The sequence below is a fragment of the Nocardia sp. NPDC050710 genome (assembly GCF_040654375.1).
Taxonomy (GTDB): domain Bacteria; phylum Actinomycetota; class Actinomycetes; order Mycobacteriales; family Mycobacteriaceae; genus Nocardia.
Genome location: NZ_JBFAHV010000015.1, coordinates 125454 through 182946 on the forward strand (window position 1 = coordinate 125454; position 57493 = coordinate 182946).

Consider the following 57493-nt stretch of genomic DNA (forward strand, 5'->3'; position numbering starts at 1 on the left):
GGCCCGCGAATCCCACCGTGGGGGCAGTGGGATGAGCGTCGGACCCGAAGGAGGAAGCCCGCGTAACCACGCAGGGCCCGCGAATCCCACCGTGGGGGCAGTGGGATGAGCGTCAGGCCCGAAGGAGGAAGCCCGCGTAACCACGCAGGGCCCGCGAATCCCACCGTGGAGACAGCATGACGGAAGCCGAAATCATCGTCCAAGGCGCACCCGAGGTCGCCGCGGCGGGACGTCGCAAGCTGGTGGTGCGGCGATTCCTGCGCAACAAGCCCGCGGTGTCCGGTGCGATTGTGCTGGTCCTGCTGTTCGTCGCCAGCTTCGCGCTGCCGCCGTTTCTGCCCTACGACTATCAGGAGCTGGATTACACCGCGCTGCTGAAACCACCGAGTCTCGAACACCCCTTCGGTACCACCCAGATCGGCCAGGACGTACTGGCGCAGACACTGCGCGGATTGCAGAAATCACTGGTCATCGGCGTCTGCGTGGCGCTGATCTCGACCACCATCGCGGCCACCACCGGGGCGCTGGCCGGGCTGCTGGGCGGCTGGACCGACCGGGCGATCATGTGGTTCGTCGATCTGCTGCTCGTGGTGCCGAGCTTCATCATCATCGCGATCTTCGCCCCACGCACGAAGGGCAGCGGCTCCATCGGACTGCTGATCGTGCTGCTGGCGGTCTTCGGCTGGATGATCAGCGCCCGCATTGTGCGCGGCCTGACGCTGAGCCTGCGTGATCGTGAATTCGTCAGGGCGGCGCGATACATGGGTGCGCCGACCCGCACGGTGATCCTCAGCCATATCGTCCCGAATATCGCCTCGATCCTGATCATCGACACCACGCTTACGGTCGGCTCGGCGATCATGGCCGAAACCGGTTTGAGCTTCCTCGGTTTCGGTGTGCAGCCGCCGGATGTCTCGCTCGGCTCGCTGATCGCGGCGGGCACCAAATCGGCACTGACGTATCCGTGGCTGTTCATGTTCGCCGGTGGGCTGCTGATCATCACGGTGTTGTGCGCGAACCTCGTGGGCGACGGGCTGCGCGACGCGTTCGATCCGAGCGCCAAGCGGGCCAGGTCGCGCAAGAAGGCCGCGCCGGAAGAGAAGGCAAACCCATGACAGGCGCAAACTCGACCGCGCCCCTGCTCGAAGTCTCCGATCTGCGGGTCTCCTTCCCCAGTGAGGAGGGCCGGATCGAGGCGGTCCGCGGGGTGAACTACACCCTCGCCGATGGCGAGGTGCTGGCCATCGTCGGCGAATCCGGTTCGGGCAAATCGGTTTCTTCGCTGGCCGTGATGGGTCTGCTGCCGGAACAGGCGCGGATCAACGGCTCCATCCGGTTGCGCGGACGCGAACTGCTCGGCATCGGCGATCGCCAGATGTCCAAACTGCGCGGCAGTTCGGTCAGCATGGTGTTCCAGGATCCGCTCTCGGCGCTGACCCCGGTCTACCGGGTGGGCGAGCAGATCGCCGAGGCGCTGCTCGCGCACGGCGCTATGGGGACGAAGGAAGCCGCCGCAAAAGCGGTGGACCTGCTGAAACTGGTCGGTATCGACGATGCCGAGATGCGCGCCAAGGCATTTCCGCACGAATTCTCCGGCGGTATGCGACAGCGCGTGGTGATCGCAATGGCGATCGCCAACGATCCGGCGCTGATCATCTGCGACGAGCCGACCACCGCGCTCGATGTGACGGTGCAGAAACAGATTCTGAATCTGCTGCGCAAGGCGCGCGATATCACCGGCGCGGGCGTCATCATGATCACCCACGACATGGGTATCGCCGCCACGCTCGCCGACCGGGTGGCGGTGATGTACGCGGGCAAGATCGTCGAAACCGCCGCCGCGGACGAACTGTTCAACGCACCACGAATGCCGTACACGGTCGGCCTGCTCGGTTCCATTCCGCGGATGGACGGTCCCGCGCGGCGTCCCTTGATCCCGATCGTCGGCGCACCGCCCGCCATGCACGCGCTGCCGCCCGGCTGCTCGTTCGCGCCGCGCTGCCCGATCGCGATCGATGAGTGCCGCGCCGCCGAACCGCCACTGGAGATGACAAGTCCGGGGCACGCCGCCGCGTGCATCCGCACGGCGGAGGTGGGCACCGCCGAACTGTTCACCGCCTACCGCAAGGAGATCGCCGAACCGGAGACCGAGGCGAATCCCGACGCTCACGTGGTGCTGAGGGTTTCGGAGCTGAAGAAAACCTTCGCGATCACCTCGGGGGTGGTCTTCCGGCGGCACAAGGGCGAGGTGCGCGCGGTCGACGGCATCAGCTTCGAGGTCCGCGCCGGCCGCACGCTGGCACTGGTCGGCGAATCCGGATCCGGGAAGTCGACGACCCTCACCCAGATCCTGGACCTGGCGAAACCGCAGTCGGGCACCATCGAGATCATGGGCCGCGATGTCTCGACGCTGACCAAAACGCAGAAGCGCGACATCCGCCGCAAGATGCAGATCGTCTTCCAGGATCCGACGGCCTCACTGGATCCGCGCCTGCCGATCTTCGACGCGCTGGCCGAACCACTGCGCATCGACGGCAGGCCGCGCGCCGAGATCGCCAAACGGGTTCCGGAACTCCTGAAGCAGGTGGGGCTGCGGCCCGAACACGCCGACCGCTACCCGGCCGACTTCTCCGGCGGCCAGAAGCAGCGCATCAGCGTCGCGCGGGCCCTGGCCCTCGACCCGGAACTGCTGGTGCTGGACGAACCGGTCTCCTCGCTGGATGTCTCGATCCAGGCCGGTGTGCTGAATCTGCTGCGGGATCTCCAGACCGAACGCGGACTGTCGTATCTGTTCGTCTCGCACGATCTTTCGGTGGTCCGCAATCTGGCGCACGACATCGCGGTGATGTATCGCGGCCGGATCGTCGAATCCGGTCCGGCCGAACAGATCTTCGCCGATCCTCGACACGAGTACACCAAGGCTCTGATCGAAGCGGTCCCCGTTCCGGTCGTCAGCGGGTAGTCAGGAGAGCGCCATGCGGATCCGTTCGAACCGAATGCGCTGGGCCGCCACGGTGGTCGCGGTCGGACTGATCGCGGCGGGCTGCGGGTCCGGTGGCGACGACTCCGCCGCCGGGCTGTCCGACGCCCTCGGCACCACCAGCGATATCAATCCCAGGAGCCGGGACGAGGTCCGCGAGGGCGGCAACCTGCGGCTGGCGACGACGACCTTCCCGGCGAACTGGAATACGCTGTCCAACGACGGAAACGACGGCGAAATCGCCGATATCGAACGCCCGATGATGCCGCGGGCCTTCACCGTGGACGCGGCGGGCGAACTGTCGATCAACCGCGACTACTTCACCGATATCGCGCTGACCGGAACCGACCCGCAGCAGGTCGCCTACACCATCAACCCGAAGGCGTTCTGGTCCGACGGCCGCCCGATCACCTGGGAGGACATCGCCTCCCAGGCGCAGGCGCTCAGCGGCCGCGACAAACGTTTCCTGATCGCCATCACCAACGGCTTCGAATTCGTCGACAAGGTGGAGCGCGGCGTCGACGACCGGCAGGCGGTGCTCACCTTCCGCCAGCCCTTCGGCGAATGGCGCGGTCAGTTCGCGGGCAACTCCGCGCTGTTCCCGAAATCCGTGACGGCGAACCCCGATTCGTTCAACAAGAGCCTGGTGGACGGCATGGGGCCGACCGCGGGCCCGTTCCAGGTGCAGTCCACCGACCGCGCCCAGGGCCGGATCGTGCTCGGCCGCAATCCGAATTGGTGGGGCGAGCGGCCGAAGCTGGAGACCATCACCTACAGCGTGCTCGACCACGTCGCCTGGGTGGGTGCGCTGCAGAACAACGAGCTCGACCTGGTGCGGCTGTCGTCCATCGATGATGTGAAGACGGTGCGCAACACCGAGGGCGTTGTGGTGCGGCGGGCGCCGGGTAATCGCTGGCGCCACATCACCTTCAACGGCGCGCCCGGCTCCATTCTGGCCGATCCCGGGGTCCGGGTGGCGATCGCGAAGGCGATCGACCGCCAGGGCATCGCGACCGCGACCATGAACGGCCTGGTGGAGAATCCGAAGCCGTTGAACAACCACGTCTTTCTGCAAGGCCAGGACGGCTACCGGGACAACTCCGCGCCCGTGGCCTTCGACCCGGAGCAGGCGGCGAAGGATCTCGACGCCCTCGGATGGAAGCTCAACGGTGACATCCGCGAGAAGGACGGCCGCAAGCTGATGATCCGCGATGTCATGTACAACGATCCGGTCTGGGTGCAGATCGCCCAGATCATCCAGCAGAATCTGGCGCGAATCGGCGTCGGGCTGACCATCGATACCAAGCCGGGCGCCGGCTACTTCACCGATGTCATCATCCCCGGCGATTTCGATGCCGCGCAGTTCATCTTCCAGGGTGACGCGTTCGCGCTCAGCAGCATTCGGCAGATCTACTACTACGACCCGAATGATCTCCAGGGCAATTACGGCCGGATCGGCTCGCCCGAACTCAACGCCCTCATCGACCGCACACTCGCGGAACTGGATCCGCGGCGGGCGATCGAACTGGCCAACGACGTGGACCGCGCGGTGTTCGCGGAGGGTCATTCACTGCCGCTGACCCAGTCCGACGGCAGCTTCGGCGTTCGCGCCGATCTGGCCAATGTCGGCTCCCCCGGCCTGGCGTCCTATGACTACACCAAGATCGGGTTCGTGCGATGAACGGGTACCGACCGATGATCGAAGGGACAGGTGCCATGCGGATCACCTCGCGCACATTCCGATTCGCGGCGCCGCTGGTGGCGCTGAGCCTGGTGCTCGCGGGCTGCGGCGGCTCCGACGAGACCGCCCCCGAGGGCTCGGCCGCACAACTCGGCACGGTCAGCGATATCAATCCGAGGGATGTCAGCGAACTGCGCGACGGCGGCAATCTGCGGCTGGCGCTCACCGCACTCCCCGAGAACTGGAATGCGCTGCACACCGATGCCACCGGCGAGGTCGGCGCGGTGGTGCGGCCGATGATGCCGCGCGCCTTCCGCACCAGTGCGAGCGGTGCGTTGTCGGTCAACACCGACTATTTCACCGATGTGCAGCTCACCAACACCAACCCACAGCAGGTGACCTACACCATCAATCCGAAGGCGGTGTGGTCCGACGGCAGTCCGATCACCTGGGAGGACATCCGCTCCCAGGCCGCGGCGCTGAGCGGCGCGGACAAGGGCTATCTGATCAAGCTGACCACCGGATTCGACCGGGTGGAGAAGGTCGAACGCGGCGTCGACGACCGGCAGGCGGTCATCACGTTCAAACAGCACTACGCCGAATGGCGCGGTCAGTTCGCGGGTAACGGGTTCCTGTACCCGAAGTCGGTCACCGAATCCCCCGATGCCTTCAACAAGAGCCTGCTCGACGGCATCGCGCTGACCGCGGGGCCATTCCAGGTGCAATCGGTGGACCGGGCCCAGGGCCGGATCGTGCTCGGCCACAATCCGCGCTGGTGGGGCGACAAACCCAAACTGGACACCATCACCTTTTCGGTGCTGTCCAGCGAGGCGCTGATCCCGGCATTGCAGAACAACGAGATCGACGCGGTCGGCATCACCTCCATCGATGATATGAAGACCGCGCGCAACACTCCCGGCGTCGCCATCCGGCGCGCGCCGGGCAATAGCTGGTCACATCTGACCTTCAACGGCGCGCCCGGCTCGATCTTCGCCGATCCGGCACTGCGGGTGGCCATTGCGAAGGCCGTCGACCGCCAGGGCATCGCGACCGCGGTTCAGAACGGACTGGTCGAGAACCCGAAACCGCTGAACAACCATGTCTTCGTCGAAGGCCAGGTCGGGTACGCCGACAACAGCCTGCCCTTCGATCCGGCGGCGGCCGTGCGGGAACTCGATGCGCTGGGCTGGAAGCTCAACGGCAACGTCCGCGAGAAGGACGGGCGCAAACTGGAATTCCGCGATGTCATGTTCAATGCCCAGTCCTGGGTGCAGATCGCGCAGATCATCCAGCAGAATCTCGCCCAGATCGGCGCCAAGCTCATTATCGAGACCAAGCCGGGCACGGGCTATTTCAGCGACGTGATCAAGCCGGGCAATTTCGATGTCGCGCATTGGGTCTGGCAGGGCGACGCCTTCCCGCTGAGCAGTCTACCGCAGGTCTACGCGTACAACCCGAATGAGCTCCAGGGCAATTACGGCCGCATCGGCACACCGGAGATCAACGCGCTGATCGAGCAGTCGCTGGCCGAACTCGATCCGAACAAGGCCAATGAGCTGGCCAACGAGGTGGATCGCAAACTCTTCGAGATCGGTTTCTCACTGCCGCTGGTGCAGTCCACCGGTAATGTCGCCGTCCGCGCCGATCTCGCCAATTACGGTGCGCCCGGTCTGGCGTCCTACGACTACACCAAGATCGGATTCGTGAAATGACTTCAAGGTTGTTGTTCCGTCGGCAGGAAGGTTCTTCCATGAGATTTCACTCCTTCGGCATGCGGGTGGCCGTACCGGCGCTCGCGTGCGCCCTGGTGCTGGCGGGTTGCGGCTCGAGTGACGAGGGTGCGCCGGAGGGAGCCGTCGCGGCCGTTGGCACCACCAACGACATCAACCCGAAGGATGTCTCCGAGCTGCGCGACGGCGGCAATCTGCGCCTGGCGATCTCCGCGTACCCGGCCAACTGGAACACGCTGTCCAATGACGGCAACGACATCGAGATCGCCGGGGTCGAGCGGCCGATGATGCCGCGCGCCTTCCGCACCGATGCCGCCGGTCAACTGTCCGTCAACACCGACTACTTCACCGATATCCAGCTCACCGGTACCGAGCCGCAGCAGGTGACCTACACGATCAACCCGAAGGCGGTCTGGTCCGACGGCACCCCCATCACCTGGGAGGACATCGCGTCGCAGGCCAATGCGCTCAGCGGCAGGGACAAGGCGTTCCTGATCGCCAACAACAGCGGTTTCGACCGGGTCGAGAAGGTCGAGCGCGGGGTCGACGACCGGCAGGCGATCATCACCTTCAATCAGCATTACGCGGAATGGCGCGGTCAGTTCGCGGGCAACTCGTTCCTGGTACCGAAGTCGGTGACGGCAACCCCGGAAAGCTTCAACAACAGCCAGGTGGATGCCATCACGCTGACCGCCGGCCCATTCCTGGTGCAGTCCACCGACCGTGCGCAGGGCCGGATCGTGCTCGGGCACAACCCGTTGTGGTGGGGCGACAAGCCCAAGCTGGACACCATCACGTACTCGGTACTGTCCAGCGAGGCAACGCTTCCGGCGCTGCAGAACAATGAGATCGACGCGGTCGGGCTCGGCACCCGCGACGAACTGAAGACCGCGCAGAACACCCCCGGCGTCGCCATCCGGCGAGCACCGGGCAATAGCTGGAACCACCTGACGTTCAACGGCGCCCCCGGCTCGATCCTCGCCGATCCCGCGCTGCGGGTGGCCATTTCGAAGGCCATCGACCGGCAGGGCATCGCCACCGCGATCCAGAACGGGCTGGTCCAGGACCCCAAGCCGCTGAACAACCACATCTACATCCAGGGCCAGGCCGGCTACCGGGACAACAGCCTGGGCTTCGATCCCGACGCCGCCGCGCGGGAACTCGATGCGCTCGGCTGGAAGCTCAACGGTGATGTCCGCGAGAAGGACGGCCGCAAGCTGGAGATCCGCGATGTCATGTACAACGATCCGGTCTGGGTGCAGATCGCCCAGATCATCCAGCAGAACCTGGCCCGGATCGGCGCCAAGCTCCTCATCGAGACCAAGCCGGGCAAGGGCTACTTCACCGAGGTGATCCAGCCGGGTGACTTCGATATCGGGCAGTGGAGCTGGGTCGGTGACCCGTTCCCGCTCGGCAGCCTCAATCAGATCTACGGCTACAACCCGAACGACCTGCAGGGCAACTACGGCCGGATCGGCTCCCCGGAGCTCAATGCCCTGATCGATAGGACGATGTCGGAGCTCGATCCGAACAAGGCCATGGAAATGGCGAACGAGATCGATCGCGAGGTCTTCGAGGAGGGCCACTCGCTGCCGCTCATGCAGTCGGCGGGCAATGTCGCGGTACGCGCCGACCTCGCCAACTACGGCGCGGCCGGGCTCGCCTCCCTCGACTACACGAAGATCGGCTTCGTGAAGTGATCTCCGCACCGTGAACTCCGATCGGGAAGGAAGCTCTTGAGGATTCGCTCCCTCGGCACTCGTCTGGCGATCCCCGCCGTCGCCGTCGGTCTGCTCGTGTCCGGCTGTTCCGGCGCTAACGATGTGGCGCCCGGTACCAGCGATATCGGCAGCACCAACGACATCAATCCGCGGGATCCGAGCGAACTGCGGGACGGGGGCAATCTGCGGCTCGTGCTGAGCTCCTTCCCGGAGAACTTCAATGTGCTCCACGTCGACGGCAACACCAGCAGCGGTGTTGCCGTCGTCGAGCCGACCATGCCCGCGGCCTACGTCAGTGATGCCGCGGGCCGCGTCTCGGTCAACCACGACTACTTCACCGATATCCAGCTCACCGGCACCGAACCGCAGCAGGTCACCTACACCATCAATCCGAAGGCCGTGTGGTCCGACGGCACCCCCATCACCTGGGAGGACCTGAGCTCGCAGGCCGCGGCGTTGAGCGGACGCGACGACGCCTTCCTCATCGCGGCCACCAGCGGATTCGATCGGGTCCGGACCGTGGAGCGCGGTGTCGACGACCGGCAGGCGATCGTCACCTTCGACCAGCCGTACTCCGAATGGAAGGCACAGTTCAGCCCGCTGTACCCGAAGGCGACCACCCAGACGCCGGACGCCTTCGACAATCGGGATAAGAACGGCCTCACCCAGAGTGCCGGGCCCTTCCTGATCACCGGTATCGACCGCGGCCAGAATCGCATCACGCTCGGTCGCAACCCCCTGTGGTGGGGTAATAAGCCCAAACTCGATTCCATTACGTTCAGCGTGCTCGACAGCAGCGCGTGGCTGCCCGCGATCCAGAACAATGAGCTCGATACCGCCTACATGTCGGGCATCGAGAATGTGACCGGCGCACGCAATGCCGCGGGCGTGGTGCTGCGCCGCACACCCGAGCCCGCCTGGGCTCACATCACCTTCAACGGCGCGCCGGGCTCGCTGCTGGCGGATCCGCAACTGCGCATTGCGATTTCCAAGGCCATTGATCGCCAGGGCATCGTCAACGCCGCCCAGCACGGCGTCGTGGAGAATCCGAAACCGCTGAACAATCACGTCTTCGTGGCGGGTCAGCAGGGCTACCAGGACAATGCGGGCCCGATCTCCTACGATCCGGACGCGGCCGCGCGCATGCTCGACGACCTCGGCTGGAAGCTCAACGGTGATGTCCGCGAAAAGGACGGCCGCAGATTGGAACTGCGCAATGTGATGTACCAGCAGGACGCCTGGGTGCAGACCGCGCAGATCGTGCAGCAGAATCTGGCGAAGGTCGGGGTGCAGATGACGATCCAGACCGTCCCCGGCACCGGACTTTTCACGAATGTGATCGATCCGGGCAACTTCGAGCTGGCCAACTTCAGCTGGAGCGGCAGCGTCTTCCCGCTGGTCGCGCTTCCGCAGATCTATGCGTACGACCCGGACAACCTGATGGGCAATAAGGCCCGCATCGGTTCGCCGGAACTGAACGCGCTGATCGATAAGACGATGTCGGAGCTGGACCCGGATAAGGCCATCGAATTGGCCAACGAATGCGATCGGATGATCTTCGCCGAGGGGTACTCGATTCCGCTGAACCAGGCGTCGGGCACCTACGCGGTGCGCGCCGACCTCGCCAACTACGGCGCGTTCGGCCTGGCATCGCGCGACTACACCACGGTCGGCTTCCTGAAGTGAGATTCGGACCGGGCCATCCGCTGGCCTACCCGGTCGCCGTGACGATCGGCGCCCTCGCGATCACCGCCGCGTGGGCGCCGTTCGCCGATACCGACCAGCGCGCCGCACTCGCGACCGTGGCGCTGGCCATCGTGGGCTACACCGGTTTTCAGCTCGGAATCGCACTGGGACTGCTTCCGAACGGACTCGGCCCGGCCGCGGAGGTCGATATCAAGCGGACCAGGCAGGAGCACCGTCTCGTCAGCCGCTCATGGCTGGAGATCACCCCGGCGACGTGGCTGCCGGTCTATTTCGACCCGGCGCTGCTCACGCTGACCGAGACCACCGCCGAGTACACGGGCCGTGCCCTGCGTACGACCGAGCTGCGCCTGTATCCGTCGGGGCGGGCGCGCGGCACCGAACCCCCGGGACGCCTGATCGATAACCCGTCGCGGCCGGATCCGGAGGCGTCCGCACTGGCCACCGATGCCACACGACCGACCCGGCGACTGCTGCTCGATGCCCAATCCACGGTCGCGGCCCCCTTCGCCGCCCTGCTGTGGGTCTATATCGACGGCGGGGGGCTGGTCACCTTCCTCGGCGCGGCATGCGTCGCCGCCGCGGTCACCGTCTGGCTCGCGGCCGTGCGCGGGTCCGACCCGAGCTGAGCCCAGTGTCGAGTCCGGCCTCGGTGGCTCGGTTCGTCGCCTGGGAGGGCGGCGGAGCAGCCGATCAGGACAGCAGACCCAGCGCCTCGGCATGATCGAGGGTCTTGCGCACATGCCAGACCAGCGGAACGTGGGTCGCCTCGGCATAGGACATCCACTCGAATTCGTAGTGCTCCGAGGTGGTGAGGCTGACATCGCGGTCGAGCGCGTTCTCGAAGCAGCCGAAGGTCACCGTGTGGAAATCGATATCGCGGCCCTCGGTGTCCGGGTTGACGAAATGCGTCAGCTCATCGGCGATCAGGACGTCCAGCCCGGTCTCCTGGCAGACCTCGCGCCAGGCGGCCTGCGCCGGTGTCTCACCGGGCGCCACCGAACCGCCGGGGATATCCCATAGATCGCCCAGATAACCGTCCGGATTGCGATGCAGCAGTAGCACTTTCCCGGTACGGATCGGCAGCGCGTGCGCGATCCACCGCTGCTCGCCGTGGTATTCGATCATCGCCTCTCCCTCCTCCCGCTTCGAGTCTGCCACGGTCGTCGTAGTCATGGCGATTGGTCTTACCACTTGACCAGCTGACCACTGAGGCGCACAGTAGGGGTATGGCGTTACAACCTGTGGTCAAGCGGTCGGTGTCGGCGGATGTCTTCGAGCAGATCGCCGCCGATGTGCTCAGCGGCGAACTCGCACCGGGAGCCACGCTGCCCAGCGAGCGGCAGCTGGCCGAGGCGCTCGGGGTGTCCCGGCCCGCGGTGCGCGAGGCACTGCAACGGCTGGCCGCGGCCGGACTTGTCGCGGTGCGCCAGGGTGACGCGACCACGGTGCTCGACTATCGGCGCGGCGCCGGACTCGAGGTGCTGCCCCGGCTGCTGATCCAGGCCGGGACGCTGGAACCGGCGGTCGCGCGCAGCATTCTGGAGGCCCGGCTGCACAACGGCCCCAAGGTCGCCGAACTCGCCGCCGAACGCCTCGGCCGCGACGATGCCACCGCGGTGCGCGCGGAATTCGATCGTCTACTCGAAGCCCTTGCCGCCGAATCGGATCCGATCGCGCGGCAGCGGTACGCGCTCCAATTCTGGGACCACATCGTGGATACGGCCGACTCCATCGTGTTCCGGCTGATGTTCAACATGCTCAGCGCCGCCTACGAACCGGCGCTCGCCGCCCTGGCCCCGATCATGTCCGCCGAGGTGGGCAATGTCGCGGGTTATCGGGATCTGGCCGCCGCCATCATCGCGGGCAGACCCAAGCAGGCCGCCAAATGCGCTCGGGCCCTGCTCGAGCCGGCGACCACCGCCCTGATCGATGCCCTCGGCGGGCACTGATCACGCATCATCGAGGAAGTGCCATGACCAAACCCGATACTCCCGACCAGTCGAGCGCGCGCGAGCGGGTCCGGCGCGACGAAGCTGAACTCGCCAGGCCGCTACGCCGCGGGCTCGGTCTCCGCGACGCCTTCGGCGAATTCCTGCGGCACCCCTCGCCGTGGCTGATCGGCACCGCGCTGGTGGTCGCGCTGCCCCTGCGGATCATCGTGGGCGACTGGCAGTGGACCGATGCCCTGCTGCCCGCGATCATGCTCGCGGTCTTCCCGGCCTTCGAATGGGTCGTACATGTCATGGTGCTGCACTGGCGCCCGAAACGACTCGGCCCGATTCCGCTGGATAGCGAGCTGGCCCGCAAACACCGCGCGCACCATGTGGATCCGCGCAATATCCCATTGATCTTCATCCCCACTCGTTCGCTTGTCGTGGTGATCATCGCGCTGCTCGCCATTACGGCCTTCGCCTTCTCGCGCACCGGCCTCGGCCTGACCTTCCTGCTGACCATTACCGTCTTCGGCCTCGTCTACGAGTGGACCCACTATCTGATCCACACCGACTACAAGCCGAAACACGCGTTGTATCGGGCGGTCTGGCGCAATCACCGCCACCACCACTACAAGAACGAGCACTTCTGGTTCACGGTGACCAGTTCCGGCACCGCCGACCGTCTCTTCGGGACCTACCCGGATCCGTCGAGCACCCCGACGTCGCCGACAGCGCGGAATTTGCACTCCGCGGCGTGAGCACACCTGGTCTGGGCGGACATTCGCACCCCGAAATCGGCGGAAACCTGGGGAAACTCGGGGAAAATGTCCGCTCAGACCAATTCAGATCAGGCGGGCCGCGATCGCCCGCGCCCGCTCGGCCGCCGCGGGGCTCGCCTCGCGCACCGCGGTGACAATCGCGCCGTCGACCAGCAGGGCGAATTCCGCCGCCAGTTCGGCGGCATCGGTGTGACCCGCGGCCTCCAGTAATTCCGCCAGGTAGGCGATGACCCGCCGCTTATGCCGGTCGGCCACCTGATGAGCGGCGGACCGCGGGTCGGCGACCTCGATCATGGTGTTGATGAAGGCGCACCCGCGGAAGTCATTGCGGGCGAATCGCTCCGACAGGGCATCGAAGACGGCGATCGGCCGGTCCGCGGGATCGGCGGCCTTTTCCTCGACCGACTCGCGCAACCATTCCAACCAGCGGCGGTCCCGGTCCTCCAGCACCGCGACGACCAGATCGTCCTTACTCGCGAAGTGCCGATAGAAGGACGCGCGTCCCACGCCGGACTCCTGAAGTAGCCGGTCGACTCCGACCGCCCGGATCCCCTCGGCGTAGAAGAGTTCCTCGGCGGTGGTCAGTAAGCGCTGCTTGGCTCGGGTTGCCATGGACACAGCCTAGCAGAACGGCACTGATCGGTACCGTTCCATTTGACGAAGACGGAACCGATCAGTACCGTCCATATTCGGAACCGATTGGTACCGAAACTAGTCGAATACGGAGTCGCACATGTCCCGGCTACCCCTGATCACCGCCGAAACCGCCGACACGGAACAGGCCGCACTGCTCACCGAGGTCAAGCGCCAGCTCGGCCGGGTGCCCAATCTCTATGCCGCCCTGGCCAATAGCCCGGCCACCCTGCGCGGCTACCTTTCCCTGCGCGACGCCCTCACCGGAAGCAAGCTGGATGCCCGCACCCGCGAACAGCTCGCCCTGCTCGTCGCCCACGAAAATGGCTGCGACTACTGCATCGCCGCGCACACCATGCGCGCGGGCCGAATGGGTTTCAGCGAGAACGAAATCGCGGACACCCGCGCTGCCCGCGCCGACGACCCGCACGCCGATGCGGTATTGCGCTTCGCCCACACCGTCCTGCACGAGCGCGGCCGCGTCGACGACGACCTCCTCGAATCCGTCCGGCAGCGCGGTGTCACCGACGCCGAACTGAGCGAAACCGTCGGGCACGTCGCGCTCAATATCCTGTCCAACTATTTCAATCACGTGGCCGAGCCGGAGCTCGACTTTCCCACCGGCGTCACCCATCCCACCGAAAGGATCCGCCATGACCCAACGCTGGCGCACCGCGAGCCGAGTCGAACTGGTCGACGGCTATTCGCTGATCGACCGCGAGGGCCGAGCGGTCCGCACGATCGATGACGTGCGGGTGTCGATCGACGGCGGCTTCCTGCACATCGAGCTCGCAGCGGGCGGCGAGGTACAGGTGGTATCGGCGCCGGCCGTCGCTCGAGTCACCTACCAACAGGCCTGATCACCGGAATCCCCACGCGCCGGAGCCCCGCCTTCGGTCCCGATTCCGGACGCCATATCCGTTATCACGCAACCGACCCGGCCACCGGGTCGGTTGTTTCATTTTTCGACCGCGAGCGCCTATACCGCCCAGGCCGTAGCCCGCTCCGCCCATTCGATGTCCACGGAATTCGCCCGGGAGCTCTGCTGGCGCCGATCGCCATCCCGGCGCTCATGCCGAGCGCTCCCCCGCGGTCCGGATCGGTCGATGCGCTCGGCTCGGCCACCGTCACCGCGGGCCTGGCCGCCGCCGTCTACGGCATCGTCCGGGCACCCGAGGTCGGCTGGGGCTCGGGGCAGACCTGGGGTGTACTCGCCATTGCCGCGGCCCTGATCGCCGGCTTCGTCGTCATCCAGTCCCGCAGGCGGGAACCACTGATGCGACTCGGCATTTTCCGCGCACCGAATCCGGCCGCCGCCAACCTCGCCCAACTGATGCTCGGCGCGGCGTGGGTCCCGATGTGGTTCTTCCTGAACCTCTACCTGCAACAGGTGCTCGGCTACCGCGCCTTCCCGTCGGGCGCGGCACTGCTGCCGATGACGACGCTGATCATGCTCGGCATGGTGGTGCTCGCACCGCGGGCGATGCAGCGCTTCGGCGCCAAGCCGATGATCGTCACCGGCCTGGCGGTGCTCGGCCTCGGACTCGGGATCATGTCGCTGGTCCGGCCGACCGGGAACGTCTGGGTCGACGTCCTGCCCGCCTCGCTGGCGGCGGCAGGCGGCATGTCGTCGGCCTTCATACCCTCACTGGGTACCGCCATCGCCGCGGCGCGGCCCGAGGAGGGCGGGCTGGCCTCCGGCATCGTCAATGTCGGCTATCAGGTCGGCTCGGCCGTTGGGCTGGCCGCCATGACCGCCGTCGCGACCGGCTTCGGCGCCGATCGGATAGGTGACCTCACCCAGCTCACCGACGGTTTCTCGGCGGCGTTCCTGGGTGCGGCCGTCATCGCGCTGGCCGGAGCGGTCATCACCGCGGTCGCCATGCGCTCCCCCGCCCCGGAATCGGTTCCGGAAAGAGGTTGACAAGATACCCTAGGGGGGTATGGTAGCTACAGCGGCGACAGCCGACCGAAAGCAAGGAGCGAGAACGTGAGCACCATCGCGGCCACCACCACCGTCACGGTCACCGGGATGACCTGCGGCTGCTGCGTGAAGAAGGTCCGACTCGCCGACCGACACCGAACAACCACCGGAACGGAGCCTCCCGATGAACGCAACCACTAAGTTCGCCGGATTCACCCTCGGCCTGGCGGCGGTCTTCGGGATCGCTCTGGGCGCCGGCGCGGTGATCGGCCCGGACGCCGCCGAACCCGCCGCACACGATTCGAACGCTCACGAGGAAGGTCTCGCCACCGGCGGGACCGGCCCCGACACCACACCTGGAGGACTGATGACCACCGACAACGGATACACGCTGCGACTGGACACCCCGCTGACCACCGCCGCCCCCGAGGCGCCGCTGCGCTTCCGCATCCTGAACCAGGACGGGACACCGGTCACCCGCTACACCCGCAGCCACGACAAGGATCTGCACCTGATCGTGGTCCGCCGGGACCTGGTCGCCTTCCAACATGTGCACCCGGTCCTCGACGGCAACGGAACCTGGAGCGTCCCACTGAATCTCACCCGCGCGGGCGACTACCGGGTATTCGCCGACTTCACACCGGAGGGCGGCGCGAATCTGACACTCGGCGCCGACCTGCGGGTCGCGGGCAACTACGATCCGCAGCCGCTGGCAGCGCAGGCGAGCACAGCCACGGTCGGCGGCTACACCGTCACCCTCGACGGCGCCGTCACCCCCGGTCAGGCCTCGAAGGTCACCCTCTCGGTGGCCCGCGACGGCAAGCCGGTCACCGACCTCCAGCCCTACCTGGGCGCCTACGGGCACCTGGTCGCGCTTCGCGCCGAAGACCTGGCCTACCTGCACGTCCACCCGGACGGGCACCCGGGTGACGGCGTCACCCCGGCCGGACCCGGCATCACCTTCTACGTGACGGCGCCGAGCGCGGGCGACTACCGCCTGTTCCTCGATTTCCAGCACGACGGAGTGGTCCGCACCGCCGAATTCACCGTGCGAACGGCACCGGGCACGGCCGCCCCGGTGGCTGATCCGCACGCCGGACACGGTGCTCCCGCAGCCGACCCCCACGCCGGACACGGTGCTCCCGCAGCCGACCCCCACGCCGGACACGGCGGTACCCTGGCACCCGCCCACGCCCACTGACCGTGCGGCGGCGCACCGAGCACCCCCGCACCACCGGCGAAGGACCGACAATGACCTCCGAACGGCACCGGCCGACACCGACGAACGGCCCGTAACCCAGCAGCCCGACGCCACCCTGAAACCCGCCGGACACGGCACCACCGCGACCAACCCCCATGCCGGACACGGGCGGGATCCCGGCAACAGCCACTGACCGTGCGGCAGCGAACCGAGCGCCGCCACACCGCAGCGGCGAAGGAACCGACAATGACCTCCGAACGGCACCGGCCGACACCGACGAACGGCCGGTAACCCGGAAGTTCGACCCCGCCCCGAAACCTACCGCCACTCCGAAACCCGCCGCCGGGCCGGTGGCCCGGACACCGATTCGCATCCCGGGCCCCGCGCGCGGCTGCCACTGACCACGATCCGACCGCACCCGACCGGCCCCCGGTCCCGATCCGAATCCCGTGCCGCACAGAATGGAGCACACCATGACCACCACGACACAGCCACCCGCGACCGGGCAGGTCGAATTGGTGATCGGCGGCATGACCTGCGCGTCCTGCGCCAATCGCATCGAGAAGAAGCTGAACAAACTCGACGGGGTCACCGCGACGGTGAATTACGCGACGGAGAAGGCGCGGGTCGACTTCACCGGCGATATCTCGCCGGAGCAGTTGATCGCGACGGTCGAACAGGCGGGTTACAGCGCCGCGCTGCCCGCGCCGAAGGTCGTCGAGCCGACCGAAACCGCCGCGACCGAAGAGGATCCGACCGCCGAGCTGCGCACCCGCCTGCTGGTCTCGCTGGTGCTCACCGTCCCGGTGATCGCGATGGCGATGATTCCGGCGCTACAGTTCACCAACTGGCAGTGGTTGTCGTTGGCCCTCGCCGCGCCGGTCGTGGTGTGGGGCGCGCTGCCGTTCCACCGGGCGGCATGGACCAACCTGCGCCACGGCACCGCCACCATGGACACCCTGGTGTCGATGGGAACTCTTGCCGCGCTGGGCTGGTCGCTCTACGCGCTGTTCTGGGGCACTGCGGGCACGCCGGGTATGAAGCACCCGTTCGAATTCACCATCGCCAGGATGGACGGCACCGGCAGCATCTACCTGGAAGCCGCGGCGGGCGTCACGACCTTCATTCTGGCCGGGCGCTTCTTCGAGGCGCGGTCGAAGCGGCGCGCCGGTGCCGCCTTGCGCGCGCTGCTGGAGATGGGCGCCAAAGAGGTTTCGGTCCTGCGTGGTGGGGTCGAACAGCGGATTCCGGTCGAGCAGTTGGCCGTCGGCGCCGAGTTCGTGGTGCGGCCCGGCGAGAAGATCGCGACCGACGGCGTGGTGGTCGAGGGTTCCTCGGCGGTCGACGCGTCCATGCTGACCGGCGAATCGGTGCCGGTCGAGGTCGGGCCGGAGGACTCCGTGGTGGGCGCGACCGTCAATGTCGGAGGCCGGATCGTGGTGCGGGCCACCCGGATCGGCTCGGATACCCAGCTGGCGCAGATGGCGAAGCTGGTCGAGGACGCGCAGACCGGTAAGGCGCAGGCGCAGCGGCTGGCCGACAGGATCTCCGGAATCTTCGTGCCGATCGTGATCGCGCTGGCGGTGGCGACCCTCGGATTCTGGCTCGGCACCGGCGGTTCCGTCGCGGCGGCCTTCACCGCCGCGGTGGCCGTGCTGATCATTGCCTGCCCGTGCGCACTCGGACTCGCCACGCCGACCGCGCTGATGGTCGGCACCGGGCGCGGCGCCCAGCTCGGCATCCTGATCAAGGGCCCCGAGGTGCTGGAATCGACCCGCCGGGTGGACACCGTGGTGCTGGACAAGACCGGCACCGTCACCACCGGCAAGATGACGCTGCTGGAGGTCGTCGCGGCCGACGGCGAGGATACCGGCGAGATCCTGGCATTGGCCGGGGCACTGGAGGGTTCGTCGGAGCACCCGATCGCGCAGGCGATCGCCAAGGGTGCCCGCGACAAGGTCGGCACATTGAGCGCGGTCGAGGACTTCGCCAATATCGAGGGCCTCGGCGTGCAGGGTCTGGTGGATGGTCACGCGGTGCTCGTCGGCCGGGTCCGGCTGCTCGCCGACTGGTCCCAGCACCTGGACGCCGACCTGGAGCGGGCTTTGCGCGCGGCCGAAGCCGAGGGCAAGACCGCGGTCGCGGTCGGCTGGGACGGTCGGGCCCGCGGTGTGCTGGTTGTCGCCGACGCCGTGAAACCGACCTCCGCCGAGGCGATTTCACAGCTGAAGGCGCTCGGTCTGACCCCCATCATGCTGACCGGCGACAATCAGGCGGCGGCCCGCGCCATCGCCGATCAGGTCGGCATCGATGAGGTGATCGCCGAGGTGCTGCCGCAGGACAAGGTGGAGGTGGTCGAGCGGCTGCGGGCCGAGGGCAAGGTTGTCGCCATGGTCGGCGACGGTGTCAACGACGCCGCCGCCCTGGCTCGGGCGGATCTGGGGCTGGCCATGGGTACCGGCACCGATGTCGCAATCGAGGCCAGCGATCTGACCCTGGTGCGTGGTGATCTGCGGGCCGCGTCGGACGCGATCCGCCTGTCCCGCAGCACCCTCGGCACCATCAAGGGCAACCTATTCTGGGCCTTCGCCTACAACGTGGCGGCCATCCCGCTGGCCATGGCGGGGCTGCTGAACCCGATGCTCGCGGGCGCCGCGATGGCGTTCTCCTCGGTCTTCGTGGTCAGCAACAGTCTGCGGCTGCGCGGCTTCCGCTCCACCGCGAACTGACGACCGCTTTCGAACGGGACGGCATCAACCATGCCGTCCCGTTCGGCATTTCGGCCTCTGACCCCTCCGGAAATTCGGTGGCGGAGTCGGGAATTCGGGCCGTACTCTGCTTCACATGTTCCGGTACGCCATCGTTCTGCAGCCCGCGGTCGCGGGTGCGATGGCGGCTGTCCCGGCAGCAGCGGCGGCAGCAGCCGCGCTGTTCGACGGCGCCCGACGCTGACCTTCCCCGGGATGTCCCGGGACCTCCGACGGGGAAGGTGCCCCGTCGGCGGCGTTCGATCGGGATATTCGCGGCCGAGTGGTGACGCGAACATCCACCTCCGAACCCGGCGCTCCCACCGAGAGGTCCCCGAGACGGTCGGGCATTTCCGCCCGGAATCCAAGGAACAGAACAGATGTCGAAGCAAACCTATGTCCGCACCAAGCCGCACCTGAACATCGGCACCATGGGGCACGTCGACCACGGCAAGACCACGCTCACCGCGGCGATCACCAAGGTGCTCGCCGAGCGTGGCGGCGCCGACTTCGTGCCGTTCGACCGGATCGACCGCGCGCCGGAGGAGGCGTTGCGCGGCATCACCATCAATATCGCGCACGTCGAATACGAAACGGCCACCCGGCATTACGCGCATATCGATATGCCGGGACACGCCGACTTCGTGAAGAATATGATCACCGGCGCGTCCCAGCTGGACGGGGCGATTCTGGTGGTCTCCGCGCAGGACGGGGTGATGCCGCAGACCGCCGAGCATGTACTGCTGGCCCGGCAGGTGGGTGTCGAGCACATCGTGGTGGCGCTGAACAAGGCCGACGCGGGCGACCAGGACCTGCTCGAACTGATCGAGCTCGAGGTCCGGGAACTGCTGACGGCCCAGGGCTACCCCGGCGAGACGCTGCCGATCGTCCGGGTGTCCGGGCTGCGGGCGCTGGAGGGCGACGCGCGGTGGACCGCGGCGCTGCTGGAACTGCTGGACGCGGTGGACGCCCACGTGCCGATACCGGTCCGCTACACCGACGCGCCGTTCCTGCTTCCGGTGGAGAACGTCCTCACCATCACCGGTCGCGGGACGGTCGTCACCGGCGCGATCGAACGCGGCCGGGTCCGTCTCGGCGATCGCGTCGAATTGCTCGGGCTCGGCGAGGCGGAGCAGGCGACGGTGGTCACCGGTGTGGAAACCTTCGGCCGGACCATGGAATTCGCGGAGGCGGGCGACAATGTCGCGCTGCTGTTGCGCGGGGTCCAGCGTGGTCAGGTACGTCGCGGGCAGGTGGTGGCCGCGCCCGGCAGCATCGCCGTGTGCACCCGGTTCACCGCACGCGTGTTCCTGCTCGGCACGGCCGAGGGCGGTCGGCGCACCCCGATCACCACCGGTTACCGCCCGCAGTTCTACATGCGCACCGGTGATGTGGTCGGCGATGTCACCTTGCCCGACGGCGTCGGCCTGGCCCGCCCCGGCGAGACGGTCGAGCTGACCGTCGAACTGGGCCGCCCGGTTCCGTTGGAACCGGATCTCGGCTTCGCGATCCGCGAGGGCGGCCGGACGGTGGGTGCGGGCACGGTGCTGACCGTCACCTGACGGGCACGACGGATTCGGCTGTGGGGCCGCGACTTTCGCGGTCCCACAGCCGGATCCCGAACTCTGCTAGCGCACCGCTCTGCGCATTTCGGCGGTGGCCGCGCCCGGCCCCTCCGCCGCGATGATCCGCAGGCAGGCGTCGTGCTCGGACTCGCCGGGGCGGCGTTCGTTCCGCAGCCGTATGACGGCTCGTGGCAGATCGATGCCCAGTACGTTCGATAGCCGCATGGCATCGACTTTGGCCACGGAAACCCTCCTTGGTCTCGAGAGGAACGGCGAATTCGAGACTGGTTCGCTCACGATGTACCCGGACATTCGATTGCTGAACCCTCGAATTCGATTCGGTCACCGGCGAGTATGCCGGGCTCCGGAAGTTTCGGGCCGAATCGTGTGGATTTCGTGACCATGAAGGTCGATATCGGAGAAAGAGCGGATGACGAGATTCGAACTCGCGACCCTCACCTTGGCAAGGTGATGCGCTACCAGCTGCGCTACATCCGCGTGCACGTCGACGTTCGGACCGGAGACCGGACCTGCGTCCTCGTGCGAACGTGAACTGTAGTCGAACAACCCCTCGGATCGGAAATCGGGTGGTCATAGCCAGGATAAAACCGTGGTCAGCGCGTCGGCCCCGGCTCGATGGGTAGGGGGCCGCACACACTCCCCATGCGGCCCGCTCCGTGTCACACCGGGGCGATCGCGCCGAAGAGCGCGGCGTGATCGGACGCCCATTCGGCGTAGCCGCGCGGGGCACTCCCGAGGACTTCCCGGACATCATCGGTGAGCACGGCGTTCAAGCCGTCACGCACATAGGCCTGCCCCGCGAGCGCACCCGCGACGTACTGTTCGGACATCCCCGCGGCCAGCATGTGTTGGCGGGCCAGCGATTCGGGGATATCGGCCACCTCGATCGGATGACCGAGCACGGCGGCGAGGGCGGCCGCCTGGTCCGGGCCGCTGAGCAATTCCGGGCCGGTCAGGGTGTACACGCGGCCGGAGTGCGCGGACGAGAGCAGTGCCTCGATGGCGACGGCCGCGATATCGCGCGGATCGATCACGCCCTGGGTGCCGGTGCCGGTCAGATTGGGCACCGGCTGCCCGGCGCGGATGGCGTCGGCCCAGCTCAGGGTGTTGGTGGCGAATGAGCTCGGGCGCAGGACGGTCCAGTCCAGGCCGCTCTCCCTCGCCGCATTCTCGCCGGGCAGATGCCAGGTGCCGACCTCACCGAGGCCGGGTTCGCCGGTGCCGATCGCGGAGAGTTTCACGATGCGGCCCACCCCGGCGTCGCGGGCCGTGGCGACCAGCGCGCGGTCGATATCCGCGTCGCCGGGACCGAGCACACCCACCAGGAAGGCCGCTTCGGCACCCGCCATGGCGGCTGCCATCGAAGCGCTGTCGCGGTAGTCCCCGCGCACCACCTCGATTCCGGCGGGGACCGTCGCGCGTGCTGGGTCGCGTGTCACGGCGCGGACCGGTACGCCGCGTGCGGCCAGCTGACGGATGATTTCGCTGCCGATGGTGCCCGTGGCACCGGTAACCAGGATCATGGCGATCAGCCTGCCGCCGCGGAACCCGCGGTCTATAGGAAATTTCGGCACGGACACCGCACAGCGAAATGCCTACAGTAGGTCCGGTGACCACCCTGCTGGAGTCGGCGCCCCCGCTGACCGCCGATCTCGTCGAGAGCACGGTGTCCGTGCCCGAGGCGCTGCGACCGTGGCTGACCGAGCTGGCGCATATCCCCACGGTCACCGACGTCTCCACGCCGTTCACCCATGTTCCGCAGACCGCTACCACGATCGTGCTCCGCACCGAGCAATCCGGTCGCCGCGACGCGCTGGTGCTCGGCCCGCAGACCAGGGCCGTCTACTCGGTCACCGATAAGCCCGCGGGCTGCAGCAGGCTGCGGCTGGCGCCGGGCGCCACCCGCCAATTGCTCGGTGTCCCCGCGATAGAGCTCGCGGACAGGGTATTCCGTCTCGCCGACCTCCCCGGGGTGATCGCCGACCTCGCGGACGAACTGACCGCGCTGAACCACGACGAGCTCTTTCCCTACCTGGAAGCGGTACTCCCGCACCGCATCTCCGAGGATTCGACACAGCGCGCGCACCGCCGCCTACTGCGCAGCGCCGTCGCCTCCATATCCGGTGCGGCACCCGCCCCGGTCCACGAACTCGCCACCGCACTCGCGGTGAGCGAACGTCAACTCCGCAATCTGTTCACCGCCGGAATCGGGGTCTCCCCCAAGCATTTCGCGCGGATCGGCCGGGTCCGGACCGTCCTCGCCCACGCGGGCAATACCCCGTGGGCCCAAATCGCCGCGGGCGCCGGATATTACGACCAATCCCATATGAGCTCCGATTTCCGCGCCCTCATGGGTGTCCCGCCCGCCTCGTTCCTGCGCGGTGAGCTCCCCGCGCCGACGCCGTGTCACGCACCCGGCATCTGAAAGTCCTACAGCGGCTTCGCTGCTCCGCGCGGAGGCCGCGGACGGGTCCCCCGCTCCGGCACCGCGACCTCGTCCGGGGCGGTGAAACCTACTGCTGCTTCTTACGGGCGGCCTTGGCGGCGGCCTTCTCCGCGGCCTCGGCGGCGTCCATGGCGTCGGCCTCCTCCAGCGTCGGCGCACCGCCGCCGAGACGAGCCGGGACCCAGTAGGCGCCGGGCTCGTGCACGTAGTCCTTTTGCAGCTCGATCAGCATCTCCTGCATGGTGGAGCGCAACTGGGCGATGAGCGCGCCGACGGGCTCGTACGGCTGGATCGGCGTACCGACCGCAATGGAGATCGGAGTGTTGGTGCGGCCCAAACGCTTCGGGAAACCCTTGGTCCACACCCGCTGAGCGCCCCAGATAACGATCGGGATGATCGGCACCCCGGCCTCGATGGCCATGCGGGCGGCGCCCGACTTGAAATCCTTGATCTCGAAGCTGCGGCTGATGGTCGCCTCGGGGTACACCCCCACCAACTCGCCGCGCCTCAGGTAATCCACCGCCGCCTTGTAGGAATCGGCGCCCGCCGCGCGATCCACCGGAATATGCTTGAGCGCCCGCATGATCGGGCCGGAGATGCTGTTGTCGAACACCTCCTTCTTGGCCATGAACCGGATGTAGCGCTTCGGGGTGCGCACCGGCAGACCGGCGTAGGTGAAGTCCATATAGCCGGTGTGGTTGACCGCGATCACGGCACCACCAGACGCGGGAATATGTTCGTCGCCCTTGACGGTGAACTTCAGACCTTCGGCGAAGAAGACGGTACGGGCCAGCCCGATGATTGTCCGGTAGACGGGTTCCACAATTCCGCTAGCGTAGTCGCAGACTGTCCCGTCCGGCAGAGGTGACGCACCGAGCCGGACCAGGGATTCCCGATCGGCCCGACATGCCTACGAAAGAGGATCGTCGAAGTGGAACGCGCCCGACCGCTATCGCGTGAGCACGACCGGACAGCGCGAAGTGGACCCGGCCTTCCGGATCGCCCGGCGCGCGTTCGGATACGCCCAACCGTGGTGACCGCTGGTTTCGCCCTCGGCGCCGTACTGCTCGCCGGGTGCGACTCGGTCTCCGGCATTCCCGGCGACGAACCGGCGCCCGCGCGGACCGAGGCGCTCACCACCCCGTCCGCCGCGGTGCCGACGCCGCCGCCGACCACCACCCTCGCACCGCCGCCCGCGGACGCCCCGCCCGTCGGCGCGGTGCCCGGACTGCCCGCCGCGGCAACCGCGGTGCAGCGGTGGGTCGTCGATCTGCAGCACGACAGCCTCACCGAGTTGCAGACCAAATGCTGGACCATGGCCCCGGGCAATGTCGCCGATATGTACGCGAACAAGCAGGCCATTCTCACCGCGCTGGCCCAACCGGGCACCGCGACCGACGACACCGTCACCTGGAAGAGCCGCGCGACGACCGTCACCGTCGAACGCGACGCACTCGCGTCCGGCTACGCCTGCCCGCGGGTATTCGCGGCGGGCGCCGCGGTCGGCTACAACGACGCCGATGCCCGCCATACCGTGCGCCGCTATCTCGCGCGCTTCGTCGGGACTCCGCTCGACTCCGCCGATAAAGAGGGCGACTACCCGCTGACCTGCAAGGCGAGCCCGGCGAACTGGGATCCCAAGGGAACCGGGGCGCCGACCGCGGCGCCCCTGGCGGGCAATCCGGGCAAACTCACCGGGGTGACGAAATTCGCCGGTCAGGAGATCAGCTCGGACCGGCTCGACACCGACTACGTCACGGTGGAGGTGCCGGTCACCAACTCCTCCGGGGTGACGCAGACCCGCACCTTCACCCTGACCGAAGGCCCCGAGGGCTTCTGCATCGGTGACGTTTCGCCATAGTCCGGACCTGCGGGGATCCGGGCGAAAACCAGCCACTACCCTGGGTGGCTGGTAACGGTCAGGAGGAACAGCTCGTGCAGATCACCAGCGTCGGACATGCCGGATTCCATATCCGCACCGCGGCCGGGTCGATCCTTTGCGATCCCTGGGTCAATCCCGCGTACTTCGGGTCATGGTTCCCGTTCCCCGATAACACCCAGCTCGACTGGAATGAGCTGGGCAATTGCGACTTCCTCTACGTATCGCATCTGCACCGCGACCACTTCGACGCGAAGACACTGGCCGATCACGTCAACAAGGACGCGACCGTGCTGCTGCCGGACTACCCGGTGCCGGACCTCAAGCGCGAGCTCGAGGCGCTGGGTTTCCACAACTTCTTCGAGACCGAGGATTCGGTCAAGCACACGGTCACCGGGCCGGGCGGCGATATCGACATCATGATCATCGCGCTGCGCGCACCCGCCGACGGCCCGATCGGCGACTCCGGGATCATCGTCTCCGACGGTGAGACCACCTGTTTCAACATGAACGACGCGCGCCCGGTGGATATGGATGTGCTGAACGACGCGTTCGGCCAGATCGATATCCACCTGCTGCAATACTCGGGCGCCATCTGGTACCCGATGGTTTACGACATTCCCGCGCGCACCAAGTCCAACTTCGGCAAGCAGAAGCGTCAGCGCGGCATGGACCGGGCGCGCAGCTTTATCGAGCAGGTCGGCGCGACCTGGGTGGTGCCGTCGGCGGGCCCGCCGGTCTTCCTGGACGACGAACTGCGCTACCTCAACGACGACTGCGGCGACGAGGGCAATATCTTCCCGGACCAGATGGTTTTCCTGGAGCAGATGGAGATCCACGGCAATGCGGGCGGGATTCTGATGATCCCCGGCTCCGTCGCCGATGTGCGCGGTGCCGAACTCGACCTCACCCACCCGTCCGATCCTGGCCTGATCTACGACAACAAGGCCGAGTACATCGAGAAGATGGCACAGCGACTCGCACCCGTGCTCGAGGCCGAGAAGGCGTCGTGGGCGACGGGCGAGGGTTCGTTGCTCGAGCCGCTGAAGAAGCTTTTCGAGCCGATCATGGCGCAGAGCGATCTGATCTGCGACGGCATCGGCTATCCCGTCGGATTGGTCATCGGCGAGGAGACCGTGGTCCTCGACTTCCCGAAGCGGACGGTCCGCGCGCCGATCGATGGTGAGGGCAAGTACCGATACGGTTTCCGGATCGCCCCGGAGCTGGTGCGCACCGTGTTGCGCGATAACGAACCGGACTGGGTGAATACCGTATTTCTGTCCACCCGCTTCCAGGCGTGGCGCATCGGCGGATACAACGAATTCCTGTACACATTTTTCAAATGCCTCACCGACGAGCGCATCGCCTACGCCGACGGCTGGTTCGCCGAGGCGCACGACGATTCCGCCTCGACCGAACTGGCCGGCTGGGAAGTGCAGCGCCGCTGCCCCCACCTCAAAGCCGATCTCTCCAAATTCGGCGTGGTCGAGGGCAATACGCTCACCTGCAATTTGCACGGCTGGCAGTGGGATCTGGAATCCGGGCGCTGCAAGACATCGAAGGGGCACGAGCTCCGCTCGCAGAAACTGGGCTGAATTCTCGCGCACTACGGCCGGTGTGCGTCCACACCGGCCGAGCTCGGGTTGTACGCTCCCGCAGCGGTCAGGCGGTTAAGTTATTTCCCTGGTCAGCCGGGACGACCACGGACACCAGAAGCAGCCGGGCAGGAACGGGCCGCAGGCCTCGTCGATGTGATCCTCGAGGTACATGATGCTCGAGTCACAGACCTCGATCGCCATAGTGAAGAAGCTGATGGTGTCCGGATCGAGGTGGAAGCTCCAGCCGGGGTTGTAGTTCACCGCCTGTTTCCGAATGCGACCCATCACGTGGATGGACATCGTCTCCTCACCGGAGAGAATGCGCCGCGCCTCGGTAATCCGACTCTCGTTGTTCAGCCGGATAATGAATTCCTTGCCGGAGTAATCCGTGAATGCGAAGTCCGCCATGATGCTCCCCTTGGTCGATGATTTCGATTGGTCACGGAGATTGCATCGATGCCTCCCGATCCTATCCACCGACCGCTGATCCGCGAAGTGGTTTAGCCGGCCAAGATATTTCCGCCCGAACATAATTGGAGATCCGGTTTGTTTCAGCGGGTCGAAGTGGCGGACCGGATGCGAGCTAGCGGCGAATCCCGACGCGACCTCCATTGCGTTCGGCCGATTGCGGGCGTCGCACCGCTTTCACCGAGGTGATGAGCTCGCGGACCGCGATGGCGCCGCGCGCGACGGGCGCGGCCACTCGCCCGTCGGCGTCGATCAGCACGCCCGACGGGGTGCCGCGGACCCGGTAGCGCAGCGCGGTCTCATTGCCCCGCTGAACCAGCGACGGAATCTCGCCCAACCCCTGTTCGTCACCCCATGCGGCCTGCTCCGCGGCATCGCCGTTACCCACCGCCACGATCGTCAGCGCATCCCTGCTCCGCGCATGCCAGCGCGGCAATTCGCGCGCCAGCGCCGCACAGAGCTCGCAGCCCGGATGCACGAAGACCAGCAGCACGTGCTTCTGCCGCACCAGTAGCGATTCCAGACTGGTGCGCGCACCGGCGATATCGAACAATTCGAACTCCGGCGCCACCGCACCCACCGGCAAACCCTCCGCACCGAGCGTCGAGAGGGCCTGTTCGTCGAGCCGCCTGCGCAATACGGCGACATCCCCGAACAGCCGGGCCAACAGGGCGGCCAGCACCGCGACCACCGCCAGCCCCGCCGCATCGTCCGCGGGTAGACCGTCAGGAATGCCCGGTTGCGCCAGCGAACCCACCCCCGCCAGCACCACGAGCGCCATCAGCACACCGTTGCGCACCAGCGTCCCCACCCCGATCGGCGTCGCGCTGGACGCCCCGAAACAGGAACAAGCGGGCCGTTTCCCGAGCGCGAGCAGCCGCGCCACCGCCACCGTGAATACCGCGAGGAGCAGCAGCGCGACCAGCGCCGCCGCCACCGCGGTCCGCGGCGGCAGCACCGCAACCGCCACCGACCCCTCGACCGCGGGCAGTCCCAACGCCACCGCGGGCACCCAGCGGATCGGCACCCCGAAATCGGTCACCGCCGCGCGCGTCCCGACCCGATCCGCCATCTTCCCCCACGCCGAGAGCCCGAAGACCACCCCGACCGCCAGCCGCGAAACCCACACCCCGTATTCGATCAGCATGAACGCACCATCGCATACCGGCAGATGCGGAACATGGATTACCGGAACAGTTTCGAGACCTTGTCAGCTACCACGCGGTTTGCGGGCCACCGCGCGTCGGGCGAGTCGTCCATTCGCTCCGCGAGCGGCAGTGCGAGGTCCGATACTCGTAGCGCCGCGGGCGGGGTGACGCGATCAGGTTTCCGGCCGGTCGCGTCGGTAGGTGGCAATCAGGACCGCTATCAGCGTCAGGATGCAGCCGACCACGGTGGTGCGCGAGATGCCCGCGCCGGTGGGGGTGACGACGTCGAGGACGATCGCGGCGGCGAGCTGACCCGCCACCGAGGTGAGGCCGAGGAGTAGGACGCCTATCCAGCGGACCGTGAGCGCGGCCAGGGCTATGAAGGCGACGCCGATGAGGCCACCGAGGTAGAGCCAGGGTTCGGTGGGGAGGGTGGCGTCACCGGCCGCGGCGGTGAGGAGGAGGGATTCGAGGGCCAGCAGGGCGACGAGGCCGACGCCGAAGTTGGCCAGGGTGGCCGAAAGAGGGCCGCCGACCTCGCCCACCCGGCCGTTGACCGCCTGCTGCCAGGCCAGCCCGATACCCGCCAGCGCCGGAAGCACGATCAGGAGGGTCGGCGGGATGGCGCGGAAGGGTTCGGGAAGGGCCAGGGCGGATACGGAGGTATCGGAGCGGTCGAGGCCGGCGAGGAGGACGGCGCAGATGGCCAGGGCCGCGCCGCCGACGCGAGGCGCGGTCACGGGGGTGCGACCGCTGGGGGCCAGGCCGAGGCGGTCCACCACCAGGCTGCTGAGCAGTTGGCCCGCCACGACCGCCACGGTGAAAGCGGTGACGCCGATGGCCGCGACCGTGAGGCCCTGGCAGGCGACGAAGAACGCGCCGCACAGGCCGCCGAGCAACTGCCAGGGACGCAACGCTTCGGCGGCGAGTGCACGCCGGACCCGGGCGACACCCGCGCGGAGACGGCCGCTCGATGCGAAGGCGATCACGAGCACCAGCAGTCCGACGCCGAAACTGATGGTGGCGGCGGCAATTCCGTCGTGCAGCCGGGCGCCGAGCGCGCCATTGATCCGACCCTGCACCGCGACCCCCGCACCGATGCAGAAGCCGAAGACCAGCCCCCATGCCGTCCGCGCACTCACCAACGCACGGTACCGTCGCGCGGCGCGCCCGACCGAGTCCACTGCGACCGGCTTCGGTCGCCCGATCTACCGAGCCGAACCCCTCGCTCGGCCCAACGACGACGGCCGCCGTTCTGGTCGGGACTGCTATCCCGCACGCAGTGCGGTGCGGTCGGCGACGAAGGTGTCGTGGCGCGCGTAGCTGCGGTCGCCACCATTGCGAGCGATGGACCCTCGGACCAGTCGGGTGCGGATGCGGGCCCCGATCCTTTCCTGGAATCGGGTGGCGCCGGGCACGATCTGCCGTGGAACCTCCAGCGCTCCGTTGACGGCGGCGGTAGCCATGACCGCGCCCTTGAAGAAACGGCTGTCGGGCAGGCCGAGGAAGTCGGAGTTGCTCGGGCCGAGGACTATTCGGCTGTAGGCGACCATGTACTGGGTGATCACGCGGCGCAGCGCCCGCTGTGCGGCGGTATCGGTGCCGACGAAGAGCCCGCCCGCGGCCGGGATCAGCGCCTGCGCCAGACGCTGGGAGTCCCGGTCCGGGATGAACTCGGTATCGGCGAGGATCCAGAAGGCGCGCCAGGTATCGGTTTCACAAGTCGGCAGGATCTCCGGGTCGATACCGAGCAGGAAGCCGACGTAGCGCCACAGTTGGAAGACCGCGTCCTTCTCCGCGGCCGAGAAGCGCAGGCCGAGGGCTTGGGCGCCGACGAGATTCGCCATCGAGAACAGCCCGAGGGTTCCGACCGTGAGCACCTGGTTGACCGGCTGATCCCAGGCCTCGTAATCCCAGTCCGGTCGGCGGTTCATGCCGGAGCGGACCAGCGCGTGCATCAGGCGCACCCGCAGCACGCTCTGATATCCGACCCGATAGCGTTCCAGCCCGCCGGGAGTGGTGACGTCGAGCCACCACTGGGTGGTCTCGGCCAGCCTGCGTGGCGCCATCGTGTCCAGATCGCCCGTGCCGACGAGGGTTTTGTCCGCGCGCGAGGCCAGGTAGCCGCCCATCAGCGCGAACATGCCCATGGCTATGCCGCCCCAGACGCTCGTGCGACCGACGACCCGCGCGCCCCGATCGATCTTGGCGCGGTCCAGCCAGTACGGGTCGGCCTCGACCTGGTCGAAGAATGCGCGCAGTTCGGCGGGCGCGTCCGGTACCGAGTCGATGCCGCGTTCGACCGCGATCTCGAACATCCGGCGGCCCTCGCCCACCGGCAGCCGCTTGATCACGGCGACCACGTCGTCCGCCAGCGGGTCGCCGACCTGAGCGAACCTGCGGAAGGAGTCACGCTGCGCGGCGGTGCAGCGCAGATCGCCCGGCGCCAGGACCGGCACCGCGTATTTGAACGGGAACTCCGTGAACAGCCGCGGAGTGGGGAGGAACTGCTGGTTGTCATGCGTCACTGCATCGCACCCATCGGATCGTCGTCCGCGCCCGGCCGCATCGGCCACGAGCGCATTCTGACAAGAATGTCCCACAGAACCGAATATCTGGCAATGAGCTATGCCAGAATTGGAGGCGATGGCTACCGCCGCGCGGTCGCGGAGATCGGCCGGGTGGTAATCGCCTCACCTGGCCCCGGGCGAGCGGGGCAGCTCACCGACGGGGTAGCCAGGCGGGGGTGACGGCGGCAATAGCGAGCATCGCGGCACCCAGTAGGGCCATGGTGATCGCCATCGTCAGCCACGTCGTCACCAGTGCGACGAAACCGAAGACCGCGAGGGCGACAACCTCCGAGAGGAGACCGGAGACCGAGGTCACCGTGGCGCGGGCCGGACCCTCGATGGCATCTTGCAACCGGGCGCCGGCGACCACCTCGGCGTTGAAGACGATGCCGTAGGCGATACCGATCGCCGAAAAGCCCAGGCCGGTCAGCAGATACAGCATGTCGGGCCGATGGCTGGCCGCCCCGGCCGCCAGCGATCCGGCGATGAACAGCACGCCGGAGACCGTCAGCGCCGCCGCCATGATCCAGGCCCGCATCGCCTCGGTGCGCCCCGCCAGCAGCGAGCCGATCAGCGATCCGAACACCGTGACCCCGACCAGCAGCGGCACAACGGTGGTCGACGCGCCCGCTTCCTGCGCGAGCAGACCGAAGTACTCGTCATAGGCGGTGACGCCGTACAGCAGGGCGCCCAGCAGCACACCGTTGCGCACCCGGCGCACCCGAATCGCCTCACCGACACCGGTCACGAGCATGGCGCGGTATCGCGCGAAGGGGCCCTGGCGCGCGACATCCGGCGCGGCCACCGTGACCGTGACATACGGCTGCGCCGAACTATCCGGCCCCGCCGCGGTATCGCCATCCGGTACAGCCGCGCCCGGCACGGGATCACCGCGGCGCAATCCGGCGCGGGCGGCTCGTGCCTGCTCGGTCCGGACGGCTCGGCGTCCATCGGGTGGACACTGCGGGTACCCGTCCACATCGTCCGCGAGCGCATCGTCGTCCAAATCCTCGACAGCCGCGGCCGACACCGCCATCGGCGCACGCGGCAGGGTCAGCGCGATCAGGCAGTGCAATGCGGATACGGCCACACTCGACCACCCGACCAGCGCGTAACCGCCCCAGCCGTACAGCGGTGCGGCGGCGAGGATGGCGAGTACGACGGTCGATTCCTGCGCGGCCCGTGTGTAACCCATGATGCGTGAATAGGCCGCGGACTCGTCGAGGGCCACCAGGTCGTCGTAGACCAGCGCCTCGAAGGTGCCCGATTCCAGGGCCCCGGCCACGCCCCACAGGATGAAGCCGATGGCGAAGCCGAGGTAGGTCGGCGCCAGTGTCCATGTGCAGAAGCCCGCGAGCATCAGCAGACCGCTGAGAATCAGCAGTGCCCGCCGCGAAACCGTATCCGCCCATGCGCCCGAGGGCACCTCGAGTACGAATGCGGTCAATGACCAGAGCGCGAGCAGCGAGGAGATCTGCGCGGTATTGAGCCCGTGATCGGCGAACAGCAACGCGTACAACGCATACAGCGGAATGAGATCGCGCGAACCCTTGAAGAGCACCGCACGCACGGTGAGTCCACGGACACCGTAACTACGGCCGGTCGGTAGGACCGTGGATCGGCTGACAGGTCAATAGGCGTAGATGAGCAAACGCATGTGACTACCTTCATCCATGCGACCGGGGCGCGTCAAGCGATTATCCGAGCGGCAGCCAGCCATTGGCGGCGTGCCTGGCGTCACCGTTGAGCTCGAGATCCGGGTTGCCGGGGCTGACCCGCCCCTGCCCCTCGTTCAGATCGCTGATCAGCTCCGATACCGGATGGGAATCGCTGTAGTGGTAGCCCTGGGCGAGTGCGAAGCCGAGTTCGGTGAGCACCGCGGCCTGGTATTCGGTCTCCACGCCCTCGGCGATCACCTGGAGATCCAGCGCGCTGCTGAGCGCCGCGATGACGCCGAGCAGCGGCGGAGCCGGGGAGTCCGAGCGGATGGCGGCGACGAAGGACTGGTCCACCTTGAGGATGTCGCTGGGCAAAGTCGCCAGGCGGCTCAGCGAGGAATACCCGGTGCCGAAATCGTCGATGGCGATCCGCACGCCGCGCTCGCGCAGGATGTGCAGATTCGCGATGGCCGTCTGCGATTCGGCCGCCAGCTCGCTCTCGGTGACCTCGAGCACGAGCTGGTCGGCGGGCCAGCCGGTGCTGGCCAGGATGCCGGAAACCCGGTCCGCATAACCGGTTTCGGCCAGCTCGAGTCCGCTGACGTTGACATTCAGGGTCAGATCCAGCTGTGCGAAGGTCTCCTGTAGCCGGGCGGCATCGGCGCAGGCACGACGCAACACCAGCTCGTCCAGATCGGAGATGAGGTCGTATTCCTCGGCGATCCGGATCAGTCCCTCGGTGGTGACATCCGGCTGCGCACTCGGCGACCAGCGCAGCAGCGCTTCGACACCGACCGCCTTGCCGCCGCCCTCGGTGAGGCTGACGATCGGCTGGTAGTGCACGTCCAGCGCGCCCCGGTCGATCGCCTCGCGCAGTTCCACCGCGAGCGGCAGCTGCCGCGACGACTCCAGCACGGTGCGGTTGCGGCCCGCCTGCTTGGCCCGGTAGAGCCCGACATCCGCCCGGCTCACCAGCAGCGAGCCCGACTCCCCCGGCTGCCACGAGGTGACACCCGCGGAACAGCCGGTGGTGACCGCGGCGCGCAATTGCTCGGTGAGCAGGATCGCGGCCTGCTCGGTGGTATTCGGCAACAGCAACGCGAATGCGTCGCCGCCGTATCGGGCCAGGCGCTGTTCGGGCGCGAGCACCTTGGACCAGGTGTCGGCGACCCGCTGTAGCACCGCGTCCCCGGCCCGATGTCCGAGATGGTCGTTGATCTTCTGGAAGCGGTCGAGGTCGACGAGCACCAGCGAAAGCCCCTGCCCGGTGCGGGACGCGAGCTCGATCGCCGAGTTCAGCGCCCTGTCGAAACCACGCCGGTTCAGCAAACCGGTGAGCACATCGATATCGGCCTCGGAGGCCATCCGGGTCAGGATGCCGACCACGACGCCGACGCCGAAGGTGACGCCCGCCGGGATCATCCCGGACCACCACGGCAGGTCACGGGTCGGCAGCACCCACAGGCACAGCACCATCGCGAAGGCGATATGCGCCGCCGCCTGTGACCACCGGAAGAACAGCGCGGCATCGCAGGCCACGAAGACATAGAACGAGGCGAGGCTGATCGCGCCGACGGTATTCGGGAACGAATGCACCGCCACCGTCACCAGCACCGTCGCGATGGCCACATACGCGTGATGGATGCCGTGCGGCATCCGCGGACCCCACGCGAGCAGCGTGAGACCCAGCACCAGCGCAATGGCTGCCGCTGTGCCGACCAACGGTCGATTACCCTCATCGCCCGGGGCGATGGCAGTGATCACCAAGCCCAGCACACCACCCATGACGTAGAACGCCCCGGTGGTCCGAGCCATGACCATAGCCGTCGCTAGCGCCGATGCCGCCCGCACCCGGGTTCGGGTATCGCCGCGCGCCCCGATTCCTCGCACGGGGAATAGCCTAAACACAACGGATCTGGTCGGTTGCCACATCCCGGTAATCCGACTGGGCGAACCGATAGCTATTTACCTGTTGGTCACTTCGGCGGGGTCAGCACTTCGGTGCCCACGAATGGCACCAACGCCGCGGGCACCCGCACCGAACCGTCGGCCTGCTGGTGGTTCTCCAGCATCGCGACGATCCATCGCGTGGTCGCCAGTGTGCCGTTCAAAGTGGCTGCGATCTGCGGCTTTCCATTCTCGTCGCGGTAACGCACGCTCAGGCGACGGGCCTGGAAGGTGGTGCAGTTCGAGGTCGAGGTGAGCTCGCGGTAGGTCTGCTGTGTGGGAACCCAACCCTCGCAATCGAACTTGCGCGCGGCCGAACTGCCGAGATCACCGGCTGCGACGTCGATGATCCGATAAGGCACCTCGACGGCGGCGAGCATGTCCCGCTCCCAAGCGAGCAGCCGCCGGTGTTCGGCCTCGGCCTGCTCGGGCGTCGTGTAGACGAACATCTCGACCTTGTCGAACTGGTGCACCCGGATGATGCCGCGGGTGTCCTTGCCGTAGCTGCCCGCCTCGCGCCGGAAGCACGACGACCAGCCCGCGTACCGCTTCGGGCCCGCGCTCAGGTCCAGGATCTCGCCCGAGTGGTAGCCGGCCAGCGGCACCTCCGAGGTGCCGACCAGGTAGAGATCATCGTCGGCGAGGTGGTAGACCTCGGCCGAATGCTGACCGAGGAACCCGGTGCCCGCCATCACCTCGGGGCGCACCAGCACCGGAGGGATCATCATGGTGAAACCGTTGGCCACCGCCCGCTGGGCGGCCAATTGCAGCAGCCCCAGCTGCAACAGGGCGCCGTAGCCGGTGAGGAAGTAGAACCGGGCGCCCGAAACCTTCGCGCCGCGCTCCATATCGATCAGGCCCAGCGATTCGCCGAGCTCGAGATGATCCTTCGGCTCGAAGTCGAATTGCCGTGGCGTGCCGACGGTTTCCAGCACGATGTAGTCGTCCTCGCCGCCCGCGGGCGCACCCTCCTGCACCACATTCGACAGGGCGCGGTGCGCGGCGTCCAGATCGGCGTCGGCCGCGTGCTGGGCGGCCTCGGCCTCCTTGACCTTGACCGACATCTCCTGCGCCTGCGCGAGCAGGGTGGGCCGTTCCTCCTTGGACGCCTTGCCGACCAGTTTGCCCATGGCCTTGTGCTCAGCGCGCAGATTGTCGGCGGTGGCCACCGCCGCGCGACGCGCCGCGTCCGCCTCGAGCAGGGCGTCGACGAGGGCCGGGTCTTCACCACGGGCGCGCTGCGAGGCGCGGACCGCTTCGGGGTCGTCCCGCAGGAATCGGAGGTCGATCATGGGTAACCAGCCTAGTAGGCGCCGCCGGACGCGGTCCGCCCGCAGCCCGCGCCGAGGCCGAGCGCAGCCGAGAGACTGGTCCGGCGGGCGTCCGATCGCGGTTTCAGGCCGATATCCGTGGTAGTGACGCCGCACACGTCGCGTGGCGCGCATAGTTGAGGTGTGGCCACGACTTTCGACGAAACCACCATCGACAACGCATTGGCCGACCTGGCCGCGGGCGAGAAGGCATGGGCCCAGACCCCGCTGCGCAAGCGCCGTGAACTGCTCGACGTGATCCATCTGCGCACCGGCCGCTACGCCGAGGACTGGGTGCGCGCGGCCCGCACCATCAAGCAGCTGGACGCCGGGTCGCCGTTGGTCGGCGAGGAGTGGATGTCCGGTCCACTCGCCATGCTCCAGGCCACCGCCGCGCTCTCGGCCACGCTGAGCGCGCTGGAACAGGGGCGCAGTCCCCTCGACGGCGTCACACTCACGCAGGCGCCGGGCGATCGGGTGGCGGTGCCGATTCTGCCGCTGGACATCTATGATCGTCTGCTGCTCAGCGGCTTCCGGGGTGAGGTGTGGCTGCGGCAGGGGGTGGACGCCGAAACCGCGCGCAGGCGGGCCGGGCTCGCCCAGCTCGATCCGACCGCGACCGGCGGCATCGGCGCGGTCCTCGGCGCGGGCAATATCACCTCCATCCCGCCGCTGGACGCGCTGTACGAGCTGTTCGCGCACAACCGGGTGGTCGCGCTCAAGCTGAATCCGATCACCGATCCGCTGTTCACGGTCTTCGAGATGATCTTCGCGCCGCTGTTGGAACTCGGTGTGCTGCGGATCCTGGCCGGCGGCGCGGAGGCGGGCGGCTACCTGGTGCGTCATCCCGAGGTCGCGCATGTGCACATGACCGGCAGCGCGCACACCCACGACGCGATCGTGTGGGGATCGGGTCCGGAGGGCGCGCAGCGTAAGCAGGACGGCAAGCCGCTGCTGGACAAACCGATCACCAGTGAGCTCGGCGGTGTCTCCCCCACCATCGTGGTGCCCGGCGACTGGTCCGACGCCGACCTGCGCTTCCAGGCCGAACATGTCGCCACCCAGCGGCTGCACAACGGCGGTTACAACTGCGTCGCCGCGCAGGCGGTGGTGCTCAGCGAGGGCTGGCGGCTCAAGGACAAATTCCTGAACGAGCTGCGGGCCGCGCTGGAGCTGGCCCCGCAGCGCGCCGCGTACTACCCGGGCAGCGACGGCCGGGTCGCCGACGCGCTGGCCGCGTACCCGGAGGCGGAGCGGCTCGGCTCGGGCCGCGTACTCATCGATCAGCTGCCGCGCGCCGAGACCCCGCTGCTGAGCACCGAGTACTTCTCCCCGGTGCTCGGCGTGGTCGAACTGCCCTATTCGGGCGGCGACTTTCTGGCGCGTGCGGTCGATTTCGCGAATTCCGAACTCACCGGCACGCTCGGGGCCAATGTGCTCGCCGCTCCGGAGACCATCCGCAGGCTCGGCATCGCCTTCGACCGGGCGATCGAGCGGCTGCGGTACGGCACTGTCGCGGTGAACGCCTGGACCGGGCTCGCGTTCCTGGCGCCGCGCGCCTCCTGGGGCGCCTTCCCGGGACATACCCTGGCGGATGTACAGAGCGGAATCGGCGTGGTGCACAATGCCTTCCTGCTCGACGACGTGGAGCGCACGGTGGTGCGCGGACCGTTCCGGCCCGTGCCACGCTCACTGCTCGGCGGCGAGCTCGCACTCTCGCCGAAACCACCGTGGTTCGTCACCAACTCCACCGCCGCCGAGACCGGGCGCAAACTCACCGAGTTCTACGCCGACGCCAATCCGGCGCGATTGCCCGGATTGTTCCTCTCCGCATTCCGCGGGTGACCGGCCGGATCGCACCAGGTCGTGGCATCGTTGATCGGACGCTGCCATGATGTACCGCAATGTCCACCGATGATGTGCCCCAGGATTCGCCGACGCCCGAGTCGCAGTCGGGTGGTTCGCGCGCCGGTTCGTTCCCGCAGTCGCTGATCATCGACCGCAACGCGGTCTCCGGTGGCAGCGTGCATCTGTCCGCGCCGACATTGCGCTGGGTGCTGCTCGCCGTCGCGGCGGGCGCCGTGATCGCATCCCTGATCGGCCTGTTCATCACCGGCTTCGACAATGAGGCGGGGCTGGAGGCGCACAACCCGGGCGCACCCGCGCAGACCGTGCTCGACAAGGAGTTCGGCACCGCCGCCCGCGGCGACTGCCTGAGCTGGACCAAACAGGATCGTTCCGACCTGGTGAAGGTGGCCTGCTCGAATAAGCACCTGTTCGAGGTCGCGGCCGATGTCGACATGAGCAAGTACCCCGGCGTGGAGTTCGGCACCGGCTCGCGGTTCCCGGATTCGCTGCGGCTGACCGAGCTCAAGGAGGAGCACTGCGTCCCCGCGGTGCAGCAGTACATGAACGGGCGCTTCGACCCGCGCGGACGGTACGTGGTCGGCCTGATGTACCCGAGTCCGGACGGCTGGAAGCACGGGGACCGCACACTGCGCTGCGGCCTGCAGTTCTCGGGCAGCACCGGCAACCCGCTGCAATCCGCCGGTAGCGCGACCGAGCACGACCAGTCCAAGGTCTTCGAGGCGGGCATCTGCTTGGGAATCAACCAGAACCTGCCCACCGACCCGGTGGACTGCGCGCAGGCGCACGCGGTCGAGATCATCGCCACCGTCGACCTCGCCGCCCGCTTCCCCGGCGCGCCGCCCGCCAAGGAGGAGCAGGACCGCTTCGTCGAGGAGGAATGCACCCGGGCGGCGACCGACTACCTCGGCTCCCCGGACGCGGTGCGCAACAAGACGCTGACCCTGTTCTTCGACTACCTCGACGCGCGCAGTTGGCTGGCCGGTAGCCGCAAGCTGGACTGCATGATCGGCAAGGGCGCCGACCGCGAAGGTTTCGCCCCGATCACCGGATCGGCGCGGGGTGACATCCTGATCGATGGCCAGGCGCCGGTGCCGCCGCCGAACTCGGGACGCTCGACACCCGCCCCGCTGCCCGGCGCCGCGCCGTTGCCGCCGCAGCCGCGACCCCGGTAGGCCGGATGCCGGTCTCCATGTCCGCCGATCGGTTCGAGGAATTGGTCGGCGACGCGCTCGACACGATTCCGCCGGAGCTGACCCGAGCCATCGATAATGTGGTCGTGCTCATCGAGTCACGCAATCCGGAAGACCCGCATCTGCTCGGGCTCTACCACGGGATCGCACTCACCGAACGCGACAGCCACTACGGCGGATCGCTACCCGACACGATCACCATCTACCAGGACGCGATCCTGGAGATCTGCGGTGACGAGAACGAGGTCGTGGAAGAGGTCGCGATCACCGTGATCCATGAGATCGCACACTATTTCGGGATTGACGAAGACCGTCTGCATGAGCTGGGATGGGGATAATCTTTACCAAGCTGTAGACGGATCTCGCCGGTCATGTCTCAACTACCGTGTCTCAACTGGGGTGTCCGACACGGGGATACCTCGAACGGCGTGTGAGTCTTGCGAGTTCGGCGACAGCTGGGCAAGATCGCAAAAGAAGTAGGGGATTCGATGGAACCGATTGCATCGCTGTCGCGTCCTATCACTCGAAGGGGGAATTCTCGTGGTTCCGCCCCATAGCCGCCACTAGAAGGAGTCGAGTCATGGTTGGCCTGGTAAACATCGCACCCGAAGCCGTCCTCGCCGCCGCAGCCGAGCTGGATCTGCTCGCCGAACGACTGGCCGCCGCCGCCGCGGTCACCGCGCCCGCGACGCACGTCCTCCCCTCCGGCGCCGACGAGGTGTCGCTGCACGCCGCATCGCATTTCAACAAGGCCGCGGGAACGCACGACCAGGCGGTCGCGCAGGGGATTCTCGAGCTGCACCACGCCGCCGCGGTGCTGCGCATCCAGTTGGCCACGCACCTCGGTGAGGATGCGGTCAAGCACGGCATCATGAACGCGGTCGCCGGAACCATCGGCGCGTAAGCCGCTGACCTCGCGCTGATTACGAAAAAAGGGGAGAAACGAAGATGACCGCAGGAATCACCGGGGTGTTCTGGCTGCCCCGTATGGCAGAGGTGAACTCCACCCTGCTCAATACCGGCTCGCACGCGATCCCGATCTCGGCCGCGGCCACCGCGTGGGGCGGGCTCACCGCCGCCTGGGTGGACGCGACCGCCACCGTGACCCGCGTGATGGCCGAACTCGGCGTCGGCATGCAGGGTGTCAACGGTATCGCCGCGCTGTCGCGGCTTGTCGGATTCACCGGGTGGGCCGAACAGCAGGGCGTGATGGCCGCGACCATGGGCGCCAAGGCGGCATCCAACGCGACCGCGTACACCGTCGCCTCGCTCGCCATGCCGAGCCTGCCGGAGATCGTCGCCACCAACGGCGCCGTCATGGCGTCGATGAACCCGCCCGGCGCCGTCTCCGGCGCGCTGGAGGCCGCCGAAGTCGTCAAGCACGCCATGGACATTCGCGCCGCGATGGTGATGGAGACCTACGAGGCCGCGACTACCGCGGTCGTGGTGACACCGGGCGAATTCGTCAACCCGCCGCCGATCGCCAATGGCGCGGGCACCGCCGACCCGTCCCAGTCGGCCGAGACGGCATTCCAGGGTGATCCGGTACAAGCCGCGATCGGGGCCGCCATCTCGGCGGTGAACAACCCCGCCATCGCGAGCGCCGCGACCCAGGTCGCCAATGTCGCGGGCACCATCGCCACCGGTGGTGTCAGCACGGTCGGAAACCTCGGTGCGAGTGCCATTTCCGCCGTCACCAGCGCGGCCGCGCCCGGTGTGGGCGGTGCGGCCTCGATGCCGATGATGATGGGTATGGGCGCCGCGGGTGCGGGTGCGGGGGCTGCCGGTGCGACAACGCGGTCGGCGGCGACCTCGCCGGGTGTCACGGTCAACCTGAACAACGGCTCGCTCAAGCTCCCCGAAGGCTGGGGCGCGGGCGCCGCGATCGGCTCCACCGCCGCGGCGGCCCCGGTCACCGACACCGTCGTACCGCGCATCGACGCGGCCCCGGTCCGGTCGACCACGCCCTCGGGCAGCCCGCTGCTGGGCAACGCGCGCAGCGGCGAGGACGAGGAGAACGAGCACAAGACCGCGGACTACCTGCGGGCCGACCACTTCAACGACGGCCGCTACGCAGCGGACGGCGTGATCGGCGCCTCCGGGACGGTTAAGTGACCATTCTGGGTGCGGGCCGCGGCCCATCGATGCTCGAGGGCGTCGTGTTGTCACTCGACGAGATGCAATTCCTGATGGAGGAATTGGAGACCGACGAGATGCCCGTCGTGCTTCAGGCGATGGGTCGCTACGACAACCTGAACGACCACGATGCCGCGATGAAAGTGGCCTCCCAGTCGCTCGTCGATCGGGATCTGCTGATCGACGGTGCGGTCCACCGGGAACTCGAAGACCGACTGCGGACGCTCAATCGCCCCCACTGGGTGCTGGCGCTGCGGCTGGTCGTCGAGGGCCAGGTGAGTCGGATGTGTCTCGCGAAGGGTGACGACATGGTGGTCGTCGCCCTTCGCGGGCCCGAGTCCTATGTCATCGACGAGGTCGAGGAAGACCTGCCCGGCCCCATCATCGCGGCGCTCGGCCCCGCCGAGGCGCTCGAACTCGCCGGTATGAATGCCCAAACCGAGCTGCTCGCACCGATTTTCGGTGATACCGGGGATGCCGCGGCGACGGCGAACCGGCTTGCGAAGGTCTGCAACCCCGCGCGCGACGCGCAGGTGCTGGCCTCGGCACTGGTCGAGATCCACTCGCACGTCCAGATTTCCGGCGTCGTATACGGTGACGGCACCCGCGACATCGCCGACAATCACATCGCCATCTTCAACACCCGCGGTGGACGTTTCATCATCACCGCCAGCGTGGCCGACGACGGCACCAAGTGGTCGTCGATCAGCAGCGGCACCAACGCCCGGCTTCGCCAGGCCCTCCTGGACCTGATGAACTCCCTGCCGGAGCGCGAAGACTTCCCGCCCGCGAAAAAACCCGTCTGACGCACCGCTGATCGCGGCATCGGCCAGGGTTGTGTCCTGGCCGCAGTCGCCCGTCCTAGCCGTACTCCGGGACCACGGACGGTGCTCGTTCATGGTTCGAGGTAGAGCCGTTCGCCGGGTAGGCGTGGGAGGCCAGTGGAATCGCCGGGGATGACATCCACCGCACCGAGGTAATGGCGGGCCTGATGTTCCTGGACGAAGATCAATGCGGCGGTCAGGCAGGCGGCGAAGTCGAAGCGTGCACCGTGTAGGTATACGCTCAGATGTACGTCGGACTCCTCGGGACGAGGAGATAGCGCACCGTTCAACATGATTCACCGGTGCCACTCGTGGTCGCGCACCTGGTGGGCCAGCTCACCACCTTCGTCATCGCTGCCCCCGGCGGGTCAGCCGCATTGCGTAGTCCGCGCGGTTGTCGATCACCCGTGTGCCGATCCAGGGACAACCACCGGGCACGGGCGCATTGTTCCCCGCTGTATGCGCAGCGATCTTCCCACCGACCAGCCGCACCCAGGTCATGCAGAACCGTGACGGGCAGACGACCTCCACCAAGGCACCGGTGCGTCCATCGAACTTCCCGACCCCGCAGTGTGACAACTTGATCCACGGACCGCAGTCGCACCCGGCCCTCGCGCCGCTCACTGCGCCGCCCCGCTCACGGCATCACTCCCGCTCGGTGACGCAGGATGCATTCTACGCTCGGTGATCCGCCGCACCGTGTCAGCTTTGCTGTCGCACTCCACAATCCAGCCGTCGGCAATCAGTGCCTCGAGCGTCGCCGCGAACTCGTCGCGCTGGTCGTCCGGCCCCATCCCGCGCCTCCCTGTCGTGGTTGGTGAGCACCCGCCGCCGGGGACCGATGCGAGCATGGTATCGACCCGGCGAGGAGGCGGTTTCGAGCTTCGCCGCTGGAGCGCCGCTGAAAGGACAGTGAAGGAACAGAAGTAAGACACGGCGAGCCTATCGATCTACGCTCGAAGTATGGGCCAGCACGTGGGCGAGCGGATTGCCGCAGAGCGAAAGATTGCCGGGCTGAGCCAACACCAGTTGGCAACCCGTGCCACCTATAGCTTGAGCATGGTCAAGGCGGTTGAACAGGGCCGCGAGGTCGCGAGCCCGGGTTTCATTTCCGCAGTGGCACGAGCGCTGCGGATAACACCCGAACAGCTCACCGGGGCGCCCTACGATGACGGAAAGCCGTTGTCCGACGCAGTGAACGAACTGTCGATACTGCTGGCCGAAGGACGTTATGCACGAGCTACCGAGCCGCCCGGTCAATTGGCGCAGATCGAAGCGGAACTGACCGCCGCACAACAGCTTTACCGCCGTGACCGCACCCGTCAGACGATCGAGCTCTTGCCGGATCTGATTCGCCGGATACATGGTGCGGTACGCGAGCTGTCCGGCGACCGGAAAGCATACGCGTATACATTGTTGACCTCCTCCTATGTCTTGGCGGAGTGGTCCGCACGGCGCATCGGACACCTGATGCTCGCGCTCCCCGCCCTCGATCTCGCCGACGTTTATGCCCCGTTGGCCGACGATCCGAACTATGGCGCGTTCTCAGCGCTTGCCCGCGCTCGTGTGCTGACCCATTACGGCGAATCCGAAGTTGCGGCACAGCTGATCGATTCAGCCATCGAGGCGGCCGACGATACCGACAGAGCCGGAATGGTTTTGGCCGGCTACTCACACCTTGCCGGGGCGATCAACGAAGCGCGCAAGCTCAATTACCAGGGCGCGCTCGAACACGTACGGGCGGCGCGGGAATTCACCGCCCATACCGGCGAAACGGATCTGTACATGACGGCGTTCGGTCCGCTCAACGTCGATATCCATGCACATGCCATCGAACTGGAGGCCGGTGACGCCAACAAAGCCGCGCTGGAAGGCGCGAGTCTCACCTACCCTCGCGGCGCACCGCCGACTCGAATCGCGCACCACTGGCAGGACAACGCACGTGCTTGGCTGCTGATCGGCAAGCCGGATCAAGCGCTCGCGGCTCTCAACAAGGCGCGTGCCGCAGCGCCCCAGCAGACCCGTCTACATCCCTCGGTCCGGGAAACCGTGTATGGCATCGCCGCCACACAGCGACGACAGTCGGACAGCCTGGTCGGATTCGCAGCTTGGCTGGGATCGGCCATCTGACTATCGATGCCCATGGCCTACCGGCGAGACTCGGTCGCGCCGCCTCCGACGGCTTCACCGTCGCCGCCCGGGCGCTGCTCGACCATTTTCGGCTCACCGGGCGCAGTAGCGCCGATTCAACCCATCGGGTCGTCGCCGGTGGGGGCGACCTCATAGCCGAACGGTGGCACGAACCGGCCCCAGCGGATGCACTCCCAGCCGCCGTCGACCCGGGGCACCAGCTCGATGGTCTCGGTGTTGTCGAGGTGGTTGTTCGTGGTGAACGGCGGCGAAACACCCGCCAGTGTGCGGGATACCAATCGCATTGCCGCGCCGTGGTTTACCAGCACCACGTCGCCACCATCCCGGCCTTGGGTGAGATATTCGGTGCGCAGGGTCTCGATCACCGGCAGGAAGCGGGCGAGTACCTCGTAACCGGATTCCCCGCCCGGTGGGCGCTGCGCCAGATCGCCCTCGTGCCAGGCCCGATAGACGCGCTGGAAGATCGCGTGCGATTCGGCGTCGCCCATGCCCTCCATATCGCCCACCTGCACCTCGTGCACGCCGTCGATGATCACCGACGGCACGCCGGTGGCCGCCTCGATATAGCCCGCGGTCTGCTTGGCACGCAGCGCCGCCGAGGAGAACAGTGCCCGAGGTGGCGCCAGCAGTGTCGATCCGAAGGTTTTCGCCTGTGCCGCACCGCGTTCGGTCAACGGTAGGCCGGGCACCCTGGTATCGAGAATCTTGGCGACATTGCCTTCGGTCTCGCCGTGCCGGACCAGGATCAGTTTGCCCGTCATAGGTCCGCCACCCCCTTTCGTAATTGGATCAGCCACTCCGCGGCCGCCTCATCCGAGGGCGGTGGAGTTCCGGTGGCCGAGGTGGCGGGCCACGATCCGAGGAATCGGATCCGGGCCGTGCGGTGCAGCGCCTTGAGCGCCTCGGCCACCGCGGTGTCGTCGATATGTCCGACGCAGTCGAGATAGAACCGGTAGGTGCCCATACCCGTTCGGGTGGGCCGGGATTCGATCCTGGTGAGATCGATGCCGCGCGTCGCGAACTCGGCGAACGCCCGCATCAGCGAGCCGGGTTCGTTCAGCAATTCCAGCACAATGGAGGTGCGGTCCGCGCCGGTCGGGGCCGGCGCCACGCGGGGCTGAGTGACCAGCACGAAACGGGTGATCGCATGCTCGACATCGGCCACCCCGGAGGCCAGCGCGACGAGTCCGAGCCGCTCACCGGCCAGGGCGGTCGACACCGCGGCGTCGGCGTGCCCGGCCACCACATCCTCGGCGGCGGCGGCATTGGAGGTCGAGGTGTAGATCTCCACATTCGGCAGATGTCGCGCGACCCACATCCGCACCTGCGCGCCCGCCACCGGATAGGCGGCCAGCAATCGCACGTCGGCGAGTTCGGTGCCGGTCCGGGCCAGGATGGTGAAGCTCACCTCGAGTTCGGTCTCGGCGACGATCTGTAGCCGAGGCCCGATGGCCAGGGAATCCAGGGTGGCCGAAATCGAACCCTCCACCGAACTCTCGATCGGCACCACCGCACCGTCGACGTCCCCGGACCGGATCAGTTCGAGCGCGGCGCCCTGACTCTGCGCCGCGACCCGCTCGACCGGCGCGTCGAAGGCGCCCGAGGACTCGAGCTTGGCCAGAGCCATCTCGGTGAACGTTCCAGTAGGTCCGAAGTACGCGATTCGCGGCACGCCTACGAGATTACTGGCGCGACGCGAGGATGCTCCGAGATCGCGGCTAGTCAGCGGTGAGAATATGCAGCGCGCCGGTCACCGTATCGGGCGAATCGGTCTCGATGGCAAGCAGTACACCACGTAAAGCCTCGATAGCAGGCGGTTTCAGTGCGGTGAGGAAGGCGATATCCGGCCGCTCGAGTGCCGCGCGAATATCCTCGCCGCACAGCGCGGCCGCGGTTGCCGCGACGATTGCCAGCGCGCGGTCGCCATCGTCGGTGCGGGCCACGAATCCGGTATCGGTGTGCGCGATCTCCGCGAAGAAATCGGCCAGTTCCCGATCGGGACGATCCGCGTCGATGATCGGAACGGATTCCGCGCCACCGGAACCCGGGGGACGCACCAGGCCGTCGACCAGACTGCGCCGGGCGGGTGCGCTCAACGACACCAACACCGGTTCACCGCCCGATCCGTGCCCTGCCGCTGCGTCTACCACCCGCCCACCGTAGCGGGTGCGCATCCCGGGCCGCAGATCGGCCGAATCGACAGGCACCCGCGGCGGAAAGCGTGGAAGCGGTTGCAGATCCACGACTTGTGACTTAGCTTAGGTTTACCTAATTCGCCGCCGCACTTTCGGAGGTCCGCATGCCGAACCCGACCGTCGCACCGACCACCGCCGAGCGGGTGCGCAGTGCCTGCGCCCACGCGGAGCAGGCGGTGCTGGCCCTGCCGGGGATCGACCCGACCCCCACCTCGGTGCACCATCTGCGGCAATGCGGGGATGTGGTGATCGCGGTGCCGACGGCATCGATGGCCGCGGTGCTGGTCGGCAACTCCGGACCTGGCGGGGCGGCCGCGGTGCTCGAGCTCACCGATCACGCACCATTGCCGCTGCGCGAACCGGTGCGCGCGCTGGTCTGGCTGCGCGGCGTAGTGCGCCTGGTACCCGCGCAGGCGCAGCGGGCACTCGCCTCGGCCGTGGCGAAGGACCACCCGCACTCCGCGCTGCTCGATATCGGACATACGGCGACCCTGCTGCGGCTGGTGATCAACTCGGCGGTGATGGCCGATACCACCGGCGCCGAATCCGTCTGCGTCGACCAGCTGCGCCAGGCCCGGCCCGACCCCTTCTGCGCGCTCGAATCCGCCTGGCTACAGCATATGGACGCCGATCACGGCGATGTGGTGGCCCAACTCGCGCGACATCTTCCGCCGAAGCTACAGACCGGCACGGTCTACCCGCTGGCCATCGACCGCTACGGCGTGACACTGCGCGTCGAAGGCCACGACGGCGACCACGACTTCCGACTCCCCTTCAGCGCCCCGGCCGACAATATAGAGGCGCTCAGCCGCGCCGTGCGCACCCTGGCCGGATGCCCGTTCCTCAACGGCCTACGCCGAATCTGACCGGACCGCCGCCCGGGCGTCGATACCGATGCGTGCTCGCCGAATCACGTTCACCATCCGGTTCAGGAATTCCGTCGCCGAGCCGACGGAGCTGTCCGCATCCGGCACGGCGGGATGGCAATAGATTCGACCGCATGCGTGCGGAGTCCGGTGCCGAATGGGGCGAGACCGAGTTGACGGAGCGAGAACGGTTCGCGATCCGGATCGAGATCGCGATCGTGCTCACCGTCACCTTCGGGCTGAGCGGGGTGAGCGCGGCACTGTCGCTGATCGACAGCGCGCTCACGCCCGGGGGTGTCGGGGGAAAGACCATAGCGCTCAACGCCTCTCGATCCACCCAGTCGCTCATCGATCTGCTGTTCCAGCTGCTCGGGGCATTGCGGCTGGCCGGATGGGCGGCGCTCGGGCTGTATCTGCTGTGGCGCAGCGGCATCGGACCGCGGCTGATCGGGCTGGCCCGGATCCGGTGGCGTTCGGATGTGCTGCCCGGGCTGGCGCTGGCGGCGATCATCGGGATTCCCGGGCTCGGGCTGTACCTGATCGCGCACGCCATGGGTGTGAGCGTGACCATCGTGCCGAGTTCACTCGGCGAGCATTGGTGGCGTCTGCCCGCGCTGATCCTGTCCGCCTGCGCGAATGCGGTGGCCGAGGAGGTGCTGGTGGTCGCCTATCTGCTCACCCGGCTGCGCAGGCTCGGCTGGACGGATAACTCCGCGCTGCTGGCCTCGGCGTTCCTGCGCGGCAGCTACCACCTGTACCAGGGCCTGGGCGGCGGGCTCGGAAATCTGGTGATGGGCTTGATCTTCGGCCGATTCTGGCAGCGCACCACCCGACTCTGGCCACTGATCCTGGCGCACGCGACGATCGATGCGGTGGCCTACATCGGCTATACATTGCTAAGGGGTCACGTTTCCTGGTTGCCGTAACGGGCGGGGGCGGTCTACCGGATTCTCAGAAAGAGCGCCCGATGCGGGCGCCGGTGCGGGTGACAGCACCACCCACGGCACACGCACCCGCAGCGGATTCGAACAGTAGAGTCGGAGTGATGAACGGCGAGGACCCCCAGCTCAACGCGTCACCACGCCGGGTACCGCCGCCGCACGCCGGTCGCCCGCGCGAACCCCAGCCGCGCCCGCAACCCCCTATGCCCCCGCCGCAGCGTCGGGCTCCCGGACCTCCGCATGTCGAGCCGACCAAGGTGCTGCGCCGCGACGACGGGTACGCGCCGCCGCTGGCCTATTCGCAGCAGCCGCAGGAACCCCTCATCCGGCGCAATCCACCGCCGCGATCGAAGTCGGCACACGCACCGACCCGGCGGCCCGAGCCGTACCGCGAGCCCGCGCCGCAACTGCACGCCCCCACCCAGCGACCGCAGCCCTATCGCCAGGGCCCGCCGCCCGCCGGGGGGCCGCCCGGCCCGAGCGATCGCGCACCCCGGCCGCGGCGCAAACGTCATCTGTTTCGCTGGTTCCTGGTGCTGCTGCTGGTGTTCGTGCTCGCGGTGATCGGCGCGGTGTTCAACCTCGACGGCAAGCTCAACCGCATCGACGCACTGGCCGGATATACGGATCGGGTCGGTGATACGCCGGGCACCAACTGGCTGCTGGTCGGTTCCGACGGCCGCGGCGGCCTCACCGCCGAACAGGAACGGGAGCTCGCCACCGGCGGCGAGGTCGGGCCCGAGCGCACCGACACGATCATCCTGGTGCACGTCCCGAAGTCCGGCGACAGCACACTGGTGAGCCTGCCGCGCGATTCCTATGTCAGCATCCCGGGCCACGGCAAGGACAAACTCAACGCCGCGTTCGCACTCGGCGGCCCACAGCTGCTGGTGCAGACCGTCGAGACCGTGACCGGCCTGCGGATCGACCACTACGCGCAGATCGGTTTCGCCGGTTTCGCGGGCATTGTCGACGCACTCGGTGGCATCGACGTCTGCCTGCCCAAACCTATCGACGATCCGCTGGCGGGTATCAACCTCCAGGCCGGCTGCCAGAAGCTGAACGGGCCGGAGGCACTGGGATTCGTGCGCAGCCGGGCCACCGCGCTGGCCGATATAGACCGCATGAACAATCAGCGCCTGTTCATGGCGGCGCTGTTGAAGAAGGCCACCAGCGGCGCCACCCTCGCCAACCCGTTCAAGCTGTGGCCCTTGGCCACCGATACCGTCGACTCGTTGAAGGTCGACGAGGACGATCACCTCTGGGACCTGGGACGACTGGGCTGGGCGCTGCGCGGCGATACGGTGGCGACCACCGTGCCGATCGCGGGCTTCGACGACACCGACAGCGGAAACGTGCTGGTGTGGGACAAGAACAAGGCGAGTCGGTTCTTCGACTCATTGGCCTCCGATCAACCCATCCCGGAGGAGCTGTTGACGCGGTAGCGTCGACACATGTCCGATACCGCCCAGCCATTCCCCGTCCTGCTGCGCGACCAGATCCGGCACGGCTTCACCTCCGCCCAGCAATATCTGTCGGCAGCCGTCTACTTCGATTCGAATCGACTGCCGCAGTTGGGCAGACATTGCTACGGCCGGTCCGGCGAGCATCGGGGACACGCACTGCGGATGGTGCAGTACCTGCTCGACCGCGATCTCGGGGTCCGGGTCGGCGGACTGGACGAGGTGCGTTCGGATTTCGAATCACCCCGGGCGGCAATCGCATTCCTGCTGGACTCGGAGCGGACCGCCACCGCACAGATCACCGCCCTGGCCAAGGCGGCGCGGGAATCGAAGGACTACCTCGGCGAGCGCTTCGTGCAATGGTTCCTCAAGGAGCAGGTGGACAACATGGCCCGGATGACCACGTTGCTGACGGTTGTCGACCGGTCGGACGGCGATCTGTTCGACGTGGAGAACTTCATCGCCCGCGAATCGGCCGGCGCGGTGCGGCCCGACAATACCGCCCCGAAAATGGCTGGCGCAGCAAACATTTAATTAGGCAATACTAGCCTCAATAAGGGTGTACTTGGATGACACGCGGGCTGACCAGCGATAATCTCTGTGCTATGTCCAGCCATCCGGAATCCCCACGCAGCAAATTCCACAGCCTGCTCCACGACCAGATCCGGCATGAATTCAATGCCGAGCATCAGTACATCGCAATCGCGGTGTGGTTCGACAATGCGGATCTGCCGGTGCTCGCCAAGCGGTTCTATGCGCAGGCGGTGGAAGAGCGCAATCACGCCATGATGATCGTGCAGTACTTCCTCGACCGGGATATCAGCATCGAACTGTCCGGTGTCGACTCGGCGAAGTCGCATTTCGATAATGTGCGGGAGCCGATAGCACTGGCGCTGACGCAGGAGAAGAATGTCACCGACCAGATAATCCAGCTCGCGAGCACCGCCCGCGAAGAGGGCGACTACCTGGGCGAACAGTTCATGCAGTGGTTCCTGAAGGAGCAGGTCGAGGAGGTCGCCAATATGACTACCTTGCTTACTGTCGCCGAGCGCGCCGGGTCGAATCTATTCGATCTGGAGAACTTCGTGGCCCGGGAAATGAGTGGTCCGACCGATACCTCCGGCGCCCCGTCGACCGCGGGCGGCAGTATCTGATCATTACGCGATACAGGCCCAGCTCTTCGCGACGAGCTGGGCCTGTTCTGCTATCAGGAGTTCGCGCTCAGGGTGCTCAGCAGCGTCGTGATCAGCTTCAGGATGGCGTCCATGGGGTTTCCCTACTTTCCTCATCTGTCCGGTGAGGTGATCCTCACCACCACCAGCTTCGGTGATGAACAGAACTTAACGGAGCAAAGATCAGAAAGAAGCGTTTTTCACAAAATTGATCCGGGAATATCCCGGCTCAACGCAGGGTGACCTGACGCGACCGCAGACCATCCCGGGACCGCCGCTCCTCGGCCGTGAGCGGAGCGTCGACGGCCAGCGCCGCGGACAGGCGAGCACCGAATTCCTTTGCCGCACCGGTCCATTCACTAGCGTGCAGCTCCGGGTCCAGGTCGAAGACCGGAACGAGCAGCCCGTGCGTACGGAAGGAGCCCGCGAAACGGGAACCTTCGCCCAGGTGCAGGCCACCCGACGCATGCAGCCGGGCCAGCGCCAGCATCAGGTCGTCCTCGTTCTCCGGACGCACCCAACGCACATGCGCCTTCTCGCCCGCGTCGACCCACCAGGCCGCACCGATCGAATCCGGGCCCAAATCCAGTCGTGCGGAAGGCATGATCGCCTGCTTGGCCTGTTCGATGGTCGCGGCGACCTGCGGATCGGGCTGCACGCCCTCCGGCACCCACCAGTCGAAGTCCTGGTGCACGGTGAGCTCCAGATCCGCACCGGGATCGATGACATCGGCCAGGCGCGGACCACCCTCGACGCTCTGCGCGGACGTCAACGACTCACCGGGTTCGGCGGACTGGGTCCACAGGATGGCGGCGGCGATATCGGCGGCCGGATCCGCACCCTGGAACTGCACCTGGGTGCCGACGTAGCCGACCGGCTGATCGCCCGCGCGCACCAGCGCGGCCACCGCACCGGGCAGCACCGTGGCAAGCACCACGGAACGTTCCGCGCACACCTCGGGCGACAGCTTCAGCGTCGCGGTCGCCGACGGCACGAACTCCCGGAGCGCGACCAGATCGCACTCCGCGGCCAGCCCCTCGAACGGACGCGTGACAGACTGCGCCGCCTGCTCCAGCGCGGCCTTGCGCTCGGCGAGACGCTGGGCCCGGTTCCCTCCGGGCTTAGGACTATTGCGCTTGCTCTTTCCCACGGATGGTCAAACTACTCCCCCGCCTGCCCGCATCCGTTGCCGGTCGTCGGCGACACGGAAGTAAATGTCTCCGACCGCCGGTCGAGCGCCTGTCGGCTACGAGAGGAGCGCCTTGGTGCGGCCGGGGTGATTCGTCGCCACCCAGCTGACACCGAGATCGGCGCAGAGGCGGACATCGTCGGGATCGTCCACGGTCCAGCAGTAGGTGGCTCGACCCGCGGCCGCCGCCTTGTCGACCAGATCCGGGTGGTCGCGCAGCGTTTTCACCGAGGGACCGACGGCCGTGGCGCCGACCGCGGTCGCGGCGCCGCCGCCCAGGTAGCGCGAGGAATCACCGAGGAGCACGGTCGGAAGCAGCGGCGCCGCACGCCGGATCCGCCACACCGCGGTGGCGGCGAAGGACATGACCACGGCGCGCGAGTGATCGGCCGAGGCGGGGGTGGCGATGCCGAAGCGATGGAGTTCGGCGAGCACCTTGCTCTCCACCAGCGTGCCGTAGCGCACCGGATGTTTGGTCTCGATGAACAGTTTGGTCGGCCTGCTGCGCCAGTCCAACACCAGTTCGATCAACTCGCTCAATGTGAGCACCGTGGCGGGCGCGCCGTCGACACCGAAGTCCAGGTCGCGCAACTCATCGAGTGTCATCTCACTGACCAGACCGGTACCGGAGGAGGTCCGGTCCACCGTGCGGTCGTGCACGCAGACCAGATGCCCGTCCCTGGTGAGCCGGACATCGCATTCCACCCCGTCCGCGCCCTCCTCCAGCGCCAGCTCGTAGGCGGCGAGTGTGTGCTCGGGGCGGGCCGCCGAGGCTCCCCGGTGCGCCACGACGAACGGTGCGCGACTGCCCTCGCTCACTTGGCCATAACCTCCTCGTGCTCACGGTTCACAGCACCGTTGTCGGTATCCCGATCCTCGGGCATGTCCTCATCGGCCGCATCACGACCGGTCGCGGTCGCGGCGCGCGCGGCGGCACCGGCGCCCGGGTGCACCGGTTCGATCACCGGCACCACCGGATCCGCGGCGACCACCCAGCGGCGCGCGGTCCTCGTGCGACCGAACAGATCCCGACCGTCCAAGCTTCGCAGCACCCACAGGGTCAACACGGCGATACCCGCGGCGCAGGCGTCGGCGAATGCGGTGAACAACACGCCGTCGGCCTTGACCTGCAACGAATCCGCGGTCCGCCACAGCAGCACGGCAATGGTCAGCCCGCCGCCGAAAACCCATGCGCACCACCAGATCCGGATCACGCGCAGGGCGCGTGGTTCCTCGCGCGCCGCCGCGACCTCGGTGAGGAAGACACCGGGCCAGAGCAGATTGACCACCGGGATCAGGCATCCGAGCGCGAGCGTGCGGACGGCGCGCGGATCGCGCCGGCCCGAACGCGCGTATGCGGCCCGGCGCGCGTCGACCAGCCACCCCACCAGCGCCACGGCGGTGACCAGGGCGAAGGCCATGGCCAGCACCGCCGAACCGATGACGAGCACATCGGATATGCGCAGCACCAGCGGATCGATCAGCCGGGTGCGATTGCGCAGCAGAATCAGATAGCGCAGCAGCTCGCCGAGCGCGGCAAGTGCGAACAATCCGGCGGTGACCGGCAGCAGCGAATTCACCCGGGCGCCGAAGGCGGCGAGCCGCCCGCGCGGAACCTCGGCCGGGGCGGGGGGCGTATCGATCAGACCCCAGCGCGGTATCTGCGTGTACTTCGGTGTCGCGGCCGACGCGCCGGTCCTGGCGACTCCGGAAAGGCGACGGGTGCGCTGGTCGGGGCGCCGGGCGACCCAGCGGTAATTGCGTCGCTCGGCCGGGGCGTCGATGGGCGCGGGCGACAACAGCACGCCACGGCAGCGAGGGCACCAGTGCATCGGCGTCCCCTGCACCGCCCAGCGCGCGCCGCAGCGCGCACACGGTTGCACCACCGTACTCATGCCGCCTCTTTCCCGTCAGTAGATCTTCGCCTGGTGGTCGCCGTCGGCGACCAGCGAGCGGCCGGCCTGCTGCCAGGCCACCATGCCACCGCTGACGTTGATCGCGTCGAAACCGACGTGCTCCAGGTACTTGACCACCTCGATCGATCGACCACCCTGCCTGCAGATGACGTACAGATCGGCGTCGTAGTCGAGCTCGTCGATCCGCGCGGGCACATCGACCATCGGGATGTGGATCGCGCCGGGGGCATGCCCGAGTTCCCATTCGCCGTCCTCGCGGACGTCGAGCAGGATCGCCCGGGCGTCCCCCTCGGGACGCTCGGTGTTGTCGAATTCGCCGGGCACGGCTTGCACCGACACCGACGGAACCTCGGAGCTCGTCACGGTTCGATCCTGCCATGGGTGCCGTACTGCCGGGGAGTGCCGGCCGGGCCGACGGCGGTGCTGCGGTCTCGACAGCGAACCGCGACATCAGGTATGTTCTGCGCTCCGGTTCCTGTCGAACGCCCCGTCGAGGGCAGCCCTGTGTATATCTCCATCAGAGTTATCCACATAATCCACAACCTGATCCACAGGTTGTGACGATCGAACTGTTCGGCATATCCCCGTTTGGCCATTCGAGCTAATAGTCCGCGATCTAGATTTACGCTGGCCTTCCGGCTGTAAGGTACCTCTTCAAGCACCCAGGCAGATCTCCGGCGAATAGTGAGCGTTGCGAACGACCGTTCCGGGACTCCCCTCCTGACATCCCGGACCGGTCATTCGCCGCTACCTCGGAACCGTGGCTGTGTGGGTCCCGATATCTACTTGGACGGCGAAGAAGTCGGTTCGGTTCCACAAAAAAACGAGAACACTAGTGAAAATATGAAATACCGGGTTCTGGTCGGCGTGGTCGGTAGCCTGGGCGCATGAACGTGAGCAGGGGGCTACTCGACGGATCGGACACAACCGGACTCAACACCGCACTCTCCGAGGCGGTCTGCCTGGGATTGCAGGTCGACACGGCGGCGCACACGCTGAGGCTCGACCTCGAGGTGCTGACACTGCCGCCCGAGGGCCCGGCGATCGGCGATTTCAGGGTTGCGCTGACCTTCACCGGCGTCGGCCGAGTCGCGGCTTCGCTGCGCGAACAGCGCTGGGATGATCTGGCCGCACGGGTACTGCCACTGCAACTGAACGGACTGAACGAGGCCATCCGCAGCTTCGGCGGCGGCAGGCTGCACGGCTGGGAATTCATCGACCTGGACGACAGCGGATGGGCGCTGTGGAGTGAGTTGCTGAGCTTCGACACCCGGATCGACGACCACACCTCCGCCCACGTGCTGGAGTTCTCCCAGGAAGAGGGCATCGATCCGCGTGAACTCGACGTGCGGGTGTGGTTCGACAACATCACCATTCATGACTCGGAAGACCGTGAAATCCCGCTGAAGCAGTTCATCGCGGGCGGTGTGCGCTGGTGGGAGGCACACGACGCCGGCGACCCCAGGACTATCCGGCCCGGCATCGCGCCACCTCTCTGAGCCGAATTCACCGCGACCGGCGAGCCGATCCGACTACCACGCCCCGCTATCGAATGTGCGGCAGTGCGTTTTCAGGTTAAGCGCCCGGACCGACCGGGCAGGTCACGCCGGTGGCGTGCGTCGGGCAGTAGCCGCCCGGATTCTTCGCCAGGTACTGCTGGTGATAGCCCTCGGCGTAATAGAAGCCGGGCAGCACCGCGGGATCGGACCCCGCGGGCACCGGGAGTTCGGCGAATTCGGTACTGATGGCGCCGTAACCGGCTTCGGCCAGGCGCTTGCCGTAGCTCTGCGCGGTGGCCCGCGCGATCTCTGCCTGTTCGGCGTCGAGGGTGAAGACGGCCGAGCGGTATTGGGTTCCACGGTCGTTGCCCTGGCGCATGCCCTGGGTCGGATCGTGGTCCTCCCAGAAGTGCTCGAGCACGCCCGCGTAGTCGATCACCGCGGGATCGAAGACCACCAGCACCGATTCGGTATGCCCGGTTCGACCGCTGCACACCTCCTCGTAGGTCGGATTCGGCGTATAGCCGCCGACATATCCGACCGCCGTGGTGTACACCCCGTCCAACTCCCAGAAGCCCTTCTCCGCACCCCAGAAACAGCCCATCGCCACCACCGCGACCCGCATTCCGCGCGGAAACGGCGGATGAATCGGATGCCCGTTGACAAAATGGGTATCCGGGACGAGGAGCGCCTCGGCCCGACCGGGAAGTGCCTGTTCCGGATCGACCATCACCGGCTCGGGGAGTCGGATGCGCCCAACTAGCTCGTCCAAGAACGACATGGTTCGATGCTAGTCCGACAGTGCCCGCCGAGTTATCCGCGTGCTCAACGAAAGTCAGTGGTTACGACGCCGACTCGGAATGAGGGGGCACAGCACGAGGTTGCACCCGAGCGGGTGTACGAATGATGGTTGGGTGTGCTCGAGACTCCGGGCGCACACAGCCCGACATAGGAAGGGACATCGTGGCTGAGTACACGCTGCCAGATCTGGATTACGACTACAGCGCCCTGGAGCCCCATATCTCCGGGCAGATCAACGAGATTCATCATTCCAAGCACCACGCCGCCTACGTCGCGGGTGTGAATGCCGCCCTCGAGAAGCTGGAAGCGGCTCGTGAGGCCGGCGATCACGCCGCCATCTTCCTGAACGAGAAGAACCTCGCCTTCCACCTGGGTGGCCACGTCAACCACTCGATCTGGTGGAAGAACCTCTCCCCCAACGGTGGCGACAAGCCGGTCGGCGAACTGGCCGCGGCCATCGACGACCAGTTCGGTTCGTTCGACAAGTTCCGCGCGCAGTTCACCGCCGCCGCGAACGGTCTGCAGGGCTCCGGCTGGGCCGTGCTGGGTTATGACACCCTCGCGCAGAAGCTGCTGACCTTCCAGCTCTACGACCAGCAGGCCAATGTTCCGCTCGGCATCATCCCGCTGCTCCAGGTCGACATGTGGGAGCACGCTTTCTACCTCCAGTACAAGAACGTCAAGGCCGACTACGTGACCGCGTTCTGGAACGTCGTCAACTGGGAGGACGTGCAGGAGCGCTTCGCGCGCGCCGTCAGCCAGGGCAAGGGCCTCATCTTCGGCTGATAGCCCGGCCACGGCCGACCTTCATCGGGCCCCTGACCGTCGTCACACGGCGACGCTCAGGGGCCCGTTGTCGTTTCTTCCCACCGCACCCACTGATCTCTTCCCACCGCACCCACTGATCTCGCACGCACATGGGTAACTCACCGGGCACGGGCTGACTCGACCACCACCCGACCGCCGCCCGCGTATGCCCCCATCACGCACCTGGGTCTGGCCTGAATACCCGGAGAGGCGGGGGAGCTGGCACTCTTTGGTACTTGTGTGCCAGGTGATGCGTGGGCCATTGTCGAAGAACACCAGTTCGAGGACGGGCAAAGCCGCCCCCGGTTTCACGACGGGAGGCATCATGCGTACCAACGGACCGATCGGCATTACGCCGTTCCACTCGCATGGGTCGCTGCGGGGCTTCGTCATTTCCGGCCGCTGGCCGGATACGACCAAGGAATGGGCGCAGGTCCTGGTGCTAGCGGTGCGGGTGGCGACGCTGCCAGGGCTGCTCACCACCAGCACCGTCTTCGGCGTGCGCGAGGAGTTGCCGGACGAGCCGATGCCCGGCACCGTCGGCCTGGTGCTGGCCGAGGGCCCGATACTCGGCGCGGAGGCGCTGGAGCCCGGCCGGTTTGCCGACCATGTGCCACCCGCCCTGCTGATGCTGCATCCGCCCTCCGAGACGCGGCCGTCACTGCCCGAATGCACGGGTGCCGCGTCCGGTTGCGTGCTGCTGCCCGGCGTACCGCATCTGGGCCTGGAGCATCGGGCCGCGTGGGCCGAAGCGGAGTCCGACGGGACCGTCACCTCGCTGGTCAGCCGGGTCGGGCTGGATCCGATCAGTGATCCCGACACCGCGG

General features: G+C 67.3%; 55 protein-coding genes, 1 tRNA gene and 1 pseudogene (1 of these 57 running past the window's edge). 34 read left to right on the top strand and 23 right to left on the bottom strand.

The window, feature by feature from the left end; all coding sequences use genetic code 11:
* Window positions 1-176: 176 nt before the first annotated feature.
* From AB0H61_RS24050 to AB0H61_RS24080, 7 genes are read left to right on the top strand one after another with little or no spacing between them, the layout of a single operon-like run.
* The gene (locus AB0H61_RS24050; RefSeq protein WP_357308122.1) at window positions 177-1115 is read left to right on the top strand and encodes an ABC transporter permease; all 939 of its coding nucleotides are present in this window, start codon (window positions 177-179) and stop codon (window positions 1113-1115) included.
* Entirely contained in the window at window positions 1112-2962 is a 1851-nt protein-coding gene (locus tag AB0H61_RS24055) for an ABC transporter ATP-binding protein (protein ID WP_357308124.1), read from the top strand. Before AB0H61_RS24050 ends, AB0H61_RS24055 begins: the two co-directional genes overlap by 4 nt.
* A 13-nt stretch (window positions 2963-2975) precedes the next feature.
* Complete coding sequence (locus AB0H61_RS24060; protein WP_357308127.1) at window positions 2976-4661, top strand: ABC transporter family substrate-binding protein; 1686 nt, start codon at window positions 2976-2978, stop codon at window positions 4659-4661.
* Window positions 4662-4696: 35 nt separating this feature from the next.
* A complete protein-coding gene (locus tag AB0H61_RS24065; protein WP_357308348.1) occupies window positions 4697-6373 on the top strand; it encodes an ABC transporter family substrate-binding protein in 1677 nt (558 codons plus the stop codon).
* Between the two features lie 38 nt (window positions 6374-6411).
* Window positions 6412-8091 carry an ABC transporter family substrate-binding protein gene (locus tag AB0H61_RS24070; RefSeq protein ID WP_357308130.1) on the top strand — a complete coding sequence of 560 codons (1680 nt, stop codon included), beginning with the start codon at window positions 6412-6414 and terminating at the stop codon, window positions 8089-8091.
* A 36-nt stretch (window positions 8092-8127) separates the two neighbouring features.
* A complete protein-coding gene (locus AB0H61_RS24075) occupies window positions 8128-9798 on the top strand; it encodes an ABC transporter family substrate-binding protein (RefSeq protein ID WP_357308133.1) in 1671 nt (556 codons plus the stop codon).
* Complete coding sequence (locus AB0H61_RS24080; RefSeq protein WP_357308136.1) at window positions 9795-10445, top strand: hypothetical protein; 651 nt, start codon at window positions 9795-9797, stop codon at window positions 10443-10445. The genes AB0H61_RS24075 and AB0H61_RS24080 overlap by 4 nt, the downstream gene beginning before the upstream one ends.
* Window positions 10446-10509: 64 nt before the next feature.
* Here AB0H61_RS24080 and AB0H61_RS24085 read toward each other — a convergent pair whose 3' ends face one another.
* Entirely contained in the window at window positions 10510-10944 is a 435-nt protein-coding gene (locus tag AB0H61_RS24085; protein ID WP_357308139.1) for an NUDIX hydrolase, read from the bottom strand.
* A 101-nt stretch (window positions 10945-11045) separates the two neighbouring features.
* Here AB0H61_RS24085 and AB0H61_RS24090 point away from each other — a divergent pair, with 101 nt between their 5' ends.
* A complete protein-coding gene (locus AB0H61_RS24090; protein WP_357308142.1) occupies window positions 11046-11768 on the top strand; it encodes a GntR family transcriptional regulator in 723 nt (240 codons plus the stop codon).
* Window positions 11769-11791: 23 nt separating this feature from the next.
* The gene (locus tag AB0H61_RS24095) at window positions 11792-12511 is read left to right on the top strand and encodes a sterol desaturase family protein (protein WP_357308145.1); all 720 of its coding nucleotides are present in this window, start codon (window positions 11792-11794) and stop codon (window positions 12509-12511) included.
* Window positions 12512-12595: 84 nt separating this feature from the next.
* Here AB0H61_RS24095 and AB0H61_RS24100 read toward each other — a convergent pair whose 3' ends face one another.
* Entirely contained in the window at window positions 12596-13144 is a 549-nt protein-coding gene (locus tag AB0H61_RS24100) for a TetR family transcriptional regulator (RefSeq protein ID WP_357308148.1), read from the bottom strand.
* A 121-nt stretch (window positions 13145-13265) separates the two neighbouring features.
* On the opposite strand from AB0H61_RS24100, the gene AB0H61_RS24105 reads away from it, so the two are divergent.
* The 7 genes and pseudogenes from AB0H61_RS24105 to tuf all read left to right on the top strand — a co-directional run bounded on the left by AB0H61_RS24105 (window position 13266) and on the right by tuf (window position 20599).
* A complete protein-coding gene (locus AB0H61_RS24105; protein WP_357308151.1) occupies window positions 13266-13913 on the top strand; it encodes a carboxymuconolactone decarboxylase family protein in 648 nt (215 codons plus the stop codon).
* The gene (locus tag AB0H61_RS24110; RefSeq protein WP_357308360.1) at window positions 13819-14025 is read left to right on the top strand and encodes a hypothetical protein; all 207 of its coding nucleotides are present in this window, start codon (window positions 13819-13821) and stop codon (window positions 14023-14025) included. Before AB0H61_RS24105 ends, AB0H61_RS24110 begins: the two co-directional genes overlap by 95 nt.
* 173 nt (window positions 14026-14198) lie before the next feature.
* Window positions 14199-15089, top strand: a pseudogene (locus tag AB0H61_RS24115) (MFS transporter); the annotation flags it as partial.
* Between the two features lie 66 nt (window positions 15090-15155).
* Entirely contained in the window at window positions 15156-15290 is a 135-nt protein-coding gene (locus AB0H61_RS24120) for a hypothetical protein (protein ID WP_357308153.1), read from the top strand.
* Window positions 15274-16290: a hypothetical protein gene (locus AB0H61_RS24125; protein ID WP_357308156.1), complete on the top strand. Its 1017-nt coding sequence runs from the start codon at window positions 15274-15276 to the stop codon at window positions 16288-16290. Before AB0H61_RS24120 ends, AB0H61_RS24125 begins: the two co-directional genes overlap by 17 nt.
* A 473-nt stretch (window positions 16291-16763) precedes the next feature.
* On the top strand, window positions 16764-19019 hold the full coding sequence (locus AB0H61_RS24130) for a heavy metal translocating P-type ATPase (protein ID WP_357308159.1): 2256 nt from the start codon (window positions 16764-16766) through the stop codon (window positions 19017-19019).
* Between the two features lie 398 nt (window positions 19020-19417).
* Window positions 19418-20599, top strand: a complete 1182-nt coding sequence (gene tuf / locus AB0H61_RS24135) for an elongation factor Tu (protein WP_357308161.1) — start codon at window positions 19418-19420, stop codon at window positions 20597-20599.
* Between the two features lie 66 nt (window positions 20600-20665).
* On the opposite strand, the gene AB0H61_RS24140 is transcribed toward tuf, so the two are convergent.
* The 3 genes from AB0H61_RS24140 to AB0H61_RS24150 all read right to left on the bottom strand — a co-directional run bounded on the left by AB0H61_RS24140 (window position 20666) and on the right by AB0H61_RS24150 (window position 22146).
* Window positions 20666-20845: a hypothetical protein gene (locus AB0H61_RS24140; RefSeq protein ID WP_357308164.1), complete on the bottom strand. Its 180-nt coding sequence runs from the start codon at window positions 20843-20845 to the stop codon at window positions 20666-20668.
* Between the two features lie 182 nt (window positions 20846-21027).
* Window positions 21028-21100, bottom strand: a tRNA-Gly gene (locus AB0H61_RS24145).
* 182 nt (window positions 21101-21282) lie between these two features.
* Complete coding sequence (locus AB0H61_RS24150) at window positions 21283-22146, bottom strand: NAD(P)H-binding protein (RefSeq protein ID WP_357308167.1); 864 nt, start codon at window positions 22144-22146, stop codon at window positions 21283-21285.
* Window positions 22147-22232: 86 nt separating this feature from the next.
* On the opposite strand from AB0H61_RS24150, the gene AB0H61_RS24155 reads away from it, so the two are divergent.
* Window positions 22233-23048, top strand: a complete 816-nt coding sequence (locus AB0H61_RS24155; protein ID WP_357308170.1) for a helix-turn-helix domain-containing protein — start codon at window positions 22233-22235, stop codon at window positions 23046-23048.
* A gap of 88 nt (window positions 23049-23136) precedes the next feature.
* On the opposite strand, the gene AB0H61_RS24160 is transcribed toward AB0H61_RS24155, so the two are convergent.
* On the bottom strand, window positions 23137-23892 hold the full coding sequence (locus AB0H61_RS24160; RefSeq protein WP_357308173.1) for a lysophospholipid acyltransferase family protein: 756 nt from the start codon (window positions 23890-23892) through the stop codon (window positions 23137-23139).
* A gap of 210 nt (window positions 23893-24102) precedes the next feature.
* Between AB0H61_RS24160 and AB0H61_RS24165 the strand changes: the two genes are divergently transcribed.
* Both AB0H61_RS24165 and AB0H61_RS24170 read left to right on the top strand, forming a co-directional pair.
* Entirely contained in the window at window positions 24103-24930 is an 828-nt protein-coding gene (locus tag AB0H61_RS24165; protein ID WP_357308176.1) for a hypothetical protein, read from the top strand.
* A gap of 74 nt (window positions 24931-25004) precedes the next feature.
* Complete coding sequence (locus AB0H61_RS24170; protein WP_357308351.1) at window positions 25005-26543, top strand: Rieske 2Fe-2S domain-containing protein; 1539 nt, start codon at window positions 25005-25007, stop codon at window positions 26541-26543.
* 75 nt (window positions 26544-26618) lie between these two features.
* Here AB0H61_RS24170 and AB0H61_RS24175 read toward each other — a convergent pair whose 3' ends face one another.
* From AB0H61_RS24175 to serS, 7 genes are all read right to left on the bottom strand, one after another.
* Window positions 26619-26954, bottom strand: coding sequence for a calmodulin (locus AB0H61_RS24175; RefSeq protein ID WP_357308179.1), 336 nt, complete (start codon window positions 26952-26954; stop codon window positions 26619-26621).
* A 175-nt stretch (window positions 26955-27129) separates the two neighbouring features.
* Entirely contained in the window at window positions 27130-28161 is a 1032-nt protein-coding gene (locus tag AB0H61_RS24180; protein ID WP_357308182.1) for a MauE/DoxX family redox-associated membrane protein, read from the bottom strand.
* A gap of 174 nt (window positions 28162-28335) precedes the next feature.
* Window positions 28336-29304 (bottom strand): DMT family transporter, encoded by a 969-nt coding sequence (locus AB0H61_RS24185; protein WP_357308184.1) that lies wholly within the window; start codon window positions 29302-29304, stop codon window positions 28336-28338.
* Between the two features lie 126 nt (window positions 29305-29430).
* Window positions 29431-30690, bottom strand: a complete 1260-nt coding sequence (locus AB0H61_RS24190; RefSeq protein WP_357308187.1) for an oxygenase MpaB family protein — start codon at window positions 30688-30690, stop codon at window positions 29431-29433.
* A 193-nt stretch (window positions 30691-30883) separates the two neighbouring features.
* Window positions 30884-32302, bottom strand: coding sequence for an MFS transporter (locus tag AB0H61_RS24195; RefSeq protein WP_357308190.1), 1419 nt, complete (start codon window positions 32300-32302; stop codon window positions 30884-30886).
* Window positions 32303-32429: 127 nt separating this feature from the next.
* Entirely contained in the window at window positions 32430-34205 is a 1776-nt protein-coding gene (locus AB0H61_RS24200) for a bifunctional diguanylate cyclase/phosphodiesterase (RefSeq protein WP_357308193.1), read from the bottom strand.
* A gap of 161 nt (window positions 34206-34366) precedes the next feature.
* Window positions 34367-35629 carry a serine--tRNA ligase gene (serS, locus tag AB0H61_RS24205; RefSeq protein WP_357308196.1) on the bottom strand — a complete coding sequence of 421 codons (1263 nt, stop codon included), beginning with the start codon at window positions 35627-35629 and terminating at the stop codon, window positions 34367-34369.
* 162 nt (window positions 35630-35791) lie between these two features.
* On the opposite strand from serS, the gene AB0H61_RS24210 reads away from it, so the two are divergent.
* The 6 genes from AB0H61_RS24210 (at window position 35792) to AB0H61_RS24235 (ending at window position 41648) form a co-directional block, all read left to right on the top strand.
* On the top strand, window positions 35792-37492 hold the full coding sequence (locus AB0H61_RS24210; RefSeq protein WP_357308199.1) for an aldehyde dehydrogenase family protein: 1701 nt from the start codon (window positions 35792-35794) through the stop codon (window positions 37490-37492).
* A 59-nt stretch (window positions 37493-37551) separates the two neighbouring features.
* Complete coding sequence (locus tag AB0H61_RS24215) at window positions 37552-38688, top strand: septum formation family protein (protein WP_357308202.1); 1137 nt, start codon at window positions 37552-37554, stop codon at window positions 38686-38688.
* Window positions 38689-38693: 5 nt separating this feature from the next.
* The gene (locus AB0H61_RS24220; RefSeq protein ID WP_357308205.1) at window positions 38694-39044 is read left to right on the top strand and encodes a metallopeptidase family protein; all 351 of its coding nucleotides are present in this window, start codon (window positions 38694-38696) and stop codon (window positions 39042-39044) included.
* Between the two features lie 242 nt (window positions 39045-39286).
* Window positions 39287-39610, top strand: a complete 324-nt coding sequence (locus tag AB0H61_RS24225; protein WP_357308208.1) for a PE domain-containing protein — start codon at window positions 39287-39289, stop codon at window positions 39608-39610.
* A 44-nt stretch (window positions 39611-39654) separates the two neighbouring features.
* On the top strand, window positions 39655-40821 hold the full coding sequence (locus AB0H61_RS24230; RefSeq protein WP_357308211.1) for a PPE family protein: 1167 nt from the start codon (window positions 39655-39657) through the stop codon (window positions 40819-40821).
* Window positions 40818-41648: an ESX secretion-associated protein EspG gene (locus tag AB0H61_RS24235; RefSeq protein ID WP_357308214.1), complete on the top strand. Its 831-nt coding sequence runs from the start codon at window positions 40818-40820 to the stop codon at window positions 41646-41648. The genes AB0H61_RS24230 and AB0H61_RS24235 overlap by 4 nt, the downstream gene beginning before the upstream one ends.
* A gap of 89 nt (window positions 41649-41737) precedes the next feature.
* On the opposite strand, the gene AB0H61_RS24240 is transcribed toward AB0H61_RS24235, so the two are convergent.
* Together AB0H61_RS24240 and AB0H61_RS24245 are read right to left on the bottom strand one after the other, a co-directional pair.
* Window positions 41738-41959 (bottom strand): hypothetical protein, encoded by a 222-nt coding sequence (locus AB0H61_RS24240; protein ID WP_357308217.1) that lies wholly within the window; start codon window positions 41957-41959, stop codon window positions 41738-41740.
* A 327-nt stretch (window positions 41960-42286) separates the two neighbouring features.
* Window positions 42287-42460: a hypothetical protein gene (locus AB0H61_RS24245; RefSeq protein ID WP_357308220.1), complete on the bottom strand. Its 174-nt coding sequence runs from the start codon at window positions 42458-42460 to the stop codon at window positions 42287-42289.
* Window positions 42461-42629: 169 nt separating this feature from the next.
* Here AB0H61_RS24245 and AB0H61_RS24250 point away from each other — a divergent pair, with 169 nt between their 5' ends.
* A complete protein-coding gene (locus AB0H61_RS24250) occupies window positions 42630-43796 on the top strand; it encodes a helix-turn-helix transcriptional regulator (RefSeq protein WP_357308223.1) in 1167 nt (388 codons plus the stop codon).
* Window positions 43797-43912: 116 nt separating this feature from the next.
* Here the strand turns inward: AB0H61_RS24250 and AB0H61_RS24255 are convergent, their stop codons facing one another.
* From AB0H61_RS24255 to AB0H61_RS24265, 3 genes are read right to left on the bottom strand one after another with little or no spacing between them, the layout of a single operon-like run.
* Window positions 43913-44578 (bottom strand): histidine phosphatase family protein, encoded by a 666-nt coding sequence (locus tag AB0H61_RS24255; protein WP_357308226.1) that lies wholly within the window; start codon window positions 44576-44578, stop codon window positions 43913-43915.
* Complete coding sequence (gene pheA, locus AB0H61_RS24260; RefSeq protein ID WP_357308229.1) at window positions 44575-45489, bottom strand: prephenate dehydratase; 915 nt, start codon at window positions 45487-45489, stop codon at window positions 44575-44577. The genes AB0H61_RS24255 and pheA overlap by 4 nt, the downstream gene beginning before the upstream one ends.
* A 46-nt stretch (window positions 45490-45535) precedes the next feature.
* The gene (locus tag AB0H61_RS24265) at window positions 45536-45967 is read right to left on the bottom strand and encodes a hypothetical protein (RefSeq protein WP_357308231.1); all 432 of its coding nucleotides are present in this window, start codon (window positions 45965-45967) and stop codon (window positions 45536-45538) included.
* Between the two features lie 149 nt (window positions 45968-46116).
* On the opposite strand from AB0H61_RS24265, the gene AB0H61_RS24270 reads away from it, so the two are divergent.
* The 5 genes from AB0H61_RS24270 (at window position 46117) to AB0H61_RS24290 (ending at window position 50436) form a co-directional block, all read left to right on the top strand.
* Window positions 46117-46878, top strand: coding sequence for a DUF2470 domain-containing protein (locus AB0H61_RS24270; protein WP_357308234.1), 762 nt, complete (start codon window positions 46117-46119; stop codon window positions 46876-46878).
* Window positions 46879-47012: 134 nt separating this feature from the next.
* Window positions 47013-47804 carry a CPBP family intramembrane glutamic endopeptidase gene (locus AB0H61_RS24275; protein WP_357308237.1) on the top strand — a complete coding sequence of 264 codons (792 nt, stop codon included), beginning with the start codon at window positions 47013-47015 and terminating at the stop codon, window positions 47802-47804.
* Between the two features lie 119 nt (window positions 47805-47923).
* Entirely contained in the window at window positions 47924-49264 is a 1341-nt protein-coding gene (locus tag AB0H61_RS24280; RefSeq protein WP_357308240.1) for an LCP family protein, read from the top strand.
* Window positions 49265-49273: 9 nt separating this feature from the next.
* Window positions 49274-49816 (top strand): ferritin, encoded by a 543-nt coding sequence (locus AB0H61_RS24285; RefSeq protein WP_357308243.1) that lies wholly within the window; start codon window positions 49274-49276, stop codon window positions 49814-49816.
* Between the two features lie 71 nt (window positions 49817-49887).
* Window positions 49888-50436: a ferritin gene (locus AB0H61_RS24290; protein WP_357308246.1), complete on the top strand. Its 549-nt coding sequence runs from the start codon at window positions 49888-49890 to the stop codon at window positions 50434-50436.
* 247 nt (window positions 50437-50683) lie between these two features.
* Here AB0H61_RS24290 and AB0H61_RS24295 read toward each other — a convergent pair whose 3' ends face one another.
* The 4 genes from AB0H61_RS24295 to AB0H61_RS24310 form a co-directional block, all read right to left on the bottom strand.
* Window positions 50684-51604, bottom strand: a complete 921-nt coding sequence (locus AB0H61_RS24295; RefSeq protein WP_357308249.1) for a DUF5926 family protein — start codon at window positions 51602-51604, stop codon at window positions 50684-50686.
* A gap of 96 nt (window positions 51605-51700) precedes the next feature.
* Window positions 51701-52462 carry a glycerophosphodiester phosphodiesterase gene (locus tag AB0H61_RS24300; RefSeq protein ID WP_357308251.1) on the bottom strand — a complete coding sequence of 254 codons (762 nt, stop codon included), beginning with the start codon at window positions 52460-52462 and terminating at the stop codon, window positions 51701-51703.
* The gene (locus tag AB0H61_RS24305; RefSeq protein WP_357308254.1) at window positions 52459-53538 is read right to left on the bottom strand and encodes a DUF4328 domain-containing protein; all 1080 of its coding nucleotides are present in this window, start codon (window positions 53536-53538) and stop codon (window positions 52459-52461) included. Before AB0H61_RS24305 ends, AB0H61_RS24300 begins: the two co-directional genes overlap by 4 nt.
* A gap of 15 nt (window positions 53539-53553) precedes the next feature.
* Window positions 53554-53922: a rhodanese-like domain-containing protein gene (locus AB0H61_RS24310; protein WP_357308257.1), complete on the bottom strand. Its 369-nt coding sequence runs from the start codon at window positions 53920-53922 to the stop codon at window positions 53554-53556.
* 524 nt (window positions 53923-54446) lie between these two features.
* Between AB0H61_RS24310 and AB0H61_RS24315 the strand changes: the two genes are divergently transcribed.
* Window positions 54447-55058: a hypothetical protein gene (locus AB0H61_RS24315; protein WP_357308260.1), complete on the top strand. Its 612-nt coding sequence runs from the start codon at window positions 54447-54449 to the stop codon at window positions 55056-55058.
* A 76-nt stretch (window positions 55059-55134) separates the two neighbouring features.
* On the opposite strand, the gene msrA is transcribed toward AB0H61_RS24315, so the two are convergent.
* The gene (msrA, locus tag AB0H61_RS24320) at window positions 55135-55839 is read right to left on the bottom strand and encodes a peptide-methionine (S)-S-oxide reductase MsrA (RefSeq protein ID WP_357308263.1); all 705 of its coding nucleotides are present in this window, start codon (window positions 55837-55839) and stop codon (window positions 55135-55137) included.
* 182 nt (window positions 55840-56021) lie between these two features.
* Between msrA and AB0H61_RS24325 the strand changes: the two genes are divergently transcribed.
* Together AB0H61_RS24325 and AB0H61_RS24330 are read left to right on the top strand one after the other, a co-directional pair.
* On the top strand, window positions 56022-56645 hold the full coding sequence (locus AB0H61_RS24325) for a superoxide dismutase (protein WP_357308266.1): 624 nt from the start codon (window positions 56022-56024) through the stop codon (window positions 56643-56645).
* Window positions 56646-56991: 346 nt separating this feature from the next.
* Window positions 56992-57493 carry the 5' portion of a peptidase gene (locus tag AB0H61_RS24330; RefSeq protein WP_357308269.1) on the top strand. The gene runs 26 nt beyond the window's last position, so 502 of the gene's 528 nt are visible here — the first part of the coding sequence; its start codon is at window positions 56992-56994; its stop codon lies off the right edge, out of view.

Coding starts and splice junctions, on each gene's coding strand:
- AB0H61_RS24050 (WP_357308122.1), top strand. CDS start 177: ATGACGGAAGCCGAAATCATCGTCCAAGGCGCACCCGAGGTCGCCGCG.
- AB0H61_RS24055 (WP_357308124.1), top strand. CDS start 1,112: ATGACAGGCGCAAACTCGACCGCGCCCCTGCTCGAAGTCTCCGATCTG.
- AB0H61_RS24060 (WP_357308127.1), top strand. CDS start 2,976: ATGCGGATCCGTTCGAACCGAATGCGCTGGGCCGCCACGGTGGTCGCG.
- AB0H61_RS24065 (WP_357308348.1), top strand. CDS start 4,697: ATGCGGATCACCTCGCGCACATTCCGATTCGCGGCGCCGCTGGTGGCG.
- AB0H61_RS24070 (WP_357308130.1), top strand. CDS start 6,412: ATGAGATTTCACTCCTTCGGCATGCGGGTGGCCGTACCGGCGCTCGCG.
- AB0H61_RS24085 (WP_357308139.1), bottom strand. CDS start 10,944: ATGATCGAATACCACGGCGAGCAGCGGTGGATCGCGCACGCGCTGCCG.
- AB0H61_RS24090 (WP_357308142.1), top strand. CDS start 11,046: ATGGCGTTACAACCTGTGGTCAAGCGGTCGGTGTCGGCGGATGTCTTC.
- AB0H61_RS24095 (WP_357308145.1), top strand. CDS start 11,792: ATGACCAAACCCGATACTCCCGACCAGTCGAGCGCGCGCGAGCGGGTC.
- AB0H61_RS24100 (WP_357308148.1), bottom strand. CDS start 13,144: ATGGCAACCCGAGCCAAGCAGCGCTTACTGACCACCGCCGAGGAACTC.
- AB0H61_RS24105 (WP_357308151.1), top strand. CDS start 13,266: ATGTCCCGGCTACCCCTGATCACCGCCGAAACCGCCGACACGGAACAG.
- AB0H61_RS24110 (WP_357308360.1), top strand. CDS start 13,819: ATGACCCAACGCTGGCGCACCGCGAGCCGAGTCGAACTGGTCGACGGC.
- AB0H61_RS24125 (WP_357308156.1), top strand. CDS start 15,274: ATGAACGCAACCACTAAGTTCGCCGGATTCACCCTCGGCCTGGCGGCG.
- AB0H61_RS24130 (WP_357308159.1), top strand. CDS start 16,764: ATGACCACCACGACACAGCCACCCGCGACCGGGCAGGTCGAATTGGTG.
- tuf (WP_357308161.1), top strand. CDS start 19,418: ATGTCGAAGCAAACCTATGTCCGCACCAAGCCGCACCTGAACATCGGC.
- AB0H61_RS24150 (WP_357308167.1), bottom strand. CDS start 22,146: ATGATCCTGGTTACCGGTGCCACGGGCACCATCGGCAGCGAAATCATC.
- AB0H61_RS24175 (WP_357308179.1), bottom strand. CDS start 26,954: ATGGCGGACTTCGCATTCACGGATTACTCCGGCAAGGAATTCATTATC.
- AB0H61_RS24180 (WP_357308182.1), bottom strand. CDS start 28,161: ATGCTGATCGAATACGGGGTGTGGGTTTCGCGGCTGGCGGTCGGGGTG.
- AB0H61_RS24200 (WP_357308193.1), bottom strand. CDS start 34,205: ATGGCTCGGACCACCGGGGCGTTCTACGTCATGGGTGGTGTGCTGGGC.
- serS (WP_357308196.1), bottom strand. CDS start 35,629: ATGATCGACCTCCGATTCCTGCGGGACGACCCCGAAGCGGTCCGCGCC.
- AB0H61_RS24215 (WP_357308202.1), top strand. CDS start 37,552: ATGTCCACCGATGATGTGCCCCAGGATTCGCCGACGCCCGAGTCGCAG.
- AB0H61_RS24220 (WP_357308205.1), top strand. CDS start 38,694: ATGCCGGTCTCCATGTCCGCCGATCGGTTCGAGGAATTGGTCGGCGAC.
- AB0H61_RS24225 (WP_357308208.1), top strand. CDS start 39,287: ATGGTTGGCCTGGTAAACATCGCACCCGAAGCCGTCCTCGCCGCCGCA.
- AB0H61_RS24230 (WP_357308211.1), top strand. CDS start 39,655: ATGACCGCAGGAATCACCGGGGTGTTCTGGCTGCCCCGTATGGCAGAG.
- AB0H61_RS24240 (WP_357308217.1), bottom strand. CDS start 41,959: ATGTTGAACGGTGCGCTATCTCCTCGTCCCGAGGAGTCCGACGTACAT.
- AB0H61_RS24245 (WP_357308220.1), bottom strand. CDS start 42,460: ATGGGGCCGGACGACCAGCGCGACGAGTTCGCGGCGACGCTCGAGGCA.
- AB0H61_RS24250 (WP_357308223.1), top strand. CDS start 42,630: ATGGGCCAGCACGTGGGCGAGCGGATTGCCGCAGAGCGAAAGATTGCC.
- AB0H61_RS24255 (WP_357308226.1), bottom strand. CDS start 44,578: ATGACGGGCAAACTGATCCTGGTCCGGCACGGCGAGACCGAAGGCAAT.
- AB0H61_RS24270 (WP_357308234.1), top strand. CDS start 46,117: ATGCCGAACCCGACCGTCGCACCGACCACCGCCGAGCGGGTGCGCAGT.
- AB0H61_RS24275 (WP_357308237.1), top strand. CDS start 47,013: ATGCGTGCGGAGTCCGGTGCCGAATGGGGCGAGACCGAGTTGACGGAG.
- AB0H61_RS24280 (WP_357308240.1), top strand. CDS start 47,924: ATGAACGGCGAGGACCCCCAGCTCAACGCGTCACCACGCCGGGTACCG.
- AB0H61_RS24285 (WP_357308243.1), top strand. CDS start 49,274: ATGTCCGATACCGCCCAGCCATTCCCCGTCCTGCTGCGCGACCAGATC.
- AB0H61_RS24290 (WP_357308246.1), top strand. CDS start 49,888: ATGTCCAGCCATCCGGAATCCCCACGCAGCAAATTCCACAGCCTGCTC.
- AB0H61_RS24305 (WP_357308254.1), bottom strand. CDS start 53,538: ATGAGTACGGTGGTGCAACCGTGTGCGCGCTGCGGCGCGCGCTGGGCG.
- AB0H61_RS24315 (WP_357308260.1), top strand. CDS start 54,447: ATGAACGTGAGCAGGGGGCTACTCGACGGATCGGACACAACCGGACTC.
- msrA (WP_357308263.1), bottom strand. CDS start 55,839: ATGTCGTTCTTGGACGAGCTAGTTGGGCGCATCCGACTCCCCGAGCCG.